The sequence below is a fragment of the Paraburkholderia sp. SIMBA_054 genome (assembly GCF_046534875.1).
Classification (GTDB): domain Bacteria; phylum Pseudomonadota; class Gammaproteobacteria; order Burkholderiales; family Burkholderiaceae; genus Paraburkholderia; species Paraburkholderia hospita.
This window is the reverse complement of the sequence record NZ_JAWRXV010000056.1, coordinates 1-57,196: the sequence shown is the minus strand read 5'-3', so window position 1 is coordinate 57,196 and position 57,196 is coordinate 1. Positions and strand designations below refer to the sequence as shown.

50 protein-coding genes and 10 pseudogenes are annotated in these 57,196 nt (G+C 59.7%); 30 read left to right on the top strand and 30 right to left on the bottom strand.

Annotation, left to right across the window (positions count from 1 at the left end; all coding sequences use genetic code 11):
* Window positions 1–1,244 precede the first annotated feature (1,244 nt).
* Window positions 1,245–2,423, top strand: coding sequence for a TIGR03118 family protein (locus SB822_RS42555; RefSeq protein ID WP_410857501.1), 1,179 nt, complete (start codon window positions 1,245–1,247; stop codon window positions 2,421–2,423).
* 424 nt (window positions 2,424–2,847) lie between these two features.
* On the opposite strand, the gene SB822_RS42550 is transcribed toward SB822_RS42555, so the two are convergent.
* From SB822_RS42550 to SB822_RS42540, 3 genes are all read right to left on the bottom strand, one after another.
* The gene (locus tag SB822_RS42550; protein WP_410857506.1) at window positions 2,848–3,033 is read right to left on the bottom strand and encodes a hypothetical protein; all 186 of its coding nucleotides are present in this window, start codon (window positions 3,031–3,033) and stop codon (window positions 2,848–2,850) included.
* 514 nt (window positions 3,034–3,547) lie between these two features.
* A complete protein-coding gene (locus SB822_RS42545; protein WP_410857500.1) occupies window positions 3,548–4,504 on the bottom strand; it encodes a substrate-binding domain-containing protein in 957 nt (318 codons plus the stop codon).
* A gap of 109 nt (window positions 4,505–4,613) precedes the next feature.
* Window positions 4,614–5,633 (bottom strand): substrate-binding domain-containing protein, encoded by a 1,020-nt coding sequence (locus SB822_RS42540; RefSeq protein WP_410857499.1) that lies wholly within the window; start codon window positions 5,631–5,633, stop codon window positions 4,614–4,616.
* 177 nt (window positions 5,634–5,810) lie between these two features.
* On the opposite strand from SB822_RS42540, the gene SB822_RS42535 reads away from it, so the two are divergent.
* From SB822_RS42535 to SB822_RS42520, 4 genes are all read left to right on the top strand, one after another.
* Window positions 5,811–7,403 carry a glycoside hydrolase family 68 protein gene (locus SB822_RS42535; RefSeq protein ID WP_410857498.1) on the top strand — a complete coding sequence of 531 codons (1,593 nt, stop codon included), beginning with the start codon at window positions 5,811–5,813 and terminating at the stop codon, window positions 7,401–7,403.
* A 106-nt stretch (window positions 7,404–7,509) separates the two neighbouring features.
* Window positions 7,510–7,758 (top strand): GntR family transcriptional regulator, encoded by a 249-nt coding sequence (locus SB822_RS42530; RefSeq protein WP_079503841.1) that lies wholly within the window; start codon window positions 7,510–7,512, stop codon window positions 7,756–7,758.
* 32 nt (window positions 7,759–7,790) lie between these two features.
* Window positions 7,791–9,410: a glycoside hydrolase family 32 protein gene (locus tag SB822_RS42525; protein WP_410857497.1), complete on the top strand. Its 1,620-nt coding sequence runs from the start codon at window positions 7,791–7,793 to the stop codon at window positions 9,408–9,410.
* A gap of 97 nt (window positions 9,411–9,507) precedes the next feature.
* A complete protein-coding gene (locus tag SB822_RS42520; protein WP_410857496.1) occupies window positions 9,508–10,953 on the top strand; it encodes an ATP-binding protein in 1,446 nt (481 codons plus the stop codon).
* 270 nt (window positions 10,954–11,223) lie between these two features.
* Here SB822_RS42520 and SB822_RS42515 read toward each other — a convergent pair whose 3' ends face one another.
* On the bottom strand, window positions 11,224–11,640 hold the full coding sequence (locus SB822_RS42515; RefSeq protein WP_410857495.1) for an AraC family transcriptional regulator: 417 nt from the start codon (window positions 11,638–11,640) through the stop codon (window positions 11,224–11,226).
* 247 nt (window positions 11,641–11,887) lie between these two features.
* Here SB822_RS42515 and SB822_RS42510 point away from each other — a divergent pair, with 247 nt between their 5' ends.
* Window positions 11,888–12,160, top strand: coding sequence for a hypothetical protein (locus tag SB822_RS42510; RefSeq protein WP_410857494.1), 273 nt, complete (start codon window positions 11,888–11,890; stop codon window positions 12,158–12,160).
* 1,040 nt (window positions 12,161–13,200) lie between these two features.
* Here SB822_RS42510 and SB822_RS42505 read toward each other — a convergent pair.
* From SB822_RS42505 to SB822_RS42495, 3 genes are all read right to left on the bottom strand, one after another.
* Window positions 13,201–14,205 carry a tyrosine-type recombinase/integrase gene (locus tag SB822_RS42505; RefSeq protein ID WP_410857493.1) on the bottom strand — a complete coding sequence of 335 codons (1,005 nt, stop codon included), beginning with the start codon at window positions 14,203–14,205 and terminating at the stop codon, window positions 13,201–13,203.
* Window positions 14,196–14,984, bottom strand: a complete 789-nt coding sequence (locus tag SB822_RS42500) for a tyrosine-type recombinase/integrase (RefSeq protein ID WP_410857492.1) — start codon at window positions 14,982–14,984, stop codon at window positions 14,196–14,198. Before SB822_RS42500 ends, SB822_RS42505 begins: the two co-directional genes overlap by 10 nt.
* A gap of 586 nt (window positions 14,985–15,570) precedes the next feature.
* The gene (locus SB822_RS42495) at window positions 15,571–16,818 is read right to left on the bottom strand and encodes a site-specific integrase (protein WP_410857491.1); all 1,248 of its coding nucleotides are present in this window, start codon (window positions 16,816–16,818) and stop codon (window positions 15,571–15,573) included.
* On the opposite strand from SB822_RS42495, the gene SB822_RS42490 reads away from it, so the two are divergent.
* The 7 genes and pseudogenes from SB822_RS42490 (at window position 16,817) to SB822_RS42460 (ending at window position 23,716) form a co-directional block, all read left to right on the top strand.
* Window positions 16,817–17,212, top strand: a complete 396-nt coding sequence (locus tag SB822_RS42490) for a phage integrase N-terminal SAM-like domain-containing protein (RefSeq protein ID WP_410857490.1) — start codon at window positions 16,817–16,819, stop codon at window positions 17,210–17,212. The two genes, SB822_RS42495 and SB822_RS42490, sit on opposite strands and share 2 nt — an antisense overlap.
* Before the next feature lie 437 nt (window positions 17,213–17,649).
* Window positions 17,650–17,893 (top strand): annotated as a pseudogene (locus SB822_RS42485) (Hsp20/alpha crystallin family protein); the annotation flags it as partial.
* Between the two features lie 466 nt (window positions 17,894–18,359).
* A complete protein-coding gene (locus tag SB822_RS42480; RefSeq protein WP_410857489.1) occupies window positions 18,360–18,653 on the top strand; it encodes a DUF6516 family protein in 294 nt (97 codons plus the stop codon).
* Window positions 18,650–18,994 (top strand): hypothetical protein, encoded by a 345-nt coding sequence (locus SB822_RS42475; protein ID WP_410857488.1) that lies wholly within the window; start codon window positions 18,650–18,652, stop codon window positions 18,992–18,994. The genes SB822_RS42480 and SB822_RS42475 overlap by 4 nt, the downstream gene beginning before the upstream one ends.
* 676 nt (window positions 18,995–19,670) lie before the next feature.
* Complete coding sequence (locus SB822_RS42470; RefSeq protein WP_410857487.1) at window positions 19,671–19,922, top strand: hypothetical protein; 252 nt, start codon at window positions 19,671–19,673, stop codon at window positions 19,920–19,922.
* A gap of 1,629 nt (window positions 19,923–21,551) precedes the next feature.
* On the top strand, window positions 21,552–23,204 hold the full coding sequence (locus SB822_RS42465; protein WP_410857486.1) for a TonB family protein: 1,653 nt from the start codon (window positions 21,552–21,554) through the stop codon (window positions 23,202–23,204).
* Between the two features lie 206 nt (window positions 23,205–23,410).
* Window positions 23,411–23,716, top strand: coding sequence for a reverse transcriptase domain-containing protein (locus tag SB822_RS42460; RefSeq protein ID WP_410857485.1), 306 nt, complete (start codon window positions 23,411–23,413; stop codon window positions 23,714–23,716).
* A 292-nt stretch (window positions 23,717–24,008) separates the two neighbouring features.
* Here SB822_RS42460 and SB822_RS42455 read toward each other — a convergent pair whose 3' ends face one another.
* Complete coding sequence (locus tag SB822_RS42455) at window positions 24,009–24,155, bottom strand: hypothetical protein (protein WP_410857484.1); 147 nt, start codon at window positions 24,153–24,155, stop codon at window positions 24,009–24,011.
* A 255-nt stretch (window positions 24,156–24,410) separates the two neighbouring features.
* Here SB822_RS42455 and SB822_RS42450 point away from each other — a divergent pair, with 255 nt between their 5' ends.
* Complete coding sequence (locus SB822_RS42450; RefSeq protein ID WP_410857483.1) at window positions 24,411–24,728, top strand: response regulator; 318 nt, start codon at window positions 24,411–24,413, stop codon at window positions 24,726–24,728.
* Window positions 24,729–24,839: 111 nt separating this feature from the next.
* Here the strand turns inward: SB822_RS42450 and SB822_RS42445 are convergent, their stop codons facing one another.
* The 4 genes and pseudogenes from SB822_RS42445 to SB822_RS42430 all read right to left on the bottom strand — a co-directional run bounded on the left by SB822_RS42445 (window position 24,840) and on the right by SB822_RS42430 (window position 27,050).
* Entirely contained in the window at window positions 24,840–25,049 is a 210-nt protein-coding gene (locus SB822_RS42445) for a hypothetical protein (RefSeq protein WP_410857505.1), read from the bottom strand.
* Window positions 25,050–25,109: 60 nt separating this feature from the next.
* Window positions 25,110–25,432: pseudogene (locus SB822_RS42440) on the bottom strand (Lrp/AsnC ligand binding domain-containing protein); the annotation flags it as partial.
* 149 nt (window positions 25,433–25,581) lie between these two features.
* Window positions 25,582–26,376, bottom strand: coding sequence for a peptidylprolyl isomerase (locus SB822_RS42435; RefSeq protein WP_410857482.1), 795 nt, complete (start codon window positions 26,374–26,376; stop codon window positions 25,582–25,584).
* Between the two features lie 359 nt (window positions 26,377–26,735).
* Window positions 26,736–27,050 (bottom strand): high-potential iron-sulfur protein, encoded by a 315-nt coding sequence (locus SB822_RS42430; RefSeq protein WP_410857481.1) that lies wholly within the window; start codon window positions 27,048–27,050, stop codon window positions 26,736–26,738.
* A 1,064-nt stretch (window positions 27,051–28,114) separates the two neighbouring features.
* Between SB822_RS42430 and phaP the strand changes: the two genes are divergently transcribed.
* From phaP to SB822_RS42405, 5 genes and pseudogenes are all read left to right on the top strand, one after another.
* Window positions 28,115–28,693: a TIGR01841 family phasin gene (phaP, locus tag SB822_RS42425; protein ID WP_410857480.1), complete on the top strand. Its 579-nt coding sequence runs from the start codon at window positions 28,115–28,117 to the stop codon at window positions 28,691–28,693.
* A gap of 149 nt (window positions 28,694–28,842) precedes the next feature.
* A complete protein-coding gene (locus SB822_RS42420) occupies window positions 28,843–29,364 on the top strand; it encodes a hypothetical protein (RefSeq protein WP_410857479.1) in 522 nt (173 codons plus the stop codon).
* A 465-nt stretch (window positions 29,365–29,829) separates the two neighbouring features.
* Complete coding sequence (locus SB822_RS42415) at window positions 29,830–30,084, top strand: hypothetical protein (RefSeq protein ID WP_410857478.1); 255 nt, start codon at window positions 29,830–29,832, stop codon at window positions 30,082–30,084.
* A gap of 1,012 nt (window positions 30,085–31,096) precedes the next feature.
* A pseudogene (locus tag SB822_RS42410) lies at window positions 31,097–31,606 on the top strand (DUF2252 family protein); the annotation flags it as partial.
* Between the two features lie 499 nt (window positions 31,607–32,105).
* The gene (locus SB822_RS42405) at window positions 32,106–32,429 is read left to right on the top strand and encodes an H-NS family nucleoid-associated regulatory protein (RefSeq protein WP_410857477.1); all 324 of its coding nucleotides are present in this window, start codon (window positions 32,106–32,108) and stop codon (window positions 32,427–32,429) included.
* Window positions 32,430–32,917: 488 nt separating this feature from the next.
* Here the strand turns inward: SB822_RS42405 and SB822_RS42400 are convergent, their stop codons facing one another.
* Window positions 32,918–33,586 carry a DUF6880 family protein gene (locus SB822_RS42400; protein WP_410857476.1) on the bottom strand — a complete coding sequence of 223 codons (669 nt, stop codon included), beginning with the start codon at window positions 33,584–33,586 and terminating at the stop codon, window positions 32,918–32,920.
* A gap of 233 nt (window positions 33,587–33,819) precedes the next feature.
* Here SB822_RS42400 and SB822_RS42395 point away from each other — a divergent pair.
* Window positions 33,820–36,901, top strand: a pseudogene (locus SB822_RS42395) (Tn3 family transposase).
* 141 nt (window positions 36,902–37,042) lie between these two features.
* Here SB822_RS42395 and SB822_RS42390 read toward each other — a convergent pair.
* The gene (locus SB822_RS42390; protein ID WP_410857475.1) at window positions 37,043–37,630 is read right to left on the bottom strand and encodes an HPP family protein; all 588 of its coding nucleotides are present in this window, start codon (window positions 37,628–37,630) and stop codon (window positions 37,043–37,045) included.
* A 526-nt stretch (window positions 37,631–38,156) separates the two neighbouring features.
* On the opposite strand from SB822_RS42390, the gene SB822_RS42385 reads away from it, so the two are divergent.
* The gene (locus SB822_RS42385; protein ID WP_410857474.1) at window positions 38,157–38,879 is read left to right on the top strand and encodes a hypothetical protein; all 723 of its coding nucleotides are present in this window, start codon (window positions 38,157–38,159) and stop codon (window positions 38,877–38,879) included.
* Between the two features lie 591 nt (window positions 38,880–39,470).
* Here SB822_RS42385 and SB822_RS42380 read toward each other — a convergent pair.
* Both SB822_RS42380 and SB822_RS42375 read right to left on the bottom strand, forming a co-directional pair.
* Complete coding sequence (locus SB822_RS42380) at window positions 39,471–39,710, bottom strand: hypothetical protein (protein WP_410857473.1); 240 nt, start codon at window positions 39,708–39,710, stop codon at window positions 39,471–39,473.
* Between the two features lie 323 nt (window positions 39,711–40,033).
* Window positions 40,034–40,753: a hypothetical protein gene (locus SB822_RS42375; RefSeq protein WP_410857472.1), complete on the bottom strand. Its 720-nt coding sequence runs from the start codon at window positions 40,751–40,753 to the stop codon at window positions 40,034–40,036.
* A gap of 1,186 nt (window positions 40,754–41,939) precedes the next feature.
* Here SB822_RS42375 and SB822_RS42370 point away from each other — a divergent pair.
* The 3 genes and pseudogenes from SB822_RS42370 to SB822_RS42360 form a co-directional block, all read left to right on the top strand.
* A complete protein-coding gene (locus SB822_RS42370) occupies window positions 41,940–42,338 on the top strand; it encodes a hypothetical protein (protein ID WP_410857471.1) in 399 nt (132 codons plus the stop codon).
* A 236-nt stretch (window positions 42,339–42,574) separates the two neighbouring features.
* Window positions 42,575–43,252, top strand: a complete 678-nt coding sequence (locus tag SB822_RS42365) for a diguanylate cyclase domain-containing protein (protein ID WP_410857470.1) — start codon at window positions 42,575–42,577, stop codon at window positions 43,250–43,252.
* A gap of 164 nt (window positions 43,253–43,416) precedes the next feature.
* A pseudogene (locus tag SB822_RS42360) lies at window positions 43,417–43,665 on the top strand (helix-turn-helix domain-containing protein); the annotation flags it as partial.
* Between the two features lie 73 nt (window positions 43,666–43,738).
* Here the strand turns inward: SB822_RS42360 and SB822_RS42355 are convergent.
* The 6 genes and pseudogenes from SB822_RS42355 to SB822_RS42330 all read right to left on the bottom strand — a co-directional run.
* Window positions 43,739–43,969, bottom strand: a complete 231-nt coding sequence (locus SB822_RS42355; RefSeq protein WP_410857469.1) for a hypothetical protein — start codon at window positions 43,967–43,969, stop codon at window positions 43,739–43,741.
* Window positions 43,970–44,106: 137 nt separating this feature from the next.
* On the bottom strand, window positions 44,107–44,304 hold the full coding sequence (locus SB822_RS42350) for a hypothetical protein (RefSeq protein ID WP_410857468.1): 198 nt from the start codon (window positions 44,302–44,304) through the stop codon (window positions 44,107–44,109).
* Window positions 44,305–44,334: 30 nt separating this feature from the next.
* Window positions 44,335–44,912: pseudogene (locus SB822_RS42345) on the bottom strand (PDZ domain-containing protein); the annotation flags it as partial.
* Between the two features lie 128 nt (window positions 44,913–45,040).
* Window positions 45,041–46,078 (bottom strand): isocitrate/isopropylmalate dehydrogenase family protein, encoded by a 1,038-nt coding sequence (locus SB822_RS42340; RefSeq protein WP_410857467.1) that lies wholly within the window; start codon window positions 46,076–46,078, stop codon window positions 45,041–45,043.
* A gap of 254 nt (window positions 46,079–46,332) precedes the next feature.
* Window positions 46,333–46,773, bottom strand: coding sequence for an ester cyclase (locus tag SB822_RS42335; protein ID WP_149675631.1), 441 nt, complete (start codon window positions 46,771–46,773; stop codon window positions 46,333–46,335).
* Between the two features lie 173 nt (window positions 46,774–46,946).
* Window positions 46,947–47,222, bottom strand: a pseudogene (locus tag SB822_RS42330) (Crp/Fnr family transcriptional regulator); the annotation flags it as partial.
* A 396-nt stretch (window positions 47,223–47,618) separates the two neighbouring features.
* Here SB822_RS42330 and SB822_RS42325 point away from each other — a divergent pair.
* Window positions 47,619–48,089 (top strand): annotated as a pseudogene (locus tag SB822_RS42325) (DUF1003 domain-containing protein); the annotation flags it as partial.
* 75 nt (window positions 48,090–48,164) lie between these two features.
* Window positions 48,165–48,915 (top strand): annotated as a pseudogene (locus tag SB822_RS42320) (IS6 family transposase).
* Between the two features lie 89 nt (window positions 48,916–49,004).
* Here the strand turns inward: SB822_RS42320 and SB822_RS42315 are convergent.
* The 5 genes from SB822_RS42315 to SB822_RS42295 form a co-directional block, all read right to left on the bottom strand.
* Window positions 49,005–49,151, bottom strand: a complete 147-nt coding sequence (locus SB822_RS42315) for a hypothetical protein (RefSeq protein WP_410857466.1) — start codon at window positions 49,149–49,151, stop codon at window positions 49,005–49,007.
* Window positions 49,152–49,978: 827 nt separating this feature from the next.
* The gene (locus SB822_RS42310; RefSeq protein WP_410857465.1) at window positions 49,979–50,689 is read right to left on the bottom strand and encodes an RES domain-containing protein; all 711 of its coding nucleotides are present in this window, start codon (window positions 50,687–50,689) and stop codon (window positions 49,979–49,981) included.
* 14 nt (window positions 50,690–50,703) lie between these two features.
* The gene (locus SB822_RS42305) at window positions 50,704–51,378 is read right to left on the bottom strand and encodes a hypothetical protein (RefSeq protein ID WP_410857464.1); all 675 of its coding nucleotides are present in this window, start codon (window positions 51,376–51,378) and stop codon (window positions 50,704–50,706) included.
* An 8-nt stretch (window positions 51,379–51,386) separates the two neighbouring features.
* Window positions 51,387–51,989 carry a hypothetical protein gene (locus SB822_RS42300; protein WP_410857463.1) on the bottom strand — a complete coding sequence of 201 codons (603 nt, stop codon included), beginning with the start codon at window positions 51,987–51,989 and terminating at the stop codon, window positions 51,387–51,389.
* A 232-nt stretch (window positions 51,990–52,221) separates the two neighbouring features.
* Window positions 52,222–52,539, bottom strand: coding sequence for a hypothetical protein (locus SB822_RS42295; RefSeq protein ID WP_410857462.1), 318 nt, complete (start codon window positions 52,537–52,539; stop codon window positions 52,222–52,224).
* 356 nt (window positions 52,540–52,895) lie between these two features.
* On the opposite strand from SB822_RS42295, the gene SB822_RS42290 reads away from it, so the two are divergent.
* Both SB822_RS42290 and SB822_RS42285 read left to right on the top strand, forming a co-directional pair.
* The gene (locus SB822_RS42290; protein ID WP_410857461.1) at window positions 52,896–53,084 is read left to right on the top strand and encodes a hypothetical protein; all 189 of its coding nucleotides are present in this window, start codon (window positions 52,896–52,898) and stop codon (window positions 53,082–53,084) included.
* Between the two features lie 864 nt (window positions 53,085–53,948).
* Entirely contained in the window at window positions 53,949–54,137 is a 189-nt protein-coding gene (locus SB822_RS42285) for a hypothetical protein (protein WP_086915490.1), read from the top strand.
* Between the two features lie 176 nt (window positions 54,138–54,313).
* Here SB822_RS42285 and SB822_RS42280 read toward each other — a convergent pair whose 3' ends face one another.
* Window positions 54,314–55,237: a hypothetical protein gene (locus SB822_RS42280; protein WP_410857460.1), complete on the bottom strand. Its 924-nt coding sequence runs from the start codon at window positions 55,235–55,237 to the stop codon at window positions 54,314–54,316.
* Window positions 55,238–55,246: 9 nt separating this feature from the next.
* The gene (locus tag SB822_RS42275; protein ID WP_410857459.1) at window positions 55,247–55,609 is read right to left on the bottom strand and encodes a hypothetical protein; all 363 of its coding nucleotides are present in this window, start codon (window positions 55,607–55,609) and stop codon (window positions 55,247–55,249) included.
* A gap of 217 nt (window positions 55,610–55,826) precedes the next feature.
* Between SB822_RS42275 and SB822_RS42270 the strand changes: the two genes are divergently transcribed.
* A complete protein-coding gene (locus tag SB822_RS42270; RefSeq protein WP_410857458.1) occupies window positions 55,827–56,447 on the top strand; it encodes a sel1 repeat family protein in 621 nt (206 codons plus the stop codon).
* Window positions 56,448–56,510: 63 nt separating this feature from the next.
* Here SB822_RS42270 and SB822_RS42265 read toward each other — a convergent pair.
* Window positions 56,511–56,706, bottom strand: a pseudogene (locus tag SB822_RS42265) (hypothetical protein).
* A 287-nt stretch (window positions 56,707–56,993) separates the two neighbouring features.
* On the opposite strand from SB822_RS42265, the gene SB822_RS42260 reads away from it, so the two are divergent.
* On the top strand, window positions 56,994–57,196 hold a 203-nt coding region (locus SB822_RS42260), incomplete at its 3' end, for a helix-turn-helix domain-containing protein (RefSeq protein ID WP_410857457.1).

Genomic DNA, 57,196 nt, shown 5'->3' with positions numbered 1-57,196 from the left:
GAGCCTCACCGAAAGTACCGATCCATGTCGCCCATGTCTATTCGCCAGAGGTAAAGATGGCTTCGCTCGACGTTAATGCCGATTGCACCAGGTCAGTCACAGTCCGCTACTCCGGATGCGCGCGCGTGAAGTACTGGTTAATGTAGACGACGATACTGAGGCGCTACACGGCCGCTCTACCTTGCATTAGAACCTTCTGTAATGCGCTTCACCACAAAGCGCACACGCGAATGGCCTTCTCGGGGTTCGAGTTGCTTTTTTTTTAACTTTCCGGTTCGACGATGATGAGGTTATAGGCAACTTTTCAATGACATTCCACGCCTGCATCTGTCATGAACCGTCAATACGTCGATATCTTCAGCCACATTGCGGGGGCCCGCCGCCCTGGCCAGAGCAGACATTCGCGAAGTTGGCTTGCCTTGACGGTCCGTTGTCACAGCCACAAACGACGCTCGTCTGACCTGGGTACCGTAGTTGGAATGGCCGTCATCGCGTTCAGCGGAATCGGCACGATGCTCATGCATGCGCGCACTTGGGTTCAGTAGACCCTGCGACCTAGCTGCGGCGGTTTCGTAACTGTATCATCGACACGCGCCACGCGGCGTTGCGCCTCGGCCCACGCTTCATCGACGCTGCGTGAGGTTCAAACCGTCAAAGGCAGAATCGAACATCGCCGACGTGAGGATTGTCAGTTGATGGCCGACGTACTGCGGGTACGTGTTGGTTATCAGGAAACACCATATTCCTTGTGACTTTGCTCAAGGATTTCAGAACGGCGGCAGCAAACTCCGTAACCTGTCGGCGCGAAGGAATTCGGCGAATTTGCGTTCGAGGGCTAGGAGGTGAGAATCGGTCTCGGACCACGTACCCTATACTCGACAGGCAAAAGCAAGGAAAACTGGCACGGTTAAGTGTAAAGCGCTTATAGCTCGAGAAGATCTACGCTCTGCGCGCCTTTTGTAATCGATTTCTTTTTTCGAAGTCCGGCACAATCGAAGAATTGCTCGCGCCATGCTACTCGTAGAGATGGAGTCGAACAGTTTTATCCACTCGTGACGCAAACAATATGGCGGCATTGGACAAGGACTGGAAACTGGCCATTGCCAGTCTCGCTATGGTCGACGCCATGGGCGTCGATAGCCAGCATTTTTTTGAGTACAGCGGAATATTTGGCATGCACCGTTCGTTTCTCTGTCGCTCCACTTGCGGAGCAATTTCTCACCAGTCAGAGAAGGAGGGTAGCCATGTCTCAGGTCTCTTGGCGCCTCAAAGCGGCGGCCGTGATTGTCCTCGCCGCCGGTTTCACAATCGTGCATGCCGCTCAGGATGATGCTTACGTCGTCACACCACTCGTGTCCAGCGTGGCAGGCGCTGCCCCGAAGGTCGACGGGGTACTACAGAACGCTTGGGGTATCGCGTTTAGTCCGGCAGCAAGTCCATTCTGGGTCAACGACAACGCCACAGGCTGCGCAACACTGTATGACGGCGAGGGGACAAAGGTGGTGGCATTGCAGGTCTCCATCCCACTGCCAGGCAATGTCATACCAGACAGTGCTTGTCGCCCCTTCTATCCCAACAACCCACCGAAGATCGAGCCCGCGAAGCCGACCGGGATGGTGTGGAATCCCTCGCCGGCGTTTCTCGTGCCAGGTACTACGATAACAGCCGCATTCATCTTCGCGACCGAGGACGGCACGCTTTCCGCTTGGGCCCGCGGGCTGAATCCCCCGGACCGCGCCGTGATCGCGGTCGATAACTCGTCCTCTGGGGCCATCTACAAAGGTCTTGTCGTCGGTGTGAACGCAAAAGGAGTATTTCTGTTCGCGACGAACTTTCGTTCGGGACGGATTGATGTATTCGGACCGAGCGGCGGCGCGAAAGGCTTGTTCACGCCCGCCACGACGGACGGCGGCTTCATGGACCGGCACATCCCAGCCGGATACGCGCCGTTTGGCATCGCAAACATCGATGGCGACCTTTTCGTTACCTATGCAAAGCAGGACAAGGACAAGGAGGACGACGTTGCAGGCAGCGGTCATGGATTCGTCGACGTATTCGATACAGACGGCCACTTGCTGCGCCGCTTCGCCAGCCGGGGCCCACTCGACTCGCCTTGGGGAGTTACGCGCGCATCATTTGCATTCGGCCGCTTCAGCGGCAAGATCCTGATTGGCAACTTCGGCAATGGCCGAATCAATGTTTTCAACAATGACGGCAAGTTCGTCGATCAACTGGAGGATGCATACGGCAATCCACTGGCTATCGACGGCCTGTGGACCCTGACACTCGGTGGTGGCCGCAACTCGAGCCCGGACACGGTGTACTTCTCGGCAGGTCCTAACAAGGAGGTCAATGGACTGTTCGGCACTATAGCCCCGACGAACGCCGCCAAGGCACACGCGTCGGATGAGCAGGAGCAGTAACCGGCATTGCGTGGCTCCCTTGTGCAACTCCAAAAGCGCGATATCGCGGACCATCGGTTGCCAGACGCGACCGGCACTTCCCGGGCCAGACCGGGAAGTGCCGGTCCGCGCGCAGACAAACCCATTTCCAGTCGGGGCAATTGATGCTTCCTTCCACCGCTTGGACGATGTGTGCGTGAGGGCAACAAATGACTGGTGGCATTTGGGCAGGCAGCTGCCTGCCATCCCTCCCGTTGTTCGCATCAATCCTCGTGGTCGCCTGTGTGCGAAGCGGCTTTGCGTTAGGCGTTCCGCATGTTCGTCGGAAGGCCGTCGGCGTTAGACATCACGGCCCCGCGATCACGCCGCAGCCGTGTCGGGCCCGGCCAACTCATCCCACTCGAATCGTGTACCGGCTCGGATTGTCTGGACACGGTGTTGCAACTCAGGCGGCCTCTTTCAGGGTGGCTGCCTGACGGGCTTCATGGGGTGACATGAAGGCCAGTTTTTCGAGACGCCAGTGGCGATTGTAACGATCCTTGAACTCGACGACCGCAACCCGGACTTCCTCAAGATTCCTGAAGATGCGACCGTGAATGGCCTGTTTATGACCTTCTTTGCCGATTTGCATTCCTTATCAAGTTCGTCCATCCGGTTCATCAAATCAGCTGGGATCGTCTTGTCAGCATGGCATGTTCGTGATGCATCGCCGATGGTTTGCTGCAGATGAGTAAAGCGCTTTTGGATTTCACTGGCTTGCAACATGATGCCCCCTTTCCATGAACATCAGTTCCAGATGAATTTCAGGCAGCAATAGTAATGTGTTGCCCGTGCCCCGCCATTTGCGCGCTTCAACGGGCCACATTGCATTGCGTCAACGCGGCCCCGGGCACGCGAATGATGCTCTTCTAGTCTAGCCCATGATCTCTTGGCTGCTCCCACGTGTCCCTGCGACCAGCTGCGACCAGCGTGGCGCCTTGTTCGACCCTTTGGGGGCAGGAACACACCACTCTCTGCAGCGCCGGACATCGTGCGCGATCTGCTCATTGTTCCTGCCAAAGCCCGAACATGCTCGCCACGCGAACATTTTAAACGGCAAGCGCAAAGGTCATTCGCGTGATGTACGGTAAAGCCCAACTTCTCCGCTACGCTTCGCGCGTAATCAGGATGACGGGAGTCTCAATGCTGGCGGACAAGTCATCCTGTTTGCGTTGTTGAAGCAATGCCTGCAACGCGACATCGACGCCATAGACGGCCTGCTTCGCCGCGAACTGATCCACGGTCGCGAGGATCGACCCGTCTTTGAGCAGCGGTTTAATAGCGTTGCTGTTGTTGTACCCGGTAACGAAGACTGTTCCCGATCTTCTCGCCTCGCGCACCGCGTCGACCGCGCCCATCGCCATGTTGTCGTTGCCACACAGGAGCGCGCGTATTTCAGGCTTGCGCACGAGTATTGCCGCTGCTGCCTGTTTCCCTTTGATGTATTCCCAGCCCCCCGCTTCTACCGCCACGATGTTCACATGCGCGGCTTCCATCGCGTCGACGAAACCGGCGGTGCGTTGCTGCGCGTTTCGGCTCGCAGGCACACCTTCGACGACGCCAACAGCATCGCCCCCGTGCAGTTTCCGCGCAAGATAGTTTCCCACCAGCCTCGCGCCTCGACGGTTGTCCGGCCCGACGAACGGTACACGCAAACCTGATGCGTTCAGATCGTCAGCCTCTAAAGGATTGTCGATGGTGAGCGTGATGATGCCGCCTCTGACGCACTCGCTCGCGACGGGAATCAGCGCTTTGGAATCGGCCGGCGCAAGTACGACTGCATTGACGCGCTGCCTGACCAGGCTGCGAACGATACGGATCTGTTCGCCAACATCAGTTTCAGTCGCGGTGCCCTGTACGGCAAGCTGGAACGGGTAGGGAGAGTGCTTGTGGAACGCCTGAGCGGCACCTATCATCGTCTTCGTGAATGGGTCGGAGATGGACTTCAGTACTAGCGCGATCGCCGGGTTGCGGCTCGTCGCGCTCGATGCTGTGGGCAACGCAAAGCCCGCGGCGCCAAGGGCGCTACCGATGATGAAGCGGCGGCGTTTTTCATCGAGCATGAGTGAATGGGTTCGAAGCCGCCAGTTTTGTGGCGCACGACAGCTGCCAGCGTAAACCGTCAATGCCAGATGAAAAGAAAAGATGCGGTCTGATGGCGCTCATGGTCGCTTATGGTCGATTGATCGGACCGTCCGTATCACCCGGCTCGATCGTGGGCAATGCAAGGCGATGTGCGCGACGGTCTCTGTCATCGATCGCGCACAGCATGAGTTCGGCGATGGCTCTGCCCGACGCGTCGCCTGTGGGCTGCGTAACGGCCGTCACGGTGTGCGGATGCGAGACGTCGGAAGGCACACCGTCATAGACGATCAGCGAGATGTCGCGTCCCAGCTGGCGGCCACTGTCGACGATCGCGCGAAACGCACCCGCGCCCCCTATGTTGTTGTCCACGAACAGTGCCGTCGGCGGGTCGGCGAGCTTCAGCAGCGCGCCAGCGGCGTCATGCCCTCCTGCGCGATCGAATGTGCCTTCGATCATCAGTTCAGGCAACGGCGCGAGACCCGCGCCACTCAGCGCGCTCACAAAGCCTTCGCGGCGCTGGGCCGCGAAGGTCATCGCAAGCGGCGCGCTGATCAGCCCGATCCTGCGATGACCGAAGTCAATCAGCCGCTGTGTCGCGGCTCTGGCACCCGCCTCGTTGTCGAAGTCGAACCACCAGTAAGGTTGCGTGCTGTTCGTGCGACCGTACGCGACGAACGGAAAATTCCGCTCCTGAAGAAACGCGATGCGCCTGTCATCCATCCGTGTGCGCGCGACGATCAGACCGTCAACCGAACGTCCTTCGACGAGGCGTCGATACGTCTCCATCTCCGCGCCTGGACGCGCGGATGCGATGATCAGGTCCATGTCGCGCTCACCCAACACTTCGGTAATACCTGCGACGACTTCGCAAAAGCGCGGATCACCCAGATCGCCTGCGCCAAACGGATACACGATGCCGATCGCATCGGCGCGTCCCGTGGCCAATCTTCGCGCAGTCGGATCGGCCTGATAACCCAGCGCCCTTGCCGCTTCGATCACCCGCTGCCGGGTTGCCTCGCTCACGTCGTCATAACCGTTCAGTGCCCGGCTGACGGTCGTCCTCGACAGACCCAGCGCGCTCGCCAGCGCCTTTAAGTTCGTTTTCAACTCTGCCACCCCAAGATCGCGTCGCGCACCCCGCCAACACACCGGTGTGACGAAACATGGGCAAGCCCGCTCATCATACCGCTATTTTATCTTACTTTGACTTCCAAACCGGTTTGATCTAGCATCCAAACCGGTTTGGATTTGATCACATGCCCCCCCACTCAAAGGACGCCCACGATGAATGCCGCCTACACCTCGCGTATCCGTTCTCACCACCCGCGCTTTCGCGCGCGCCTCCTCTCAGGCGCCCTGCTTTCGACCGTTGCAATGGGCGCGCTCGCGCAGACTGCGGGGTTTCCTGCTCCGACGCCGCACTCGCAGCAGGCCTACGACCCCGAGAGCAGTTTCACAATGCACTGGACGCGCGCCGACATCCGCCAGATCAAGGCGCAGTCGCATACTGCAACGGCTGCGGACAAGAACTCGCTGCCGACCGCGTTGACCATGCCGGACATTCCGCAGGATTTCCCGCTGATCAACCCGAACGTGTGGGTATGGGATACCTGGCCGCTCGCCGATATGCGCGCGAACCAGCTGGCGTACAAAGGCTGGGAAGTGATCTTCTCGCTGACGGCCGACCCGCATGCCGGCTACACGTTCGACGATCGTCACGTGCATGCGCGCATCGGCTTCTTCTATCGTCGCGCCGGCGTGCCGGCGGCGCTGCGCCCGGCGAACGGCGGCTGGACCTGGGGCGGGCATCTGTTTCCCGACGGCGCGAGCGTGAAGGTGTTCGGCACGGCACCAATGACCGATAACGCCGAATGGTCCGGTTCCGCGCGCCTGATCAACGGCAACCACGTGAGCCTCTACTACACCGCGTTGTCATTCAATCGCTCGGCACCGGGCGGTTCGGACATCACGCCGCCGATCGCGATCATCACGCGGACAGACGGCCAGATTCACGCCGACGACAGCCACGTATGGTTCTCCGGTTTCGGTGATCATCAGGCATTGTTGCAGCCAGACGGCACCATGTACCAGACAGGCCAGCAGAACACCTACTACTCCTTCCGTGATCCTTTCGTATTCACGGACCCCGCGCATCCCGGCAAGACCTACATGGTGTTCGAAGGCAACACGGGCGGCCCGCGTGGTGCGCGCACCTGTACCGAGGCTGATCTCGGCTATGCGCCGAACGACCCGTACCGCGAGGATCTGAACACCGTGATGAACCAGGGCGCGGTTTATCAGAAGGCGAACGTCGGTCTTGCCGTCGCCACCGACAAGCAGCTCACCCAATGGAAGTTCCTGCCGCCGCTACTGTCGGCCAACTGTGGCGACGATCAGACCGAGCGCCCGCAGATCTACATGAAGGACGGCAAATACTACCTGTTCACGATCAGCCACCGGGCAACGATGGCGGCCGGCGTCGATGGGCCGGACGGTGTGTACGGCTTCGTCGGCAACGGTATTCGCAGCGACTTCCTGCCGATGAACAAGGGCAGCGGCCTCGTGCTGGGCAACCCCACCGATTTCGATGCGCCAGTCGGTGCGCCCTACGCCCAGGATCCTAACCAGAACCCACGCACGTTCCAGTCGTACTCGCACTACGTGATGCCTGGCGGTCTCGTCGAGTCGTTCATCGATGCAATCGGCACACGGCGTGGCGGCACGCTGGCGCCGACCGTGAAGATCAACATCAACGGCGATACGACGACCGTGGACCGGACGTATGGCAAGGGCGGTCTGGGTGGCTACGGTGACATTCCCGCGAACCAGTCGGCACCAGGCAATGGCAACGGCCAGGGTAACGACAATAGCCAGTAATCGTGCTCGCGAGGCTTGCGGCGCTCATCCGCAGCGAGCCTCGCTCGTCCTGTCTCGTGTGCACCGCTCTCGAGTGCGCGCATGGTCGCTCTACGCGAATGCCATCATGAAGTTCTGGATTCCCGAACTGACAACCCGCAAGCGCCCTGTATATCTGGCCGTGGTCCACGAAATCGAGGCCGCGATTGACGCGGGAACATTGCAACCAGGCGACGCGTTGCTACCGCAACGTCTGCTCGCCGACTTTCTCGGCCTGCACGTCAATACCGTCAACCGCGCGTTACGCGAAACGGCACGCCGTGGCCTGACTGCCGGCAACCGTCGCCACGGCACGGTGGTGCGAGGCCCCTCCTGATCAGCACGCCTCCCTGTGAGGAAAGATATTCAATGCACGACCCACACCATCCACTCTTCTTCAGATCGCGCCCGCTCTCGTCGTGGCTGTTTGCCGCGCTCGCCGCGACCGTCACCGCATGCGTTGCCCCTTCTTCATCGCTTGCGGAAAGCGCAATGGATACGGCGCAGTGGCGCTCCGCACTTCACTACACACCGCGGCGCAACTGGATGAACGACCCCAATGGCCTCGTCTACTACAAGGGTCTGTATCACCTGTTTTACCAGTACAACCCGCATGGCAACTTCTGGGGTGACATGTCGTGGGGACACGCGACGAGCCCCGATCTGATCCATTGGGATGAACAGGCAGTCGCGATGCGCGCGAATAGTGCCGAAGAAGTGTTCTCGGGCTCGGTCGTCGCCGATACGCGCAATACGTCGGGGTTCGGCACCGCAAAGGCGCCGCCGCTCGTCGCGCTCTACACGAGCGTGTACAAGGCCGGCTCCGGTCACGAACCAGGCGTTCAGGCGCAGTCGCTCGCCTACAGCACGGACGACGGCAAGACCTGGCAGCAATACACGCGTAATCCGGTATTGACCTTGCATCCTGAGTCACGCCAGTTTCGTGATCCAAAGGTCTCCTGGTATGAAACGGGCGGGTACTGGCTGATGACCGCCGTTGTCGCCGATGCGCATGTCGTGAAGCTCTACCGGTCCGACAATCTGATCGACTGGACATTTCTGAGCGACTTCACGCTGCCCGACATCCCGCATCGCGGTGCGCTGTGGGAAATGCCTGACCTCTTTGCGCTCCCGCTGGATGGAGATCCGGCCCGGCAGAAGTGGGTGATGATCGTCAATGTGAACCCCTGGTCGATCGCGGGTGGATCGGGTGCGATGTACTTTGTCGGGCAGTTCGACGGCACCCGTTTCAGGCCAGACGATGTTGCGCCAGCCGGCTCGGATCCCGCGCAATATCAGTGGCTCGATCACGGCGCGGACTACTACGCGGCGGGGACGTTTTCGAATGCACCAGCAGGCAAGGCGCTGACGATCGGCTGGATGAGCAACTGGGACTATGCGAGCGACGTTCCGACATCGCCGTGGAAAGGAGCGATGGCATTGCCGCGTGAACTCGCGCTGAAAACCATTGATGGAAAACCGCGACTCACGTCCACGCCTGTGCAGTCGTATGCGGCCCTGGTGAGGCGGTCCGCTCGAACACACATCCGCGAGATCAACGTCTCATCGGCTACGCGTGAACTCCCATCGTCCGTACACGGGGCGGTTCAGAACATCGACCTGACAATCCAGCCTGGCGCTGCGCAGCGCGCGGGGTTGATCGTTCGTGGCTCCGCAACCGGCAACACCGGCACGCGAATCTTTTACGACTCGCGCAAGCAGGCCCTCGTTGTGGACAGGTCTCGCTCCGGCAACAGCTGGTTTTCGGGTGCATTCAGCCAGGAGCATATCGTCAACCTGCCGTTGCACGACGGCAAGTTGCACCTGCTGGTGGTGATCGACCGGAACTCTGTCGAGGTGTTCGCAGATGACGGACGGACCGTCATGACCGACCTGATCTTCCCCTCGCTCGACGAAAACAGGATTCGCCTCTTTGCTGATGGTGGCAATGCCACGTTTAGCGACATCGTTCTGTCGGATCCCTCCTGAGACATGCGCTGCGGGCACGTTGCAGGATCGCGCGTATGACTCATGTAACCGGGTCGGATAACCGACTTTCCCGGATCGAAGCTGTCACCTGCCGAACATGATCAGAATTGGGCGACTTCACGTTTCAATTGAGCGTCGTGCACTGTTGTCAAACGGCCAGGCCCTTCGCTTGGGCAGCAGGGCATTCGACATTCTTGCTCTCCTGATTGGGGCAAATGGAAAGCTGGTATCGCGAGATGAGATCATGCGCAGGGTATGGCCAGACACCATTGTCGAAGACAACAACATTCAGGTTCATATCAGTGCATTGCGCCGGATATTGGGCGAGGACCGCGATCGCATCCTGACTGTACCAGGACGTGGCTACCGGATCGTACTCCCGTCATACGCAGACGTTCCCGATCCCGAGCAGCAACATGAAGCCCGCACGCTTCTCACGAATAACACGCCGGGTCGACAGCGACCGCTGCCGGTGGTCGGCTCGCACCTGATCGGCCGGGAGGCAGTTCTCGCAGAGCTCATGACGTCGTTGCGCGCTTCGTCGTCATTGACCCTCGTTGGCACGGGAGGCGCGGGAAAGACGCGTCTCGCCGTGGAAGTGGCTCGCGGGATGCAGGGGGAATTCGCTGACGGGGTGGTGTTTGTGTCATTTTCCACCGCTCACAATGCCGAGACTGCCCTGAACGCCTTGACTCTCGAAACATGCACCGGACTGCCGTCAGGACGAAGCCCGTATGAACGGATTGCCGACGAATGGCGGGAGCGAAGCGCGATGGTTGTCCTTGACAACTGTGAGCACGTGGTGGATGTTGCTGCGAAAGCGGCTGAGACCCTGATCAACGCTGGAAGCGGCATGCGGGTTCTGTCGACAAGCCGCGAGGCCCTGCGAACGTGTTGTGAAGTCGTCTATGTATTGCCGCCGCTGGCGGTTCCCGATAAGGGCGACTCGGGCAGCAAGACATTGAATTCGCCTGCCGTGCAATTCTTCCTCGCCAGCCTACGCGCACTCGATGTTCACCTCGCATTGGACGATGTGAATGTTCAGTTGCTAGGCGAAATATGTCGTCGACTCGATGGTATTCCGCTAGCGCTCGAGCTTGCGGCCGCACGGGCGTCCCTGCTCGGTATTCAACTGCTTGCCGTGAACCTTGACGACGTTTTTGATGTCCTGACGGGTGGGCGACGAAATGCACTGCCGCGTCATCGGACATTCAAGGCTACCCTCGACTGGAGTTACTCGCTGCTCGACGGAATCGAACAAAAAGTACTACGGTGGCTTGGCACGTTCGCCACCAGTTTCACGTCTGATGCAGCGTGCCGGCTGCTGCGCGGCGCGGGACTGGACGCAACCGAGGTCCTCAACGCCATCAGCGGGCTGGTGTCAAAATCCTTTCTGACCGTTGAACTGGACGGCGCCATATACCGATACTGCATGCTCGAAACGACCCGTGCGTACGCATGGAGGCTACTCGACGATAGTGGAGAGCTTATCGAGGCAGCTTCCGCACACGCGTCGCTTGTGCGTGATGGGTACTGCTGTTGAACAACGCGATTGCAGAAAGCGGGATTGCCGAATAGCAGACCTCCCGCGCGTTAACTTGAATCCTATTCCTACGGACGCGGATCGCTTCAAACTATGCATCTCAGATTTGCGCCTTCGAGCCGGAGAAGGCCCGTTTTGACGACGTCGCTTTCACCGTGTACTCGCATCGGTTTGGACTTGCGGAAGCTTTTTTGTTCCTTCGTGAGCGATAGAGCTGTTTCGATCGACATCCGGTTCGCCCCGCGTCGCCCCCGGAGAATCCTCGGCTCGTCATCCGAACTTCCGGTCCTTCGGCTGCGCCTCGACCATGGGCCCCGTCCAATTGCGCCAGACACCCGGTGACGTTCCAACGATCCGTTTGAAAAAGCCATACGCGTGCGCAATTTCGTTCAGACTGAGGTTTCCTTTCAGGAGATCCCGCTGTGAGCTGCGCACTTTTTCTACCAGGCGCCAGTTATGAGGTGTCGTTCCTGTGGCGCGCTTAAATACACGCAGGAAATGCCGCTTCGACATCTGAACGGAAGCTGCTACAGCTTCTATCGACTTGCCGGTACTCAGCGTCGCTAGCATCAAGACCCTGGCCGTTTCGATAACGTCAAGCTCGGTCGACGAGCGGCTGTCTCGTGCTTCGCTCCGCGAACCGCTACTTTCGCTTTGCCCAGTCGGGAGGCGCGTGATTCGTTCCATGTCGCAGAGCACCAGAAGCAACGGATGTAGCATCTTGTCCCTCGGCAAAGTTGTCGCCTAGCCCCACGCCGTCAAAACAATCTTGATTTTTAATCAATAATCGACCGCGAAGCACCGAACCTATCGGTAACCGGGTATTCGATAGGGCCGCTCTGAAAAGGCGGCGAGCGTACGAATTCGGAAAGGGGCCTTCTTTCTTAATACAGATCTACACGCAGCAAGTTCAAAGATCCCGCTGTCGACCCATGTGCCGATCCATCACTCTGGATCGGCCGCTTTACGATGCGGCATCTGGAATTGCCAGGTCGTCTCGAGTCTGCATCGTGTAGTTGGTGAGCAAGTTCAAGAAGCATTCGCCGCGGTCATCCCTTCCGACGCTGATGCGGGCCTCGTCGCCAAAGCCGTGGTGGACGTCGTCAACAAAGAGTTTGGAAAGCGGCCGTTTCGGGCGCACATCGATCCGACCGAAGATGGAGCGAAGATGGGGGTGGAGCAAGCTGCGCGCGAATTTCTATCATAAGCGCCAAAGTTATATAGATTTGGCGAGTTATTCGGGGACATCGCAGTCGGTGCCGTTTCTGGATACCGGAACAGTCCCGACGGTCTCAAACTCTATCCGACGCCCGTCATTTGCAACTTTATGCGACTGGATGTCATCCGGGAACTGTGCAACTCAGTTGCCAAAACGATGGGCTTTATGACTGCGAGGCTTATGATAGAAATTCGCGCTCAGCTTGCTAATCCCCGAGATATTCCGGGCGCGGCTAAACAATGCAGCGGCAGTCATGGCTGTCGGAGTCCGTTGCGCCCTCGTGGAAATCTTTTCGAGGTCGGCAACCAGCAGTAACAGTGCCCGCCGTCGCTCGGAGTTCGTCGTCCCGGCCTGTATGGGCACCATGCCTCGCGTCGGATTGCGTCGCGACGGGCGACCGGAGATTCACAAGTTGGCGATAAGACCGCGTCGTTATCGCATCCGGATTTATAACAGAGCAAGTTTATGAAGCAAGCGCGTATGACGCGCTCCGCGTACTTGCCACAACATCCGTCTGCATTCGCGCACTACCTTAAGGCAGGCTGAAGAAGTCGCCGTTCCTCGTCGCAGCGGCAGATTGGGCAAGGTCGTCCGTCAAAGCCAACCCGGGATTCAGCCTGTCGACGGGACGCGAGCGTCCGGTTACAGATTGCGCCACATCCTGAGGTATAAATAAAAGCGTATCTATACCTAAAACAACTATTCAGCATTACCCGCCAAGTACTAAACCGCTGACGCGGTAGTGGGAGGTGAACACAGGTCCATGGCTGACGTTTCATGAAGAGGGTTGTCTGGCGCTGAACCCCGGCAAGGTGGTGGGCGGTATCGCCAGGAGCAGTATGTGAACGCCCGGTTGGGCATTCCACCCACTGCTTCCAGGAGGCTCGCCATGACGCCACTGCGCCAACGCATGCTACATGACATGAAGATCCGCTAATACGGAGGATTTTGTAATGTGAAGGAAACCGCGCTACGTGTTGTCGAAGCTAGACAGAATGCTTCTTTCCTTCACATTACGATATGACATCTCAAAGCGAATCAAGCCATTCCAATAACGAAGCGGACCGCTTCCAGCGAGGGGGTGGCCTGATCCCGGAAGGCGCATCGAACCGTTGAAGTGCGTCGCGCATCGTTTGCATGTTAGCGCGGGCATACTGATTGGTCGTATCGAGGCTCGAATGTCCAAGCCAACTTCTGATGACCGTAACATCAACCTTTGAAGCCACCAGATGGACGGCCGTTGTGTGTCTCCATACATGTGGCGTGATGCGTTTTGACGATAAGGAAGGAAGCTGTTGACACGCAGCCTGGACATATTTGCGCATTTTGAACCTTACGCCGGAGGCGCTCAGTGGGGTGCCGTAGCGATTGACAAAGAGACGCTGATCTGGAGCACGCGGTTGGCGTTTCAACAGAGCCAGGAGTAGCGCTGCTGTTTCGGGCCACAACGGACAGACCCGTTCCTTTTTGCCTTTCCCCACGAGTCTCGCCTGGCAAGGTGCATCGAACCGTATGTCCTGCGGGCAAAGATCCAGAGCTTCCTGGATGCGCGCGCCTGTATTGTAAAGAAAGGACAGCAGAGCGTGATCACGCTGCCCCTCTATGGTACTGCGGTCTGGCTGGGCAAGAATGCCTGCTACTTCGTCTGATTCCAGATAGCAGATCAGACGTCGTTGCATGCGCTTGCTCGGAATGGCGAGTACTTCCGCACACTGGGCCAGCGCCGAAGGCTCTTGCGCTTGCACAAAACGGAAAAAACTTTTTATCGCTGCGAGACGGCAGTTGCGTGTGCCGATAGAAACGTGCCGCTCAACTTCAGTATGCTGGAGGAAGGCACAGATCTCAGTAGCGGTGATTTGCGCCAGGGTCAGGCGTGCGATCGGCCGCTTTTGGCGTTCAGAGGTGAAACGAAGAAATAAGCGCCATGTATCTCGATAAGACCAGACGGTGTGAGCAGAGACGTTGCGCTGCTGCACGAGCCAGTTCTCGAAAAAGGCGTGTAACAGTTGAACAAACGATGCGGTCATTCGCATGATTTACCTCCAACCGAGTCACCGAGGTTGTGCGCGCCGAAGACCTCGAAACGTTCGGACGCTTGCTGCAGCAACTCTTGGGTCGTGGTGAGATAGACGAGGGTCGACTTGATACTGGCGTGCCCAAGATATGCCGCCAGGTAAGGCAGATGCACCTGGGGATTAATCCCGTCGCGATACCAGGCGGTCATCCGATTCACCGCCATGGCATGACGAAGATCATGGACGCGAGGACCAGCACGACCTGGCAAGGGCTTCAGGCCGGAATCCCGGATTACCTGGACGAGCAGCTTGCTGACTCTGATTTGGGAGTAGCCTCGGGATGTCTGTATGTTCCAGAACAGGGCCGAGCCGCCATCGGCGGGGGCGCCGGCTAGCAGGCGGGCATGGAGATAGCCGCTCAGCGCAGTCATGACCGTTGTGGTGACCGGCAACCGGCGCGACTTAAAGAATTTCGTGTCGCGCACTGAGATGGAGGCGGTCTCCCAATCAATGTCTTGCACCTTCAGGCGGACGATTTCCCCAAGCCGAAGCCCGGCACAATAGGCGAGCACGATCATTGTGTACAACGCAATCGGCCGCAGGGGCGCTCGCGGAGATGGGAAGGCGCTCGCAGTCTTGAACAGTTGCGCGACCTCGTCTGGCGTATAGATGTAAGGCCGCCGCTGGCTTCGCTTGACCGCACCACGCAGACCCCGAGGCGATTCAGGCGGCTCGACAGGTTCGCCGTTGCGCTGAAGGGCTTTAGCGATAACACGGCCGGTGTCGATGCAATCCATTGCGTGCTGCGGCGTCGATGCGGCGTTGGCCCACTCTCGAACGAGCACTTTGAGGGGTTCTGACTCGAGATCAGGCCGGGTTTGAAGAAAACGATCGAACCGAGCCAGCCTGTTTGTATGGTTTGGTAGCGATACCCCAGCGACTGCATCAGCGTCACGTGCTTTCGCATTAACGGGCCGAGATGACTTGCGAAGCGTGGCAGCGGCCGAATTGCCTCCAGGGCGCCATCGGGATCCTGTCTGAGCAAGGCACGAACCACTGGTGTAGTTCCGCGTGGGCTATACGAGGCTCGCAGATTCGCCAACGGATTGCATTCAAGATGCCCATTCGCAACCAACCAGTCGAGAAAGCGATCCACGAGCCTCGCATGGCCGAAGAGCACATATTCTGGCAACGACCTGGCTCTCTCTTTAAGCCAATACTCGATAGTTGAGCGCGAAGGAGGCTGAGTGCCAGCACACGCCAGAGCGCACCGCTGGAACCCATCAAGAACATAGTGGTAAGTGTTGCGCGCAGAGGAGCTTCGCAAGCATAGTTGTTTGACGAACACTCTGTACAGGTTGCGTTCGGCGTCGGGCCAACTGTTCATGATTTGCTCCCCGTCGGAACTTCCAACGCCACTTCGCGCAATTCGTCCATGGACAGTTTTAAATACTGCTTCGAGGAGCTCAATGAGCGATGGCCCAGAACATCTGCGATCGTCTTGAGCGAAGACTCCGCACCCAGCAGGCTGACCGCACACGCGTGACGTAATGCATGAGGTCCCTGTTTGCCGGAGACGGAGACGCCTGCATCATGGAGGCGATCTACAACAATGTGATACACCGCGTAACCTTGTATCGCCTGGTAGGGAGCCACAGCCCGAACAAAGATCTCGCGAGCCGCGGTATGGGGACGACCGTTGCGCAGATACTCGAGAATGGCTTCGCCAACAGGTTGCAGCAATGGCAGCATGGATTCCGATCTGGTCTTGGTATGGCGGATGCGCATGCATTCCCTCCTCCAATCCAGCTCTTCCAGGCGAAGTCTCGCCACTTCGCTTGCGCGCAGACCATAGGTACAAAGCATCAGCACGATCGCATAGTCGCGCAACCCCTTCGGGCTGCGGTCCTCACGCGCGGCTTTGAGGAGCAACTCGACTTCTCTGCTACGTATCGCCGATGGAATACTCTCATCGGTATAGAGTCGAGGACTGATCAAACTCGGGGCGAGATTAAGGGCGATCCAGCCGTACTGGTGCAGGTAGCGCAGGAAGCTTCGCAGAGCGTTCACCAGATTCTTAAGGGCGCCGCGCCCCAGTTGAGATGACCTTGACTGCACATAGCGATCGACGTCGGTCAGCGTGAGCTTAGCAAGCAGTGCCTCCGTACCTCTTTCGCCCAGTGATTCGAGAAAATGTTGGGCAACGCGTTGACGCACGGACAGCGTTCCTCTCGCAAGATCACGCATCATTACCAGCGAGCTGAGAAATGATTCGCAAAGTTGCTGATGAAAAGCCTCTCGTGGGCTTGCCGGCTTTGCAACTGGAGGCCAGCGGCCTTGCACCACGCGCAGTAGCGTGTGAACACCGCTGCGATGCCAGTTGCGCCACGCGGCAAGATTCTTCGGATACCTTCCGTTAGAGCGCCGGAACCGGCGCAGCTGGTAGTCTAGATACGCCGTCACGTGGACGGGTCGAGTCTGTTCGATGTCGACCTGGTGCTGTTGCATATAGGTGAAGAACCGCTGGGCAACGCACAGGCTGCGCTTACATGCCTCAGCGGAGTACTTTTGCTCGCGCAGATGGGCTTCGAGCCGGGCGATAGGCTCCGGCAATGACTTCCTGTGTGACATGTGCACCTCCTTGAATGACGCTACCAAGGATCGCGCACTTCCCATTCTTACGATTCTTATGCGGAGGAGATCGCCGCAGCGGTCCGTCCAAAGACGAGCTATTGCTTCTCCTTCACATTACAAAATCCTCCGTATTAGCGGATTAATCGCAAGCTTGCGATTAATCCGCAACCTTGCGGAGAATACCCAGTATTCCTACCTGATTCAGGTATCCAGTTTCGCCCGGCATTTCCAGCGCTCGCCAGAATTGCTCGGCCCCGAAGAGATCCGGGCGTGGCTCATCCATCTTCGCGAGGGGCGCAAGCTGGGGGTAATCGTTCGAAACGTGCAAAATGTAACGGTGACTCCCCGGGAAGCCGCTTACAGCAAGGCTTTCCGGTCTCGCTTCACTTGAGAAATCGCTTCTTCTGCAACCTCTTGAATCACAAGCCTTTTTGGAGACCAACCGTATCAATCTGCTGCAAAAGGACGATTACCCCTTGGTGCAGAGAAAAGTGAACGGTCGTATCGTTATGCCACCGTTTCCCCGGGAAACGGCTAACGAAGCCTTCGTAACTTATCTACGCGATCGTAAGCGATCAAACATTTCGTTTCGCCGGGTAACGCACACGACTGATTGCGAAACGGTTGGAGGCGATCATGAAACGCAAGGTCGAATACGATGGCTGGACAATCGAGGCATCCCCAACCATCCTCTCGAAGCAACGGCTCTTCGCATCCGGCGTCGCGATCTCGCGTGGCGATCTGTATTTCTTCTTTCACGATCTCGGTAACCACGTCTATCGGGCGCAGGCGTATGAGCGCGGGATCGAGTGGGCAAAGCAGTGGATCCTAAACATCAACGTCCACGATGGCAGTCTGACCATCGAGGCGGAATCCATGGTGCCCCGTGCCGCCGAACCTGGCGCTCTCGCATGCCGAAGTGCGGGCGCCCTACTTCTCGCGCCGCTTCACCGTCAGCGAAGACTTCGATACCTCGCGGATTGAGGCGTCCCTGAAGGATGGCGTCCTGAAGCTGACGATACCGCGTCGCGACGAGGCGAAGCCGAGACGCACTGAGGTGCGTACAGGCTGACGCCAGCTACCCGATGCATACGGTAAGACTGCGGAACCGCCGCCGTTCCGCGGTCGACGGGACTGTCTAAAAACTCTTGAGGGCACGCACAAGCGGAACAAGGCGACCATCGGCGCGGCGATGCCATCCATAAGGAACGACTTTTAATGGGGGACGTGCTTAACACCCGCCGACTTTGCACTTCGCTCGTGGAAGTCTTGGACGTTTGCGCTGAGTGTGCAGACATGAATCTGGAAATAAACACTTCTCCAACCGACACAGGCATTCGTGCGGCGCACCGGGAGGCGCGGATTAACGCCGAACTTGCGCCTCGCGGGCAAGCAGGCGCCCCAACTAAAGGGCGGAGCACACGCTCCATTGTCTGCGACAACGCAAATATAGCGTCCGCCAGTGAACCGCGTCGCGAACGCTCCGCGGTCGGGTATGGCGCTTGACGCCATAATCTCTGTATGGCATTCTGCGCCATATGAAGAAGAAAGCCACACTCCTGTTCGAGGACCGGACCGTCTATCCGGACGGGGCCATTCTCGAAATGCGCATCTGGCGACTACCTGAGAGCGACGGCGAACGCCCGCACGGTCTCAAGTACAGCCTGTTCTATGGTCGTGCAGGTCAGCGAATCATCGGCTACGACAATGAACGAGGCAAAGGTGACCATCGGCACTACCGCGATCGGGAAGAGCCGTACGCATTTTCGACGCCTGAGCAGATGGTGGCTGACTTTCTGGATGATGTAGAACGTGAGCGAGGTGAATCATGAGAAAACTCAATGTGCATGTTGGTGGGGCGCGGGATATGGGTCGTCGGTTCGCGGCGGCGTTCAACCGTGCGCAGGCAGGCGAGAATTTCGACGAGCGGCACGTGACGTTTTTGTCGCTCGAGGAGATGCTGGCTGCGCTGTCGCCGAAGCGCCTAGAGATGCTTCGTCATTTACATCGTGAAGGCGCAGAGAGTGTGAAGGCGTTGGCAACTGCGCTGGATCGGGACTACAAACGGGTCTACGAGGACGTGGTGATTCTGGAGAACGCTGGCCTTATCGTGCGCGAAGAAGGTCGTCTGACCGCGCCGTGGGATGCGTTGACCGCCGAGGTTTCTTTGTGACCGAAACACGCACGGCCCTTGGTGCGCCTGATACTGATCGTCGGCTACGAGACGAGAGCGGCTCAGATTTTCGAATTCGAGCGGTGAACGGTAGCCCAGACTGCTGTGCAGGTGGATAGTGTTATACCAGCCTTCCCAGGAATGCAGGATGACGCCCTCGTGGTGTCGCAGATGCAACGCCATGTCCAGCGCGCGCAACATGAGTTCGGTTTACAGATGATTCGACATCGCCCAGCCGACGAGTCCGCAGGATATGGCATGCTATGTCCTGCCCATTTCGACACCTCCTTCTGTTCAAAAGGATATGTGTCCGTTCTTGCGGGTCAAGCTCAAGAACAGCTGTTCCAGGCGACGAGCTGACGGTCCAGCAGTGTGTCGAGCGCTCGTCGCGGTTCAGGTCAATCTGCCCGGGCGCAGCCGCGACTAGCATCAGGGTGGCGAATTCGTGCGGACTCAGCATGTCTCCGCTTGCTCTGGAATGAACCGAGATTAACTTTGACGGAACTGGCCGTTTCCAAGTTCCAGGCTTCTGAGCGCCGGCAGATCGCGAACAATCCAAGGAAAAGGGGCCGAATTCGGTTGACATTTATCTGCCATCACCACCTCGTATCTAGGAGTACGATCTGATCTGTCAGAAACGGCCTTCCAAGGTAACGATGGGCGGGGAGCTGTCGGAATGAAAAAAATCGCTTTGCTATGGAAGATTGTCAGGGACGATTTGTGCGTGCTCTTCTATGCGCTGCGTCATCCCGACCGTCCTGGATGGCTGACGCCAGCGACCGCTCTGGTGGCGCTGTACGCGATCGATCCTTTCAATGTCGCTGTTCCATTCGTCGGGATCGTGGGCGACGGTGTGCTGGTTCCGCTGGTATTGCATTTGATGGTCCGTTGTCTGCCAATCCAGTTACGACAGCCACGCAGCCCGTGATGCAATCCACAATTGCGGGTTGCGCCGCACCGCATGAATCAAGGCGCAGGACCCGCGCAGAAGCCATTTGCATGAGGTGTTCGGTGCAGAATAGTCAAAAGTTGAGGCGCACCGACTGGCTGGCTTGGCTATCGGATTGGCTAGATTTGGCGATCGCCAGGTCAGCTAACCCACCACGCACCGAAGTACTCCTCAACGAGGTGAGGCGCATGCTGTTCAAGCAATGTTCGTGTCTCTTCATCCGACAGGGACGCGCACTGCAGGATTGCCTCCCCATTGTGATCGACCACCAACCTAAAAAATGGACCTTCCAGGGTTGGTAAATGGCCCAATAGGCAAAGCTTTCTTTAGGGCCGTCCACGCAAACCACCTTTGACTCGTTGACCGTGGCCTTATAAGTCTCGTCGATAACCCGTTCCCACCCCATTATCGTGGTTTTTGGCAGTGAGATCGACGGTCTGATCGGCGTAAGCCGCGGACGTGCAACCTCGGCGACGTCAGCGAGATAACGCCCGATGTCGTCAGGAACGTTTGTGGCGATTGGTCCGTCGCGGCAGACCGACGGCAAACAGACTGCGATTGAGCGTTATCGCGAAGCGGGCCGCGACGCCCGTCACGCCGTGTGCGCTCGCCTACATCGACAAAGACGGTGTGGGAAGTGACGCCGACTGGCCGATCCGCCTTCATCGGCATGCGTGGCAGCGCGACGCGCGACACCATGCCGGTAGCCGCGGCAAAGTCGCCGTGTCTCACATGGTCTCCTCTCTGTTGGCCTTTCGCGCTGGCACCCAGTAACGCGATGCTGCACCACCGAGACAGGGCGCAGTAGCCAAATAACTGTCGGCATCCGTCACGCAAGGTAAAAAAATCGCGTTACATGAAACTGATTTTCCGGGATTCATTTGCGTGCCGGCTGTGGGGCCGTCTCGTGTGGGTCCCTGTTTCGACCGACATGGGGAATCCGTCAGCATTCTCTATTGACGATCCACGAGATCTGCTTGTGATCGATGGTGTCCATAATGCATGGTTTTGCCCGACGCCACGGTCGGAACAGCGATGGCGACCAGCGTACCCTCGTGCGGGATAAGTTTTGGTTCTCCCGGTCCGGATCGGCTACTGGCCGGATCTCTCTGTAGCGCATCGTGGATTGCGAACTGCAGCGATGACCGAGTGTCCGGCACGTCGTATAAAGGCCGCTGGCCGAACGGTGTGCGGGCGACGGGAGCGAGGCACCCATCGACATCCTTCCCCAGCAGGGCCAATCACGGCCTTCCCGGTGCCGCCGCGACCGCCTCCATGACCGCCGCCCTGCTCCAGTCTGTTCCGTCGTTCTGTTGTTTAACTCCCGTTGAAAAAATTACGAGTCGAGGGTGATGTCGCCCGAGCGAGTGACGCGTGGAGTTCGCCCGGAAGAAGGGTGACCATGGGCGCACGTGCTATCGGGGCAACGCTTTTTGCCGACGATGAGCGCACGCTTACGACTAGCCCGGCACCGGGAACTCCGCTTGCTATTCAGCTTAAGTCGAACGCGCGAGATGCCTGCCGGTTCCTCCCGCAAACCCTCAGCAGAACTTGCCTGCTGCCAGAGAGCGTTCATTCGAACCGACGAAGCAGAATCAGGAGCAGTGCGTGTTACCCCAGAAGCGCGTTTGTACTGTCGCGCTTGCCATCTTCGCCGGTTTCGCTGGTTCGATACCTGCTGCACTCGCTGCCGATGTTGCGCCGTCTCCGTCGGGACAACTCGATGTTGACCCAGTGGAATCAGGCGAAAGCGAGCTTGACGGTTTTCCGGCTATCGTGGACCGGTACGGCCCCGCTGTCGTGAATATCACGGCGCGGTCCGGGCGGAAACTGCCGGCCGTAGAGCCCCTCGATCCCGTCGATCCGCCTGTTGCGCGCTTTAACAGTTCACCGCCTGTGGACCAACGAACGACGGGCAGTGTGCCGGGTGTAATGACGGGCGCCGGTTCGGGGTTCATCGCCAGCGCCGATGGTGTCGTCCTGACAACAGCGCAAGTTGTCTATCACGCAGACGATGTGACAGTTACCCTGACCGACCACCGTGTATTCGCGGCGAAAGTACTTTTGGTCGACGCGGAAACCGACGTGGCGATTCTTAAGATCGATGCCGCACAATTGCCGGTCGTCACATTAGGTGAAGCCTCCCACGTACGGATTGGCGAACCGGTACTCGCGATCGGCACGACGGCCGCGGGCAGCAACATCGTGACAACGGGCATCGTAAGTGCCGCGCCGCGTACGTTGTCCGACGGCAAGGGGTTTGCGCTCATCCAGACTGCGGTACCGGCGAATCTGGATAACTCCGGCGGCCCACTCTTCAACCGTGCCGGCCAGGTTATCGGCATTGACGCGCAGGTGCATCGGGGCGGCGATCGATATGCGGGAATGACGTTCGCGATTCCGGTCGACGCGGCAAATACGCTATTAAAGACGTTGCAAAGCCGGCAGGAACGCCCGACAGGACCGACCCACAACAGTCTCGGGCTGGAAGTGCAGGACGTTAGCGTTGGCGTTGCTGCTGCGCTTGGTTTGTCTACGGCATCAGGCGTACTGGTTAATACGGTGAAGCCGGGGTCTGCGTCCGCAGTGGCCGGCATCATGCCGGGGGACGTCATAGTCCAGGTCGACGGCAGGGCAACTGGCACTTCGGCTGCCTTTTCAGAAGCTGCGACAAAACTGCGACCCGGCGCGACTACGCCAGTACAGCTGGTTCGTGCCCGGCAACCAGTGAGCGTTGCCGTTACCGTCCTCGACGCGGGGAGTGCCGGAAGCCGCCAGCCGGATACAGGTGACGGGATGGATCATTTGGGTCAGATGTCGCATGCACTCAACGTGGCCGGGAACGGCTCGCCAGGCACGCGCGCCTTACATCCCGTTCTGATGGCGAAAGAGGGGCAAAGGCCCGCCGCCCGGCTCGACCAATACCAGGTCGCCGTTGCGCAACGCATCGAGCAAAGCAACCCCTCGGACGTGTTGCATGGTAATCCCCAGGCAATGTTGCGCTCGGTCGTAGTGGTTGCTTTCGTCGTCGATCGAAACGGACACGTGCTGACGTCCTCAGTGTATCGGACCAATGGCGACGACGAAGCTGAGAACACCGCGCTCAGATCACTACGCCGCTCGTCGCCGTTGCCGCAGCCACCGGCGGAACTGCTCAACGGAGACGGACAGCTGGAGCTTTTCGAGGACTGGCTGTTCAATGACGACCGAAAATTCCAGCTGCGGGAGCTCACGCCACCGCAGGCGCAGACGCTGAACTGAAGAGGCCATCGCGAACAAGGGTGCACCGGGCGTGGACGGCATGACGGTTCAGGCGTTACCGGCGTACCTGCGGGAACACTGGCCGACGATACGGGCCGCACTGCTGGAAGGCACCTACCAACCCCAACGTGTGAGACGGGTCGTGGGATCCGACGTTCTCGGACTCCCGTTACGGCTTCCTTCCGGGACGCTCGGCGCATCAGGCCGTGGCGCGCGCGCAGGGCTACATCCAGGCAGGACATGCCTGGGTGGTAAACCTGGATCTGGCGCAATTCTTTGATCGCGTGAACCACGACCGTGCGTTCCTGACGGCAGGCGTGCTGGAGAATGAACTGGGTGGGGCAACGGAAGAGGCTACTCCTCAAGGTGGTCCCCTGTCGCCGCTGTTATCCAATCTGATGCTCGACGATCTTGACAGGGAGCTCGGCCAGGCGATTGCCGAAGGCATCGTACTGCTTACCCACGACGATCAGATCAGGCAGTACGACTTCGCACCCATTCGATACATCTAGCGCCGTCTCGCCGTCTCGCCTTGCGCTTCGGGGTGCTGCTCGCATGTGTTTGACATCCGAACCTTGACGTTGCAGGCGAGCCCGCTTACGCACGCCGACCAACACGGAGCCAGTCGCCACCTCTCCGCATGAGTACGTAAAAAACGCGCTTACTTCTCCCGGCCCACGTTCACCTGAAACCTGAAGGCCTTCGACAGATCGCCAGTCGAAAGGCCCCACCGCTCACAAAGCACAACGCACACTTACCAAATCGGTGCGGGCGAAATCCAGCGTAGCTCCGTGCGACGTATCCTCAAGAGGCGAACCTGTTCACGAGCTCAGCTCCATGGTTGCCCTGATAGCGAGCAATGTTAAGCGCGTTCGCGTTCTTCTGGCGGCGGTCGCCTGCACCAGCCAGCGTCGTCACGCTATACGGCTTGCCGCCCGTGAGCTTGTGCATGTAGGACTACGGAGTACAACGAACACAGTTCGCGCCGATGCCGATCTTGACCGTCTCGCTCAATTTAAGGGAAGGCTTTACACCGCTGACGAACGGGAGGTCGGTTGTGTCCTTCGTCGCGGCGTCACCCGTTATCGCACCGCCGGCAATCGCCGCACCAGCCACGACGCCCGCTGCCACTTCGCCGCCCGTAGCGTGCCGATAGCGTTGCCGTAAAACAGCCGGTCAGAGAGTTTGTAAACAGGCTGTTCGGATGTGAACTTCGTCGTTGAGGACGATTATCTGGTGGCGATCGCGCTTGCGGAAATGCTGAAGGCGGTAGGGGCCAATGTCATCGGCCTGCTGAGCGAGATGCAGGAAGCACTGTCCTTCGTCGAAAAAGGCAACGACGTGGATGCTGCGATAGTCGATGTGGATCTGCACGACGGCCAGAAATCATATCCCGTCGCGCAGGCGCTGGCCGCCAGACGGATCCGCTTCGTGTTTGCAACCGGCTATGGCGACGAGGCGCTTGACCCGCCCGGCGCGCGTACCCGCGCGTCCAGAAGCCTTTCGACGAGCATGCCCTCGTGAAAGTGCTCCTGTCTGTCCGTCCCTCCTGAGACGGTTTTCCATCGCATAGACGGTGCGTAGCACTGCGGCTCCCCTTCGCAGAGCACGCCGTGCGAGGGCCCTCAGGTTCGCTCACTGCGACGACGCCGCCCCCTTGACCGCGTTCACCGCCGCAGCCGCCGCGGAGGCCGCGGACGCCACCGACTCGGGAGGGTTCTCGCGCTCGTATTCGCGCCTTTCGGTGATCGCGTTGTAGAGAATCGTCGCGAGCACCAGCAACACGATAACGACGATCAATACTGCGATGCCAAGTGTCGGGTTCTTCTTGCGCGGATCGTTCATGAGTCGGGCTCTGCTTGCAGGTTGATTCGACGAAGCGGGCACTCTATGCAGAAGCACCGTGACCACGGAAGCGCGCACCGGCAATGCCGGCGAATACTTGATCTGCTCCCTCACGAACCTGGAGCTGACATCGTACAGCGGCACTGCGCGAATCAGCTGTTTTTAGACGCGGTCGTAGTCGTCGATATCCGGGACGACTTCGCGCGGCAGATAGTCGGTCTCACAACCCATCCGGTAGACCTGCACCGCTTCCGCGATATCCTGCACCGGGCCCGTGCAAGTCTGCGCCCGGGCCTCGTGTGCTGATTTCGTGCACGCTTTGACGAACACCATCTTGCCGACGACAGTTTGCGCGGATCGCACAGCGTGACCCGCGCGCGCACCCGGGTCAGATGCACGGTCCCTGACGCAAACGACGTCTGGAAGACTGCTCATTGAATCACATCCTTGTGCTCTGGACTCCGCAGACACATGATCCGCTCTCACGATGTTCCCATGGCGCAACGCCCAGTTCAATCGTTATGCTCAATCCTTATTCGCTGATGTCGGCCTGCGTCATCAGGTCATCGACGACGGTGCGGATGGCTTCATCCAGCCGTTCCGTTTCCAGTTGCGACCGGATGCTGTCCCGCAATGTGTCAAAGCTGGGAGGTGTATGGGGCGCGCTGTTCGCAAAAGATACAGGCGTTGACGGGTTGACCGGCGGCGATACGTTCTGTCTGACTTCGCTGTTTGCTTGCGGCGCCACCAAATCCCGGTCCGGCGCGGCGCGGCGAGCGAATGAAGTCAGCCAGCCGGCCGTTAGCGGACGATCAGCGGTCTCTGCGGAAACCGTCGATCTTTGCGTGCTCGCCTCCAGGCTTTTGATGACCTGTGCATAGCGAGCCCGGACGTCGGCCTCGGTCACTGCCGAGGGACGCACCGTATCGCGCAGGTACTGCCGGATAACTTCGATGGTTCCACTCGCTTCAGACGCTCGCCGGATACCCCGCGTCGCATTGACATGCCGCGGTTTCTCCGCAGCCTGCCGCAATAATTCCATTGCGACGAGGCGGTGCCTGAGCGTGCGGCGCAAGACAGTCGTGTCGCGCGCACCGGACACGGCAACCGCGTTGTCGAGGTCCGCTTGCGTGATGATCTCGTCGTTGACGGTCGCGACGACTACGGATGACGGTGGTCGTGATCCACTCGTGGCAGCCAACGCCGATGTGCCGCCCTCTGCCATCACCCCAAGAGGACATGCACAGGCGACAAATGCGGCAAACCTGGAGATGAAAGAATGGATCCTGCACGTCATCTGTTCGACCCTCTCGGCAGCATTTTTCAAGCTGCCATCAGAACGAATTTACAAGGTCACGACGGATCCAGAACCTATCAAACAGGATAGGGATTTTTGCCCGGTCTTTTTGGTAAAACTTCAGGTACCCTGGCTGAGTTGCACGCGGCGATTCGACGTCCGTCTGCGCAATATCTTGTAGACATGGCCTCGCGCAAACGGCCTAGTACAACATCCCGCAATTACTTTTAATAATTGATTGCATGGCCTGACCGGCCTGAAAAATCCGTGTGTCAATCGCCAGCCAGTACACACGCGACGCCGATCGCGGTACCCATCATTCGGATCCGAAACGCCGAGCAGAGGCTCGATGTGATCCTCAATGCGCGCCCGTGCAGTCTTCCGGTAGATCAGGCCTTCTTGGTATAGCCGCTGCACCATCCCTTGCTGTTGACTTGCTTTCCGCCGAACAGTGCACACGGGCCAAAGGCGTCGCCCGCCTTACCCGAATACAGCGAGCAGTTGCTGCACATTGAGCCGGCCACGTACTTTGACCCGTACTTGGCCTTGTCGATCTTGGTCGCGTCTTCCTTGTAGCCGAGCGCTACCGCGGTCGGGTCGCTTTCGCTAACGTGCGGTGCATCGGCGAACGCCTGGCGCGAGAGGGCGAGCGCCGAAGCGGCGCCAAGACTCGTAATCAGAAACGTGCGACGAGACTGGTTCATTGGGGGATTCTCCAGGTGTTGTGTTGGACCCGTTTGGCAGGGACCTTTACTGCCGCCGTTTTGCGACAGCGGCAACGCGCAGCATACAACGAAGATCGTTTGTGGCACTGCCGTCGCTGCAATGAAAAGAATAACGCCGCGGCCCGCTCCCGCAAGTGTGCGCCTCCTCTCGTCCTCGCCCAGAATCCGCGCCTCTCGTCCGCTCAGGCCGATCCGGGAATGTTTTCGCAATCACGCTGCGCGATCGCGAGGCACGCCGTCAAGCGGAGCGGAACAAACTGGCGGCTGGAAGGTATGGCCCTGAATTTTGCCAAGCCTGCGTGATCATGGACGAAGAACCGGGTCGGGTGCGACCGCTTCCCGCCAGCGCGCACTGGCGCCGGCGTGCACTACGAACGAAATACGGAGCGCCCTACTCGCACCGGCACCCTGGGTTGAAGCCGGGCAGATAGCGGGCACGTTTTCAGGAAACGGGTTCAACTGAATGGACCAGCCATTGAGGGCGATGCGGTTGCGGCGGCGAAAAAAAGCCCGTCTTGAGGAACGGGCCATCCAGGATAAACGCGCACTGCTGGGGAGGAGCCCCTTGAGCACGATAGGAGGTAGTTTGTGCAGGCGCAATATGTGGCGGGCGAATTGTCTGAAAGATGCTAAATCCCCACCCTCTCCTACCATCCTTGATGCCCGCTGAACTGATGGCAAGGTGCCGGTGTTGTGGTCGTTCCAAACCCCTCAAGGGTTCGCGGGGCCTCCCGCCAATTGGAAGCGTGAAGTCGTTCCGTCGAGACGCGTGCCTCCTCCAGGTCTGTGACGACCGGCGATGCTGGAGTCGACCGCGCTGCCGGTCAACGGGCAGTGGCCAGGGAGGTGAGTCGACCGCCTGAACACTTGTTGTGAGTTCTTGTATGTGCGCCGCCGGTTGCAACTTACAGGAGAGACCTCGCCGAGACTTCCCGGGACTACGCCTTGCTGCCAGCCAGATTCCTGCCCCGTAGCGTCGTTCGTAGTGCCATCGAGCATGGCTCTCCGGACTGCCCCGCTACCATACCCACAAGGAGGCTGTAATGAGCAGTGTTTCTGGAGAACGAGCAGTCGCATCGCAGAGAGCCGGTATCGAAACCCTGTCCGATGTGTGGACCAGGACGTTTGGCTGCATCGAAAAGTTGACGGAACTTAATCTGCGCGCGTGCAAATCGACGCTCGCCGAAAATCAGGCAATCGCGGTTGCGGTGTTGTCAACCAAAGATCCGCAGGAGCTATTCGCATTGCAGGCAAAGCGGACGCAAGCCGCGATGGATGAAGCGCGGTCGTACTGGCGGCACGTAAGCAACATCATGTTCAACACGCAGGCCGAACTGGCCGCGACCGCTGAGGCGCAATTCAGGCAGCGACAGCGCGACGCGCAAGCGTTTGTCGACACAATCGCAACCAGTGTACCGGTCGGAAGCGAAGCCGCTGTGAATGCCTTGCAATCAGCAGTTACGGCCGCCAGTGAGGCGACAAATGCAACGATTCAAGCAAGTAAAAAGGCCGCTAAACAGGCGCTGGAAATCGCAGAGAATAACGTAGCCGCAGCGGCTTCCGCCGCAAACGGCGCGAGCAGACAGGACGTTGAACAAGAGAAAGCTGCCGCGAAAAAATGAGGGGTCATGGACGCGCTTTGACCGCCATCGTGACGAGCCGCGCCGGTGACGAAATCGATGCCGGAGAGTAAATGCGGCCCGGAGGCATCCACCGGGCCGCGAGAAGAATAGCATCGGTCATGCGTGGAGTCGTATTCACCGGAGATGTCATGGACGACCAATTTGACAGACGCGAGCTGCTACTTCACCTCGGTGACATGTTCGAAGCGTTGAGCTGTCTGGCCAAGACCGGTCGGCCGGACGCGCCGGCGGCCCAACTTGCGAAGGAACAGGAATCCTTGCAGGACTTCGAGTTTCTCCGTGCGCTTGCACCGAACATGACCGGGGCCGAGTTCGGCGCACGCGTCGCGAGCGCGTTTTTCCTACGGCCGAAGGAACTGCTCGAGACAGAGCTCAACCGCAACGCGCTTGCCTCTACCGTTCAGCATGACCTCTTTGACGGCAATCCCTCCGGCTGGAAAGCCTATGTCGCCCATATGCAGAAGAAGGTAAGCTGGTTTGGCACCGGGCTTCCCGCGATGAAAAGCGGCGCTTCGAGCAAACCGGCGCACACTGAAGCTGAGGACGCGAGTCCGGTCGAGGCGTCAGTCGAAACAGCACCGCTCGCTGAGTGGGATGCACCCGACGAGAAAAAGGGATGGCCCTGGCCCCAGCCAGGTTCGACGTCCTGATGCAATGCGTGCGGCTGCAGCGCCGCTGATCGCCGCCGGAAGCGACACAGCGGCTCATCATTGGAATTTTTCGAACGTGTACGGCCGACGCTCGCCGGCCCTTCCCGCGTTTGTCTGCTGCCGGTGCATGTCGACGCTCAGATCGCAGAGCATACGCCGTCAATGTGACGATCGCGATACAGCGCCGTCGTCCTTAGCCGCCAGCCCCCGGAATCGCAACATATGTCGGTGACGCCTGCCGCGATCCAGAGGCGAGTGCCTGCCGGCAGGCCGATCATCGCGACAACTCCCGGATCAGCAGCCGCGGCGGGCGGCTTGCCACCGAACTGGAGGATCTGACCGGACGATCCCCATCTTTCGCCAGCGTCCGTCGCCGGCTGGGCCGTCTGGTCGGACGCACCACGAGGTTCCGTGTAGACTACGATTGTGGCCAGCACTGGCCCTTTCATCTGATAACTGAGCCGTATGGACGCGATCAGTCCCGCTATCGTCGCCACCGGAACGCCCAAAGAGGTGGATGAGTTTTTGGTTGACGCGCTCTGGAAAACGCGCTTCGGCATACTGCCGACCGGCCTCGTAGTGGAATGGGCTGCGTTGCTTCATCAGCGCGGGGAAGAGTTTGCATCTCATGCGTCTACCTGTCACTACTGGCTATACGATCGTCTCGGAGCGTTTCCGCACCTCGGCCCTCCGAGAGGAGCGAAACAGGCCATTCCGTGAACAACGTCGCGGCGACGGCCCGGGTCAGGGAGTCGCGCGAATCGCCAACGTCCTCAAGTTCCTAAGCGGTCCGCGGCTCGTCGTGGTAGAGGCCGCCCGTCAGCTGATGAGCTTGGTCGAGCGACTAATTGGACATAGCCTTAGGTATTGAGCGAGCGTGCTATTTCAAGTGCGAACTGATTTCGTGCCTGAGGCCGGCATCGACGCAGCGTGCGGTTCCGGCGCGCTGTCGCGCCACGACGCAGGTGCCGCATTACCCGATCAGACGGCATGATGACGCGACGACTGAAAGAAAGAGGCCAGGCGTCCCGCTGCTGGCACTCCTGATAGACGCCTGGCTCTGTAGACAGTTCGGCGCTGTCCGTACAAGGCGCCGGGCTGGCAGTTCTGAAACAGCCCCATGCGGGTCCTCAGAACTGCGTCTGAAGAGCAGCATCCCGCATGCCCGATGTGCTCAACGACTGTCGAGTATGGACCGCTGCGCTCATCGGCGGCTATAGTGCCGCGCGACTGACCGGCCATTCGGTAGCGCCGAACGAACCCTCTCTTCACTGCTGAGTACCGTCCAATTGCATATTCCGCGCTTCGCTGCTGCAGTCCGATGTGTCCGGTGGACTTGACCGTCATGATGGACAGCCCGCACGACATTCATGGCCGTAAAACTCATGATCATGAAGCATGACCTGGAGGTGGTGCGTGCGCCTCTTATCCAGCATTACCTGCATTGCCCGTCGGGTCCAGGGACGTCGTCATTGCGTAGTACCAAGTTCCTGTCCCGCGTCCGCAGCGCAATGGAAAATGCTTCCAGAGACAATAGGACCGTATCGCGCTTCGGTCCTTCGGGACGTCTGGCAGGGGTCGGTCAATTCGCTTTAGCGCTCCATGCAGACTGTGACGACCGTAGCACTGTGGAAAAGCGGTAGCGACCGAACACGTATGATCGCTGCAACCGACGTGGCACGCTTCGCGCTTATCGGTGGTGGATGCGAACCACACGGCTGCGGAGGCACTCGTGACCCGAAAGGTCGGCAATTCCACGCGTTGTCCATCACCCGACGGGCGTCAGGCGCGGCTTGCGGAAATTCGCAACCGCAAAATGACACGCTCGGCGCACGCATACGTTCGCGGTAACACCACGAACTTTTACTCGTGGCTAGACAACCTGCAGCCCGGAATAGTGCCCGAGGGACCGGCCATATGGATCTGCGGCGACTGTCACGTCGGCAACCTCGGTCCGATCGCGGATGCTGCGGGAAATGTCGCCATCCAGATCCGCGATCTTGATCAGACCGTCATCGGCAATCCGGCGCACGACCTGATCCGGCTGGGCCTTTCGCTGGCGACTGCGGCGCGCAGCGCCGATCTGCCGGGCGTCATCACCAGCCATATGATGGGCGCGCTGATTGACGGATATGAACAGGCAATCGACCCGAGCCGCAGCGATGCTGTGCGGCGCGAACAGCGGCCGGCCGTTGTCCGTGTTGCCATGAAGGAAGCCCTCGATGCTGGTCGAACTGCCTGGGGCTGGCTGCCACTTCAGCCTGACAGCCTCCTGACCCAGTGGTTCCACCGGCGCTTTGCCGGTGGCGGCAAGCGCATGCAACGCGTGGGCATCGTGGCGTTGGCGAGGCGCCTGGCCATCGCGCCGTGGCGCTATCTCGAGCACGGCGAGGTCCCGACCGGCGCTCGCTCAAGCCGGCAGCTGCCTGAAATTCCAGGCAGCACGCAGCCGCACGCAACGCCTTCGCCCGCAACACGTCATCATGATCCACGGTCGACGCGCCCGGAATGTCAGCGGGTCACGGCACCCGTGACGATCCGTAGAGATGGGGCGCGCCCATAAACTGGGTTTGCCAGCGCGCCTTGCGCGCATGCTTGGATAACGCGTTATGATATTAGTACTCCACAGGAATGGTGGGTCGGGCGCGAACCGGAGACGCGATTTTGGAGCGTCGATATCGATGCGCTAATGCATCGCACTGGAAGGGAAAAGTCGGACGATCTTGGCGGATGAATATCTTATGGATGAACGGAAGCGGGACTGCATGGTTGCGTATCTCCGCCACCGCATGCAGGAGTTCGGCATCAAGCCGGATGACCTGGCATTAGTACTGGCGAGCGACCAGTCGAAACAGAAACACGCTCGCTATCGCAATGCGAAAGGCGAGGTGTGGAGCGGCGAAGGGGAAATGCCGCAATGGCTCAGGCAGGCAATTCGCGCCGGGCAATCATTACAGCACTTCGAATTGTCGGCGCAAGCGGCGGCACCACAGATGGATAAAACCGTCGACAGGAGTGGTGACCCGTTTGCGGGAAGTCCGCTGGCGCGACGGGATGGTCATTAGCGGTCGTGTCTTTATCTCTGCCGCATTCGGCAGTTGTATTCCATGCTCTCCAGAATTTCAGATGAGTTTGGTTTTGGGAAATCCGACCTGCGCGCGGCGAAAATTGGCAGCAGTCGGGGAATCGCTTCGGATCAACCGTTGGTGTCGACCCACTCGCGAGCCCACGCTATGCGGGCCGCCATCGCTTCTTCTTCCGTTTGAAAAAACTCAAGGACGCCGTTGGTCCCAACGGACCCGGGCGGATGCAACGTTGAGGTCGAAACGCCACTGAATGGGCGCCCCAGAACACGGACGGCTTGCAGACAGTTTGCCCGCTTACGGTTTGGTGGGAGATTCCGGTCTGCGAATGGCTAAGGTCGCTGTCCAGACGGGAACTTCCAGTAATGCAGGCCGCTGGTTGCGCGCATGAAGATAGACGCGCTGACGTTCTGTCAATGCTATCCGTAATCGGCTATTTTTGCCCATCCCCCGAAAACTGAAAATCCTCCTCAAATCTTTTCCAGGCAAGGCATTCCGGGAATGCGCAGTAGGAAAATCGCCGACCAAACTATGTTGGAGACAGGGAGTCGAATTCCTGCAAGACATGCCGCAAATCCCCTGCTGCGTTCGCTATTCGGACTGGGCGGATCCTCCAGCAATCGATGGAGCAAGGCTTTCAGGTCAGAGACGTAGGCAGGTGCCCACGGCTGAGCGGATGCAATAGCCCGAATCAGGGCACGGTACTCTCCGTACTGTTCGGAGGCGATCGCCGCGACAACTTTCATGGTGAATTCCATCGGTTCGACGTCCGCGTCGACGCTTACCCTGACCAGATCGGAGCAGGCCTCGTCGAAAACGCAGCTGACTTCCCATCCCTCTTCGGTCGTACGCTCAAAGATTGTTCCGGCCAGCGTGAAGAGCTGCCACATCAGATCCGGCGCAAGATCGGGCGCCGCCGCGGAAACATTCGAGGCAATTGTGACCCGCATGGCGTCGAGCTCCTCGGCCAGTTCGCCCACCTGCTCTGCGTCGAGAAATGCCGTTTGTGCGCCAAACTCGCTGACCCACTGGCGAACGGCATCCGCAACGTTTTCGCCTTTTTGTGCGGACAGCTCGAATTGCAACCGACGACGCATGGCCGGGTTCGTCATAGCCGCCTCGGCCAGCAGCGTCGCCAAGCGTCCTGGTCCGACAGCCGCCAATGCTTTGGCATCGATCGGATTCTCCTCGTTCGACGTTGCTCCTCCTGCAGAATGAAAGCCGCTGAGGCCACGGTTACGGTGAAATGGTGGATCGCTCGGTTGTGCTACGTTCGGCAACGCAACTCAAGGCCCGCCCGCAGCCAGCAAGCTGACGCTCAGGCAAAGCGAAACTCTGATTCCCACTTGCGCGCGTTCAAGAATATAAACTCATGTCCGCCTCGCACCGCCTCTCGATCCTCACACGTGCCGAAATCGACGAACTGTATGCGTTGCCGCGCTTTACCGACGAAGACCGGCACACGTACTTCGAGCTCGGCAACGCCGAACAGCAGCTCGTCCGGGCGCGCACACTTCCGGTCGCGGTCCACCTCATCCTGCAACTCGGGTACTTCAAGGCCAGATTCCAGTTCTTCCACTACGACCCGCCGGCCGTGGCAGATGATCTGCGCTACATCGTCGCGCGGCACTTCCCCGACGAAGCGCCTCCCGCCATAGCGATTCCTTCGGCACCGACGCGCCGCGCCCTACAGCACAGCATCCTTGATCTGTTCGGCTTTCGGCTATGCGAGGGTGCCACGAAGGCCGACCTCGAAAAGCGGGCACGGCGCCTTGCGAGGCTTTCCACACAGCCCGCCTTCATCCTGCGCGAATGCCTGCAGTATCTGAAGCACGAACGTGTTGTCGCGCCTACCTACTCATTCCTGCAGGACATGGTTGGGCGTGCGGTCGCTGCGGAGCGCCAGCGCGTCTCGGCGCTGCTCGAACGTGCGCTCACCAGGTCAATCGCGCAGCAGCTCGATGCGATGCTCGAGGTCGACGACTCGATCTATCAGGTGACGCTCCTCAAGCGCGAACCAAAGGACTTCAGCTACAAGGAACTGCAGCAGGAATCCGAACGCAGAGCGTTCTTCGCACCGCTTTACGCATTCGCCCAGCGGTTTCTCGACGCCACCGGCATCTCCGCGGACAGCATCCGCTACTATGCCTCGCTCGTCACCTTCTACACCGTCTACAAGCTGCGTCGCATGGCCCCCGGCGTCGCGCGCCTGTACCTGCTGTGCTTCACCTGCCACCGCTTTCGCCAGGTAAACGACCGCCTGATCGAGGCCTTCATCTGTCTCGTCAACGACTACGAGCAGACTGCGCGGCAGGCTGCGGGCGAGGCGGCGCAAAACGCGCTCACCGAAGCGGGCACTCACCTGAAAGCCGCGGGTGAGGTCCTGCGCCTGTTCGTCGACGGCTCGATTCCATATAATGCCTCCTTTGCCAGCGTGCGCCAGAGAGCTTTCGCGTTGCTCGCGCCCGAACGCATCGAGACCGTTGCACAATACATGTGCAACGTCACCTTCGATAAGGCCAGCTTCGAGTGGTCACGCTATACGGCGCTCTCACACGCGTTCAAACGCAATCTGCGGCATCTGTTTGCCGAACTGGCCGTGGCCGGCCGCGTCGAAGATACGCCGTTGCTCGAAGCCGTCGACTTTCTGCAGGAGTGCCTGCGCGGCGGCACGCCACTTCGACAGTGCAATCCATCGTCCTTCCCCACGGCGTTCATCCCGAAGACACTCAAGCCCCATCTCTATCACCCCGGATCCGGCAAGGCGAAGCGGCTCGATGTGGATCGCTTCGAGTTTCTCGTCTACCGGCTGCTGCGCAACGCACTTGAGGCAGGCGACGTCTTCTGTCACGACAGCAACGAGTTTCGCCGTTTCGAAGACGACCTGATCAGTGACGCGCGCTGGCGGCACAAGGACGCCATTCTCAACGAGCTCAACCTGCAGGTCCTGCTCGCGCCCGTCGCGCAGACGCTTGCCGGTTTGCATGATGACATCGAGCGCCTCCTCGAACATGTCAACCATCACATCGACGGAGGCGACGATCCCTACCTCAGGGTTCGGCACCAGGGCGGCAAGCCTCGCCTGAACCTGGGCTATCCGGAGCCCGATGAGAACGTCAATCACGCCTTCTACGGCCAGATCCCCAGCATCGACATCGCGCGGCTGCTCTGGTTCGTTGCCGTTCGCACCGGCTTTCTCGAGGGATTCACGCATGTGCTCGACCGGTACGTCAAACACGAGGCCGATCCACGGGAGCTCCTCGCCTGTATCATCGCAATGGGCACCAATATGGGGCTGCGCAAAATGGCCGAAGTCTCGGGCCTCAGTTACGCCGCGCTCGTGAGTTGCGCACGCAATTATCTTCGCGTTGAAACAGTGCACTCGGCCAATGATGCGATCAGCAATGCGACTGCGGAGCTGCCCGCCTTTCACCTCTTCAACATCGGCGACCAGATCCATTCAAGCAGTGATGGCCAGCGCTTCGAGACCCAGTTCGATACCTTCCAGGCTCGCCATTCGCCCAAATACTTCGGCCTCGACAAGGGTATCAGCGCAAACACCGCCGTCGCTAACCACGTGCCGTTCAACCTGACCGTCTTCGGCGCTAACGAACACGAGAGCCATTACGTGTTCGATCTGCTCTACAACAACACCTCCGACATCCGCCCACAACTGGCATTCCACCGACACGCACGGCACCAACCAGGTGAACTACTGGATCCTGTATGCATTCGGCTATCAGTTCGCGCCGCGCTATCGCGACTTTCACAAGAAACTTGCCGGCCTCGTTGGCCGTCATGCACCGGGTCACTACGGCAAGTGGCTCATCAAACCCTCGCGCAAATCCAATGACGAAATGATCATCCGTGAATGGCCCGCCGTCCAGCGGATCATGGCCTCGCTCGGCCAGAAGCAGGTCTCGCAGGCCACCATCGTGCGCAAGCTCGCGAGCTACAAGCGCCAGAACCAGACGAAAAAGGCGCTGTGGGAGCTCGACAACCTCTGCCGTACACGCCACATCCTGCAGTTCATCAACGATGTCGGCCTGCGTCAGTCAATACAGAAGGCCCTCAACCGGGGTGAAGCGTATCACCGGCTGCGCCGCGCCGTCGCCTTCGTCAACGGCGGCAAGCTGCGCGTGCACACCGAGGCCGAGCAGCAATTGTGGAACGAGTGCGCGCGCCTCATCGCCAACGCCATCATCCATTACAACACCACGCTGCTCTCGCGGGTTCACGAGCAGAAGCGTGCCACGGGCGACGAGGCCGCGATGGCGTTCATCGCCAGCATGTCGCCAGTCGCCTGGCGGCACGTCAACCTCTTTGGCGCCATGGATTTCGGCGCCGCGACCGCGCCAGTCGACATCGACGCGCTCGCCTCGTATTACGCCGACCCCGAGTACTGGGCCCGCATGCTGCAGGCGGCAGCCGACGAGGAGGATGAGGACGGCTGACACCCGACTTTCAGGACGCCAGTTCCGCCATTCATCTCGCCCGGGAAGCCTTGTCCGTGAGGGTCTAAAGGAGATTTTCACTTTTCGGGGGTTGGGCGAAAATTGCCAAGATGTCCCACAGAAACGGCCTGCGCACAATGATCACCGGCCCGACGCGTGTGGAGCAACCCCGCAATGAGTACCTGCGAGATGACCCGAGACCTCAAGGATGTCAGACTCTGCCAGGATCCCAACGACGTGACCGCGCCAGTCGAGAACCGGCAAGCAGGGACTCCGCTCGTTCATCAGGAGGGAAAACGCGGTCCCCAGGGTATCCGTTTCTCCAACCACATCGACTTCCGCGAGCATGACATCGCCGACGCAACGCGGGTCAATACCCGCTTCCGGGCAGTCGTCGCAGCCGGCCATCAAATCTTCGCGGGTGACCAGTCCCTGGAGATCCTGATTGCCGTCAACCACCAGTAGAGCACACAGGCCATTGCGCTCAAGCAGTTCCAACGCCGCGCCGATAGGCGCATCGTGCAATATGACAAATGGTGCACGCATGACCTTTGCACAACTGATCCGACTCCATTCGTCGCGGGAAGCCTGGTCCCGCCAGGAGTTCGTCAGCTCGCTCAGCCGCGAGCCGTTCGGCAAGTCTTGCGGCAGTTCGCGTCGTCGGCCCCGCCTTCTCTTTCTGAAAGCGACACGAATCCACCGACGAATCGTTTCCAGATTTGTTGACATTGCAGCCATTCCGCCCGTCCGCGTCAGTTACATCATGTGCAGTCGCAGCACCGAAACCGTTGACCGATCAGCACGTCACGCTCCACTGATTTGGACAGAATCGACATATGGGCGCAATTGGGATTCATCCCCTACCGGGGCGGATGCCACCAACTGGACGCGATAGACCATGCTGCATTTGCGTCGAGAAGGTCGTTGAATGCTCGCCATTCGCAGGCAAATATCGAGACCAAGGTCTACGCTGTACTGTAGCGTAGCGTCCTTTCGCCTGGCGGCTCCTGGACGAGTTCAGCTCGCTCAAGCCTATTTCTCCTCCCCCGTTTAACGCGATCTCCGTGCCAGCCAGCAACTGAAGGCACGGCTTGAAATCGGCCGTGAACCTCTGCCTCATGGAAAGAAGCGTCGCATTGGCCTGGAGCGGGTAGTAATGTAATGCGAGGAGCTCGCAATTCGCATCATCTGCTTGACTGTCCCTGGTTTGCGCGCACACTCCACGCTGTATGGACCGCCCTCAAAACGGAGCTCGATGATGCCCAGGCCTTTTCAGCAGTGGAAAGTATTGCCCCATGGCAAGCTCACCGAAGTCGACGAAAACGTCCTCACGGTGACTGGTGAGCTCCATATGCCGCTTGCCGACCTTCCGCGACGCATGACCGTGGCGCGTTTGCACGACTCGCGACTGGTCGTATTCAGCGCAATTGCGCTTGATGAGGTCGAGATGATGGCACTCGAGGAATACGGACAGCCCGCCTTCCTGGTGGTGCCCAACGACCATCATCGGCTTGACGCGAGAGTCTGGAAAGAGCGCTACCCGTCGATGCAGGTTGTTGCGCCAGAAGGTTCCCGGGCGAAGGTGGAAGAAACGGTGCATGTCGACACGACTGACCCAAGCTTCGGCGATCCGGATGTGCAGTTCGTGACCGTTCCTGGAACGCGTGGACATGAGGCGGCGCTTGTGATACGTACGCGGCATGGTGTGACGCTGGTACTGAATGATCTCGTTGGCAACATTCGCGATGAATCGGGGTTCGGTGGCTGGCTGCTGCGGATGATGGGATTTGCGGGAGACGCGCCGCACATCCCGACGCCGGTGAAGCTGGTCCTCATTGAGGATAAAGAGGCACTACGCGTGCAGCTCCTGCAATGGGCAGAACTTGAGCCGCTGAAGCGCATTCTCGTATCCCACGGTTCACCCATTGAAGATAATCCGAATCAGACCCTGCGCGCTCTGGCGAACTCACTGGATTAGCCGTTCGCGCAAGTACCCGGCATGGCCGCTACGATCTGCGTCAGAAACTTGGCCGCGTGCTGCCGAACACGCCGGCCTCCCGATTATCGGTAGCACGAACGGGTCGCATCAGTAAGGCACTTTTGGTACGCCTCCTGGCAGTCTTGCGCGCACCGTCTCTGCTGTTCTGCTACGTTATCGGATCCGTTCGGCCGTCCCGAAGCAGTGCATTGACAGCGCGCGAGGGTGGAATTGCACGTGCTCGTCTGAACCGATATACAACGCTGATCGACTTCCGCGCACGCGCTGGAAGAAAGCAGGGCCAAGACGAAAATAGAACTGACGATCAGAATGCGCACGTGCGTCTCCCGCCAAACGCTTACCATGCAGCATTTGACTTCCCATTAATCGTAAACCGTTTCATTGCCAAAGACCACAGAGACGACCAGGGCTTCCCTGTTGCATTTGCTTCCTTTGCGAAACATCAATATGAATGACATGAACGCCAGACTGACTTCGAAATACCTCAGTTTATGCAAATCGGACAAATCTTCGTGTCCCCGGCGGTCGAGCTGCGAATTGCTTAAGCCACTCGTCAGAGCGTGCGAGGCCTCAACCACGGACTGACCAGGTGGCCGTCACCAGCAGGACGAAGCCGACCACTGCGACGAGCGCATGGATGACGACCAGAGGCTTCGGCAGCGCCCGCCGGTTCCAGTGATAGCCGAGGTTCATGACAACGCCGCCCGCAGCAGCGAGCACAAACAGGACCGTCGCCCCAAGTGCGAAGCCTGGCAGGCCGACGGTGAGAGCCGCATAGATCGGCAACGTGACAGCGGTGGCGGCTAGCACGCCTATAGCATCGCCAGCCGCGCCGATGTCGGCGCAACATGCTCATCAACACCCTCTTCGGCGCTAGCGGAAATTGCGGACACGGGAAGAGGCGCATTAGCAAAATCAGTGAACATACACCGATCTTTTTGTCGCGAGAACGCAATCCGCCAGACCCGACGAAATAGTGCTCTCGGCCTTGCCCGGCGGAGCTTTCGAGGATTTACGCCGCTCGCATCATCTGTGACCACGGCTAGCAGTAGTTGCGAACAGCAACACGAACGCATCGCGAGCCCGCGTCCTTTCATGCCGGGTCGACAGGGGTGGCGAGGCGGACAGGCTGCTCATCGGTCGTACCAGGGCAACCGGTCTCGCGCGAGTTTCGCGGGCAAGGCCTCAAAGAATCCTCGGACCGAGTTCACAGCGGCGTCGAAATGTTCAGGAGCAAGCAACAGGTCGACTGCGCCGGGGTCCTGTACGGGAGAGTTTTCATTCGAATTGAAAAGCTCCGGTGCAATTGTCTCCAGTTCCCTCGCGGCCGTTCCCCGACCGTGCTTCACGACATTGGCGATGAGCCGTAGCCGATTCAGTTCTGAGTAAAACGGCTGACCTTCGAACGGCGTGCCGTCCTTATTCCAGGTGAAACGGTCCAGCCACTTTTCCAGTGCTTTGAAATCGGCTTTGGATAGCTGGCGTGAGAGAGATTCGTAATCGGTCTGAGGCGACCTCAAGGCCCAGTACACGATTTGTTTGGCCAGTTGTTCCCATAGGTGATATAGCCCGGCCATCGCCAGCCCCAGCATCTGCCGAGGTATCGCATCGAAATAAAGGAGCTGCCGCGTGTTGTGATAATCCTCCGCTTCATTGAGGCAGCGGAAGGTCATGTCGTCGTTGATATCGAATTCGGCCCACTCCGACTGCACCCATTCCCGAAAGCCTTTGTCTTCCTCCTTCCCTTGCGCCTTGAGGTCGTCGAACAAGGGAAGGACCTTTTCGGTTACCGCCTCGGCGTAAGCATCGACCGCGTCCAAACCGGATCGCCGATCAGGAATATCGGACCACATTGCGTGACCTCCCGGCAAAATGGATGGCGGCGTTCGGCGACGGCGACCTTCAGAGTATCCCGAACGCCCCCGCTTGCGAAGGGGGTGGCGCGGCGTAACAGCGATCCGGCTGGATGGATTTGGGATGGGCTTCGCAGGTTGCCGTGCGGCGTGAGCGAAGAAAAGGGGTTTGGTTGCCGCTGCTGCCGCGAGTCCCGTCAGTCCATCGGATGCCGTCTCCACCGTGTATCTCTTCCAGAGACAGCAGGCGGCGCCACGCGCGCGCGACGCCAAGATCGTCGTCGACCATAAGTATGGTGGGCATAGTCCTGCCGGACGGTTAATGCATTTGTGCAGTCGCCCAGAGTTTGCGGGATCGATGCGGATCGCTGGACAAATGCCCGACTGCGTCTGGCCGTCGAGGCGCGGTATGGCGTAACGTATTCGCACTCTCACCATGTGGAAACTTGTGTCGGATTTCGACCTGTCGTCCCTCGTCAGTCGTGGACGCAATCCGACAGCGAAGGCGGGAGGAGCATGGTGAGCATCTGCCGCTCACAAGTGCGGTGTTTCCTCACGCAAGCCGTCGCGATAGAAGTTGTACGTCGCTTTCACAACGATTCGAGCATCCGTTTGCTGCCGTGACGTCATTCGGTCTGAAGCTCCACTGTTCGATGTGAATTCGCCGCTCGAATGGCTGCACGGGGGTAACGGCGAACGGCAGATAATGGCCGGGATGAAATGGACGCTTTCAACGGAAGTCTTTCGTTGCGCTCGGCTAATATCCTCGGAGGGCTAGAGATGAAGTGGAAGCGCTCGCAAATACAGTGCACAGCGACCTGCCCAAGCACGATGGCCACTCCGAACTGAGGACATTAACCTCCGAGAAATCGGGAGGTGGCGTTCAGCTGCGTGATGTCGCGAGACACTTCGTCTCGGACCTCCCTCTCCTTCCGTTGTCGTCATCGCTTGGCCGATGACGGAGCCCGCCTCGCGCTGAAGGTAAAGTTTCAGCTGTCCCGGTCGATATATCGACCGATGCTTTGCCTGGGGAAATTGGGCTAATAGACATCCTTCGCCTGTCCCGGCGTTCACCTTTCTGCTTGCAGGGTCCGATACAATTCGGCGGGTTTGCGAAGACCAGGGCAATAGCGTGCATGTGAGCCCGGGTTCTTACACGAAGCTTTCCCGGGCATTCCGGAAGACCATGATTCGACTTTCAAGCTCCCTCTTTAACAAGCCGGCGCTGTTTATCTGCGCCGGAATCGGAATCACGCTCGCGACGACGGGAGTCACGGTCGCCTCGCTTTATCAAATGAGGCTCGACGCCATGGGGCAGGCGCGCGATGCCGCGCAGAATATGGTCGTCTCACTGCAAAACGAGATCGAGCGCAATCTCGACATCTATCAACTCGCCATGCGCGATGTCGCGACGAGTGTCGGGACGACCAGCATTGCACGGCTTCCCCCGGAAGTCCGGCAGCTCGTCGCATTCGGTTCAGCCACCAATGCGAAGGATCTCGGTTCCCTGTTTGCGACGGACGCAACGGGAAAGCTGGTGCTCGATTCGATTCGCGTTCCATTCAGCCTCGAAAGCTCGATGTAAGCGATCGCGATTACTTTCAGATTCAGCAGCGACAAAAGGATGCCGGCCTCTATATCAGCGCGCCGTACCTGCCATTCAAGGCCGCATCCGGAGTACCACAGGCAAATATCGCGCTAAGCCGGCGGCTCGAGGACAAGAGCGGCGATTTCGCAGGAATCGTCGGCGGCACGCTGCGGCTTGGCTATTTCCGGCAACTTCTCGAACATTCGATACTCGGCCGGCACGACACCCTTACGTTGCTGCGCACAGACGGAACGGTTCTTATGCGCCAACCGTTTCACGAGAGTGACATCGGCAAGTCTCTCGCGGGCGGTCACTCGTTCGAACCGCTCGTACAATCCGATCACGGCACCTATGTCGACATAGCCGTGCTCGACCACATCGAGCGCCTGTACACTTTCCGGCGAGTCGGGAGTTATCCGCTCGTCATCGTCGTGGGCTTTGCAACGGACGACATCTTCGCAGGCTGGCGAAAGCGAGCGATCGCAATCGGTATCGTCAGCGCCATTCTTGATGGGCTTCTCATCCTGCTGTCGCTGATGTTCAGCCGACAATTGCGCAAGAGACTGACCATGGAGCGGCGCTTGCAACGACTTGCGTGGTTCGATCCGCTAACGGGTCTGCCGAACCGGGCACAGCTCCAAAGAGAGGCTCTCCGGCTATTGACGAACGCAAAACGCAACGGGGCGACGCTCGCGGTGCTCTTCGTCGATCTGGACCGTTTCAAACGCGTGAACGACACACAAGGTCATGCCGTCGGCGATCAGGTTCTCAGCGAGATTGCACGACGCCTCCAAAGCCAGATCCAGACCGGTGACGTAATTGGCCGCCTTGGGGGAGACGAGTTTCTCGCCGTCATCCAGGAGTGCGACGTGCTAAAAGCCAAGCATGTCGCTGCGCGCATTCTGGGGTAGTCGTCCTTTCCGTGCAAAATCTGGCGGTAGCATCGCGCAGAGCAGCTTGCAGCAAGGCGCCGCGTGTCGGCGACTGCCGAGCAAACCATGATTGTCCAAGTCATTGATTAGTATGGCGTTTTCGAATCGAAGCGCCAGATTTTGCACGGAAAGGACGGCTACCCCTGGAAGAGTTCGACGATGCGTCGCAGACTGATAGCCTCGCCGCACGTTTCAGCCTCACCAGCCGCGAGGCCGAAGTGTTGCTCTGGCTTTCACGTGGCAAGACAAATCGCGATATCAGCGACATTCTGGGCATGGCGCCGCGTACTGTTAACAAGCATCTCGAACACGTATTTAGCAAACTGAATGTCGAGACGCGATCGGCAGCGGCCGCATCAGCCGCGCGACGTATCTCGCAGCAACAAAAATGATGGCCGAGGTTAGCCTATACGAAGAAGCACACGCTGAAGATGAGCGCGCCTTGCTTCTTCCCTGCACTTGGGATCACTCGTCTACCATCGCCAGATAATCAGGTGCCAGGTTTTCCCGCGCGTGCGTCAGCCGCCCCTTTTCGTCACATCCAGCAGATGTCATACAGCGTTCACGTCGTCCTTGAATTCGTTTCCTGCCGTGAACTTGACGGTCTTTTGCCGCGGGGATCGTTGTCGTCTCATCCGCGCCCCGAATTTTCAGGAAAATGGGAAATAAAACCGTGCTATTAAGATAAGTATTCATATCGCAACATCCGCCTGTTCAAGAGGCAATTCATGAACTTAATATATAGTTGTCCAAGGCGTTGCCAATGGTTCGCAAGATCGATTATTTGCCGAGCGTTTCCTGCTCGAAGCATATTAGCGCCTCGCACGGTCGGATCAATTGTGCATCTCCCGCACGTACGCCCGCCCCTTCTCTGTGATCAGAAACCCACCGTGTGGGGCCGCCGAAATCAGGTCGCGCTTTTCCAGTTCGGTTTGGATGTCCCATTCAACCATGAGAGGTTGGTCGCTCGCCGCGCGTTGGCTGAGTTCCAGAAGCGTTTCTTGCGCTTTGGTGCTGAGTTCTTGTGCCATGGTCGTCTCCTTCCGAGTCTTCAAGGAATTCTAGTATGAAGCAACGTCCGATCCCTTCGCTGCCTTTGCATCCAACGCGGCCACTTGCTCCTGCGATTCGACCAGCGTGCCATTAAGCGACAGGACGATATCGCCGGGCTGGATGTCTGCGGATGCCGCCGGCCCATGAACCTCGTCGACCATCAGACCTACAGCAAGCCCGCTCGCGCGCCGCTCGCCCTCGCTCAGCGGATGCATGATCAAGCCCAGGCTTTCCGTTGTGCTGCCTTCGTTTTGTCGAGCGTTAGTGCTTCTCCCGACGCGCCGACCATGACCGTCATCGTCATCGGTCTTCGACTGCGGATCAGCCCGAGTGTGGTTTTCGTCCCGGGCTGCAGAGTAGCAGCATCCTCGACGAGTTCGGCCGAGCGATCAATCGTCTTGTCACCGAACTGCACGATCACGTCGCCTGGCTTGATGCCGATCGCGGCAGCCGGTGTGCCGGACTCGACCGAATTGACCAGCGCACCTGCCGGTCGCGGCAGGCCAAAGGCCATTGCCAACCCGGGGCCGACGTCCTTTACCTCGGCGCCCAGACCGCCCGGAGGTACCTTGCGCTGGGTTTGCAACGACGTTCCTGTTCAAATCGACCTCGGGGAACATCGTGAGTGCAATCGTGGAGGCGATCCCGCTGTAGGCGTTGAAGGCCATGTCGCTCATGCGCGACTCGAACTGGCACGCAGCGTCTCCCCCGTGACTATGTGCTCTCGATCCGGCGAATCACTGCGGCGGCGAACTCGCGCGTTGACGCAGTGCCTTTCAGATCACGCGTACAGATATGGTCGGTGTTGAGTGTTTCAGTGATTGCAGTTCGCAATCGTTGGGCGAGATCACCCTTACCAACATGCTCCAGCATCAAGCCTGATGCAAGTAATAAGGAGATGGGGTTGGCGACGTCTTTACCAGCGATGTCCGGCGCCGATCCATGCACGGCTTCAAAAATTGCCGTGTCAGTACCGTAGTTGGCGCCGGGCGCCATGCCCAGTCCGCCAACAAGGCCCGCTAACTGATCCGACAGAATGTCTCCAAACAGATTGGTGCACACAAGCATATCGAACTGCCACGGGTTCAGCACAAGCTGCATCGCGCAGGCGTCGACAATGATGTCATTCATTTCCACCCGACCTTCGTAATCCCGGGCAACGTCTCGAGCGGCTTCCAGGAACACTCCTGTGAGTGCCTTCAGGATGTTGGCCTTATGCACAACGGTGATCTTCTTTCGACCGTGCCTCAAGGCATATTCGAAGGCAAATCTTGCGATTCGTGCGCACGCATCGCGTGTGTTTACCCCGGTCGCGACTGCAACCGCTTTCGGATCATCGCCGACGGGAATGTAGTATTCGTGTGCGACATAAAACCCACCAAGGTTTTCGCGCACGAGCACGAGGTCGATCTTGTCGTAGCGGCCAGGGATGATGGTATGCACGGGCCTAACGTTGCCAAAAAGCTGGAACTCTTCGCGAAGCCGAACGTTGGAAGAGCGGAACCCATCGCCGATCGGGGTCGTCAATGGACCTTTGAGGGCAAGCTTGTTCTTGCGAACGCTCTCGAGTGTCACATCCGGTAGCGGGTCCCCACAGTGGGTGACCCCGGCGATTCCGGCATGCTGTACGTCCCAGATGAATGGGGATCCTAAAGCGTCAAGAACCTGAACCGTTGCAGCAACCACTTCCGGCCCGATTCCATCGCCAGGAATCAGCGTTGCGGGGATTTTGTGTCTCGGCGTGCTTTCCATATCAGTCTTCCAGATTAGACAGGGACAACCGTCCGTGGCTGACCGACTATCGCTGACGCCGCTGGGTGCGATGAGTTGGTCTCAGACATGGACCAAACCAAAACTTCATTTCCGCCGCATGGCGCACTCAGGCAGATGTGTCGCCGCGTCACGATTCCCAACGCGGGGACAGCTGATCTGGCCTCGCATTCGAGATACGGCGCCAGCGGCGATACAAGGAACAGGCCACATTACGTATTCCGGTCGACCTGTCGTCACGGAAGGTTCGACGGCAACTCTCCGATCTGACGAAATACACCTAGCCAGTCTTCCAGGTGCCATGTCTTGGCAATATGTCCCTCGCGGAATTCGTGAAACGAGTGAATCGCAAAATTGACAGGTTTCGATGTGGCTGCGATCCCCATGAGTGGGGCCGACTGCGTCCCAGTCACGATCGCACGCACGGCCACCTTGTCTCCGTGAACCAAGACATCCAGAATCCTGATGTCCATGTCAGGCAGTGAATACGACAGATCCGCGAACACCGGGATCATTGAGTCGGGACCCGACACCGGTCCAGGAGAAGGCGGGATGTACTGCCAGTCTGGCGTTACAACAGTCCGAAACAGGGATATATCTTTACGCGACATGGCACGGTAAAACACAGTTAAAGCCGCCCGCGCGACATCGTCCGTCACCTCATCCGCTCTGCTCATATGAACGTCTCCAGTGTCGAGGCCGGCGCATACGAGCGCAAGAGCGACACCACATCGTATGTCATTGAGCAACCGATGACCAGCTGATACGTTCTCCGGTAAAGGGCCATTTTCCACTGCCAATGATTCCGGTGACCGGGCAGGCTTATGTAGGCCGCACAAAGACACGCTCTTTATATCGCCTTCAGATCAGGCAACAGCCGGTCGAACTCCCGTTTCACCACGCTGTAGCATTCGCACACGCGCTTTTCGAGACCCGGTCGATCCAGCACCTCGATGTGGCCATGACCGTAGCGAATCAGCCCCGCGTCCTGGAGTTTCAGCGCCGCCTCCGTCACGCCGGATCTCCGCACGCCAAGCATGTTGGCGATCAGTTCCTGTGTCATTGGAGTTGACCCGGTTTCGTGGATACCTATCCTTTGGAATAGGGTGCGACACGTGTCGCCGTCAGCCGCGCGTCAAGCGGCATGTAGTTGGCGGTAAAGCTCGTTTTTGTCTTGTCGCATTTGAGCGTTGACTCATTACGGTTGAAGCTGCGACCTGTTGTGCGACCAACAGTTGCCTACCCGGGCATGCGCGATTGGCAACGATCGGGTGTGAAGCCTCGGGGACAAAGTACTCCGCAGAAGCAGGCCCCGCTCGGTGACGAGGGAGGTCCGACACTGCCAGCAGCCGTGCGGTGTGGAGGCGAGGCAAATTCCGTATGCACAACACAAGTGAACTGCTGTTAAACCTCGTAAAAAGGGAAGAGCCAAAGCTGCTGATAGGCTCTAACCAAAAAGGTGGGTGGCCGGTTGTGTTCCTCCTTTTTGAACGCACGTCGCCAGAGCGCCACCGGGGGATAGGATTCCGCGAAAGAACTGGATGCCGCGATGACTCGCGGCCAGCGCGCCGCCGATGCCGTAGCCGCTTTCGGTGGTTCGTGGGTATTCATCACATGCTTTATCGCGATCATGATTGTCTGGGTGGGGTTGAATTCGCTGATTCTGGCAAAGTACAGCAAGACTTTCGACCCCTACCCCTACATTCTGCTCAACCTGTTTCTCTCGATGCTCGCGGCCATCCAGGCTCCTATCATCCTGATGGCCCAGAACCGACAGTCGTACAAGGACCGGATGTCCGCCGAGCACGACTACGAGATCAATCTGAAGGCCGAACTCGAGATCATGTTGCTGCATGAAAAGGTGGATATCCTGCGTGACCAGCAATGGACCGAATTGCTGACCATCCAGAAGCAGCAGATGGAAGCGCTCAAGAACCTGCTCATTTCCAGCGGGACGTCGAGCGACAAGACATCGGGGTTGCCCGCTGAGTGAAGCGCCATCATCGTACGGCGACTGGTATTGTCACGTTGTTGGCAGGGTGAGGGAGATGCAGCGACAATCTCGGGTATGAAACGAACCACATTGCCGCAGCGCGCGCCGACCACCGACACCTCCTATGCCGGCTATCGGTTTCCGCCTGATGTGATCAGCTACGCGGTGTGGCTGTACTACCGTTTCCCGCTGAGCCTGCGCATGGTCGAGGAACTGCTGGCCGCACGCGGCATCGAACTGACCTACGAGACAGTGCGGCGCGCCGGGCGGTGAAGTTCGGCCTGGGCATTGCCCGGCGTATCCGTTCCACCGCCCTGGCTCGGGGCGACAAATGGCACCTTGATGAAGTGGTCATCACGATCAACGGCAGGAAGCACTGGCTTTGGCGCGCAGTGGACCAGCATGGCGCGGTGCTGATGTGCTGGTGCAAGGCCGGCGCGACCGGCACGCGGCCAGGCACCTGATGCGCAAGTTGGTCAAGAGGCACGGGCGCGCCCCACGTGTACTGATCACCGACAAACGCAAGAGCTACGCGGCGGCGAACCGGGATCTGGGGATCAACGTCGAACGCCGCCAGCACAAGGGGCTGAACAACCGGGCGGAAAACTCGCACCAGCCGACCCGGGTGCGCGAGAAAGTCATGCGCTGCTTCAAGTCGGCGCGTCACCTGCAACGTTTCGCTTCGGTCAACGATCAGGTAGCCAATCTGTTCACGCATTGCCGTTACCACACCGACGCAAAGCAAAAGCGGGCGCTACGCACCCAAGCCTTCGAGGCTTGGGAAAGCGTGACGGGCGCTCCGATGCTGGATCGTCTTGCCGCATAAGTTAGCTATCCTTATATATTGCGTGTTCGGTCGCACGCCGGCTAACGAGTTGACAATACCGCATGGTGGTTTGCTGCATGGTCACCCGTTCAGAAGAGCTGACCGTGAAGAGCCGCCAGATTAGCCCACTTGACCGTGCTGCGGAAGGTGCGGCCCTCTTCGTCCACCGATTCGATGATCACACGCTGGCCGCTCGCTTCGGCGACCACCTGAACGGTCCGCTCGCCAAAGCGCATCAGCGCGCCAATCGGCGGGGACAGGCGAGAGCCTTTCTCTTCCGCTGGCGCGATCTACTTTCCATCCGTCTTGCCCCGCTTGCGGCGCGCCGCCAACTTGCCGGGTGTCGTGGATGTTGGCGGAACCTTGCGCGCAGTACGGGTCGCCGCCGGGCGTGCCGGGGCGTCCTTCTCGCGAACTGGTCTCGTCTCCTCGGTTGCCGCCTCACGCAGTGCCGCCAGCTGCTCAGGGCTACTGGTGCATATGGGAATGCGCCGCGTGGTCGGAGCGCTGGGCCGCGAACCACGCGTGAATGGCCGCAATCACCCCTTCTGCTCGCATCCACGCGAGAGGCGGTACTAACTGATAGGTTAGCCGAGAGCGATCGCACGATTGAAGCCGATGTATCGACCACGAATTCATCGTCTCGCCAACAGGACGTTTGCGTTGGCATCTCGGATGCATGTCATCGGAATAGAGTTCGTGCGCGGCGGTAATAATAGTTCGCACTCCGAATATAAATGCCGAAGCATTCCGTCACGCATGACGCGGAAAATCGCTACCCGGTACGGAAACAGGCGCTTTCGTGGCCGTCCGTCTCGGCGTCGGCAATGTCGCAACATTAGTTCACTTTCCAGAAATGTTGCAGGTTTAAGTCAATCTGAAGTGACACAAACATGGAACCACAATACCCGTCGTTCCTTGACTGGCGGGGGTTTCCGGGGCGTCAAGGGGTTCCATGTTTAGTTCGATTGACAGAAATGCCGGGCGTCTACCGCATGGAGGATCAGGCCTTGGGGGGCAGCGGCAAGCTCGCGCGCCGCCGCGGCGCCCAGCGTGCCAAGCCTTACGGCGCGTCACGGGCGGGTGGATCAGTGCGCATGGAATCGCAGCGAAAGCGGGCGTAGACCTCCGAGTCGACGAATCGCGTGATCACAACTTCGGCGCTCCCGAACAGCTCTTTGGCCGCCCAATCGGCGAGCGCAAGCGCGGGGGAGCCTTTCACGCGGCGGGACGGATAGACGAAGCCGTCAGGCTGCCCGGCCGGAGGCATCATCAGCATCGCCTCGCGAAGCCTCTCGCCGAACAGCTGACACGCCGCGTAGTCGCCTTCAGAAATCCCGTCATGAAAGCCGAGCCGGCTGCTATGGTCCTCACCGAGGTTCCACAGCAGGAGCGGCCGCGTAAATCTGACATAGGCGAGTAGGCCCTCTTCCTCCGCCCGGACAGTGATATGGAAGCCTGTTCCCGGACCGCGATTGTTCAGGACCAGCCGGCCTTCCCACGCTGCCACAAGGCTGTCCATGCCCAGATACAGCCAGGTGAACGGAAGCCGCTGACCGGCGCCTGCCGTTTCGGGCGGCGGCCCGAAACGGCCCGGCACGAACGGCGACGCCGTTGCAACGTACTTCGGGTTGGTGACGGCGCGCACAAAAACGCGATCGACTTCGTAGGTGTAACGCTGCTCCCTGAGGGCCTGCAGGATCTGGGCTGCCGCCGGGACCCTTTCGTCCAGCCGCAGCAACCGTTCCACTTCTGATTGTTTGTGTTCTGACATTGATTGTCTGTTGCTCAATCCAGGTCAGCCACCTCCATCCTCGCCAATGCACTGATCCTGTCGAGCCGCGCCCTGACCGGAAGCGACAGCATCCGGGCCTGCTCTGGCGCCACAGTCCGCCGGTCCTCGAACGGCATTCCCGCGAGGACTTCAGCAGGCGACAGTTCATTCAGCGACTCCTGCTCGGACATAAAGAAGGTGTTGACCTGCATCCGTGAATTTCTGCGGAGAATCTCGAGCAGATGCGGCAGATGCGAGGGCACGTCGGCGGTGAACTGCCATGCGGGATACGCGCGGCCATTCTTCTTGCCGGGCGGCACCACGCTGTAGAACTGGGCGTGGTCACCGCGGTAGAGCGTGCTCTTTGACATCCCGGTGTGCTCGATCACCTCCTCAGGACTCCATCTGGCAACTGGCAAACAGGACGGGTGATCGGCACCGCCGCGACCGGTGTCCCGAATCAACCACTCGGCCAGCCGCGAGGCAATCTCCCGGCGGGCCGCCTCGCTGGTCAGGCCTGCCATCTTTCCGGCGCCTGACTTCACCCCGGCACGTGCGGATACACCAGCGAGCAGGTCGGCCGCGACCTTCTCGATCAAGGCATTCGCGTCGCCCGCGTACTGTCCGTTCACAAGGGCTCGTAGGTCAGCTTTCGCGCCTGCGTGGCTGCGTTTGGTTGCCAGTTCCATTTCAACTCCTACTCAGCAATCCAGGGGGGCGCGCCGACAGCCGCGAGCATGCGGGATCGGGAAGCGATACTCCGGCTATGGAAGGGATGCGCGTCAGGCAAGCGGGCGTGTTTCCCGCAACGGGAAGCCAGCCTGCCGGCCGCTTTCCGCCGGAGCATGCTCCCGACGAAATCGAGACCGCGCGCACCGGCGATGCGCAAACCGTGCCTGCGTCGAGGACTGCCAACCGCGCGGAGTGGCCGCAAAAGAGCGTTCCTCGACTCGAAGCTGACCACCTGACCATTGCGACGAATGACCTTATGGTCGCCATAGTCGTAGCGGTTGAATGCCGCCGTCAGGTCGCCCGCCCGTACCGGGACGACGCGCTCGGTCTGTGGCAGCATGCGATCCAGATGGGCCAGGCGCTCACGCTTGATGGCCAGCCGTTCCTCACGGAGAGCGAGAATCCGTTCGATCAGCCGCTCGCGTTCGGGAGACGCATCCAGCTGCCGCACCTCCGCGAGGAGGTGGTCGGTGTGCGCAATGGCTTCGTCCAGCGGCGCAACGGCGAGTCGCCTCGCCTGCTCGACCTCGAGCCGCGAAAGCTTGATCTCGTCATCCCAGTTCAACATGGTTCTCCCCAACGGGGTTTCGGGTACACGGAACCAATTATAGCAGGTTTTCCCATTTGTCCCATGTTTTCCCAGTTTTCCCGAGCGCGACTGGTCCGGAGATCTGCGGAACCTCGCACGCGAAAACCCTCCCCCCTTGACGGCGCCCGCCCCCGTCCTATGCCCCCGGATCCGGATCGGCTGATTCCGCGGCGGTTCCCGCCAGGCTGCCGGGGCGAGCGCGGTGACCCATCTACTCGTGGTCAAGTCGCGGCAGGTCCGCAAGCGATTGGCCGGGACCGGAATCCACGTCCACCGTTTCGATCCCTTCGCGACCCGCCTCATACACGACGCGCCGGACCTCCGGACCCGCGACGCGTTGTCCATCCAGCGGAAAGACGGTCACCACGGTATCGCCTTTGGCCAGCGCGTCGACCACTTCGATAACCGGCGATTCGTGCGGCACGACCTCAAACTGTTCTCCGCTCACAGAAACCTGCCCCCACAGTACGTGGGTGACCCTTTGCGAATCCTGCTCAAGCCGGACCGCGGTAATCGCGTGCACTGTCATCGCACTTCCTCGCAATTATGTTGTTGCAGCTGATTTCTGCACACTTCCCTATAACGCTACGACGAATGGGCTGCCACCCCCTGCGTTCCGAACCCCGTCTCCTTGAAGCACGAGACGCCGTAAAACAATCCCTGCAGTCGGAAAAGCGACCAGCATGCATTTTCCACGTGACCGCGGAGTAACCTGCGGGAGCGTCCCAGCCGCATGCTGCCTTGGCGGGCGGAGGCGCTCCGGCGCCGTGCGGCACCGGGAGGAACACCACGGCCGTGAGATGCCCACCCGGAAGGGCCAGGCCAACCGATCCGTCCGGAAACGGGAACAGGTGTTGCTGCGCAATTCGTGCACGGGAGACGATCATGCTCAGACTTGTCAGCATCCTGGCGCTAGCGGCCGCCGTGTCTGGATGCGTAGCCGCTCCGCCGTACGGTTACAGCGATCCGGCGTATGGCCCCGGCTATTACGCACCGGGTCCCAGCATCGGCGTGGGCGTGGGTGGCGGCAGCCTCGGCGGTGGGGTGGGCGTCGGCGTCGGTGTGGGATTCTGAGCACGGCGCGGCCACTTGGCCCGCGTGGGTCGGACAGCCGGATTTTACCGCGCGACCGCCGGCGTGCTTACCCATCGCGGGGCGCACGCCTTTCACGAAATCTGCTTCGTTCCGCCGACACGGCACGCGACAGCGTGCCGCGGTCAGTGCGAGCCGCCGCGAGCGCATCATGCGCCCCGCCTCCAACGTCGGCGATATGCAGTCAGATACGCTCGGCCGCCGCCAGCCCCCCGGGCGGAGCGCCATTGACGCGTCAACTAATGTCCACAAACGAAGGGTCGGATAGCCCCAACTATCCACCCCTTCATATTCCGCACCGACAACCTGCACGCACGTCGCGCGTAGGTTCGGGTGGACTTTTCCCGCCGACGAAATGTGCCAGGCAAAACGTATTCCGCAAAACTTGGGCGCCTCGGCGTCGCCCCTTTTGCACGCGTGCACGTCTGCAGAGGCGAAATTGCCACGCGCCGGGGGAGCGGGGATTCGCGTGCAGGCCCAAACGCCTCGCGCTCACCCAGCCCCTTTTCGGATGGCAAAAAAATTGGCCGATCGCCCCAGTTGGACGGTCGGCCTGAACACGCACCAAAAGTCGGGAATTGCCTTAACTTTCGGAACTGTAACCATAAAGCACGGGGCGCCGTATAACAATTCCTGAATGCGAAAAACAACACCGGGCGACCCGCAAGCAGTGTCCGCGTCACCGCGGTGTCTGACAGGGGCGCCCGGCCGGACGCGCCTTTGCTTGCGACGGCGCCCCAGCGTCATGCGACACACCGACCTCGTGAGGTGTACGCTGGAAGCCCAACTGATCCGTCCGGAAACAGGATCGGGTCTTGGCGCGCAATTCGCGCACGGGAGACGATCATGCTCAGACTTTTCGGCACCCTGGCACTAGCGGCTGCCGTCGCGGGATGCGTGGCTGCTCCGCCCTACGGTTACAGCGATCCTGCGTACGGGCCAGGCTATTACGCGCCGGGTCCCAGCATCGGCGTGGGTGTGGGAGGCGGCAGCCTCGGCGGTGGGGTGGGCGTCGGCGTCGGTGTCGGGTTCTGAGCACAGCGCGGCCCGCTGAGCTCCGTTGGCCGGACCGCCCGCCTGTTTCGCGCCACCGCAAAAGCGCTTGCCGTCGCCGGAAGCGCGCCGTTCACGCCGTCTGCTTCCCGCGACACGTCGCGTGACAGCGTTCCCGCAAACTGTTCGGCAACGACAACGAATGGCTGGAACATCAGCTACGTTCCGTCCCACGCCTGGCGATCGCTGCGCCGGTACCGGTCGTTGTCGACAATGAGGTGGTCGATCCGCTCGCGCAACTGCAGGTTCTGCGTGCGCAGCGCTTCCGCTTCGGCAGACACTTGCATCTGTACGGCGTCGTTCTGCGCCTTGAGGAATTTCTCGGTCCCGGCGAGCTGCCCGGCCGCCCGGGCGAGCGACTCCGCATCCCGACCCGACGCCGCGACCGTCTCGCGCAGATCCGCGAGCATGGCATTGACGTGTTCACCCGCGAGATCGCGGGCGGCCTGCGCGGCGCCGAGTTCGCGGCGTAGCTCCCCCATTTCCTTTTCCAGCTGGCGGATCCGCGCGTGCGCATCCTCGAGCGCCGCCATCGTCAGCTGCGGCTGGCGCCCGTCCCCGTTGCCAGCAACAGCGGACTTCCCCGCTTGGACGAGCAGCGCATGCACAGGCGCGATGCTCTCGCGCAGCAGCTCGCGCACCAGCGGCGCCAGCGCCCCGCGCAGTGCATCGGCGTTGAGGGTGATGGGATAGCCGGCGCCTTCGCCTGCCCCGCCATGTGCTGCCGCAGGGCGCATCATGCTTCCACCCGTCGACGCGAAACGTGACGCGACCGGGACCAGCGCCGTCGCTTCAGCCGCGGCCTCGACCGCGCCGTGCTCGAGGGCCTGTGCGCGCAGGACGGCCGCCTGGATGGTTGGCGTGCTCGGCCGCCGGGTGACACCCGACTGCGGCGCGACATCCCGCAGCAGCCGGCCGTACGTCATCGCGCCATAGACCCGGCCCGTGATCGCACGCACTGCCGCGACCAGCCCGTCCAGAAAACGCGCATTGTCCTGCGGGAAGTCCCGCTCAAGCGCGGCGAGCGCGCCCATGATCGCGCGCAGCTGCGCGTCATTCCATTCGATGCGCGGACGCCCCATGCTCGCCTCCTAGAACAGCGACGCCTGGCGCGGATCGCGCACGGGCGGCCGCGCCGCGGTGGCCGCCTTGCGACTGCGCGCCGACGCGCGGCGCTGTGGCACCCGGCGCAGATGGGCAATCAGCGACACGACCTGCGCGCCCACGGTCAGCGTCAGGGCAAACAGGCCTACCTCGCCCGGCGCGCTCGCCCCACACAAACGACCGGCGCGCAACGATGGCCGCAGCGCGTGGCGACGCGCGCGAGCGACGAGTTGGCCGCGGCTCATGCCGGGCCAGCAGTTGGCGACGAACTGTCGGACGGTCGCGGGCAGCGACTCGGGGGCGGTGTCGCCGGGCAGCGCCAGCGCAACGAGTTCGAATGTCTCGGCCATCGTGAATCGGACTCCCCTTCTGTGACGTCGTATTGCGCTCGGGCGGGACGGATGAAGCGAGCCACGCGGCGTGTGCCTGCGCGCCTTCGCCCGCTTTGCCGGGATTGTGCCACATCTGGAGGTATAAATACTCCAATATCTATACCTCCTTAGCATGTTGCAATCGGCAAAAGGTGAGCTAGAATCAGGTGCATTCTTCACCACGGAATCGCTCACCATGCAAATGGAAAGCTGGGTTGGGGCAATCGAGCGCGAATGGCATCAGTTGCGTCGCGCCGACCCTACACTGGATGTCGAAAAGTTCTCGCGTCACGTCATTGCGGCAAACAAGACTGGATTCCTGTCACCGGAGTCGCTCGCCGCAATCGCAAACGCCCTTCTCACCAGCACGTTAAGCCATGCACCCTATCTGGGCCGCTGGTTACTGGAGCGCATTGGCGCGAACCGCCATCCGGCCTGGCGAACGGCAATGGCCATTTCTCTCGTCACACCAACAGGAGGGGAGGCGGACTTTGAGAAAGGTAACGCGATTCTCGAAGACGTGATGAAGGATGAAACCGCAGAGGATCGTCTGCGCGGCCTGGCCGCCGCCGCGCTGGCCGACAGCGCACGGCTTGGGCGGGGCATGCAGGCGGATGTGAGTCGTGCGCGCTCGCTCTACGAGCAGGCCATTGAACTGGGACACAAAGCCTCAGCGCACAATCTCGGACTTTTCTGGGAGGGCGTGTGGGGTGCAGAAGACAGGAGCGTTGTCCCGGACCGCACAAAGGCCATGCAGAGCTATCGACGCGGTGGAGATGACAAACGTTGCCAACGCCGTCTGGAAGCGTTGCGCTGAGGCCCTACCGCCAGTGAGTCGGTCGGTGGAAGCGTTTGAGAGGCACCCGACGGATTTCTCTCATCAATGGATAGAGGCAAGGTGACGGAGAAGAGACTCTCCGTCTTCCGTGATGCGAGGACGTACTGCTCCGCCCGCAAGTCGCTCCAGTGCGACAAAGCTGCTGTTCAAGCAACGTACCAAGTTCTTCCCGTTCGGCAATGTGATCGGCGGAGTCCCTGACCAGCATCAATGTTGCAAATTCGTGGGCGCTCAACACGTGATGCTCCTGATGCAAAGAGGGAAACGCAGGTCGTCAGGTTTCCAGTGACTGGCGTTCGATGACGACCCGCAACGGTGGATTTAATACCGAGGCCGAAAAGCTTAACGTCGAAATGTGACAGCATGAGGACGGCCGTTTTGGCGCTGGACACCCGGCGGAGACGCATAGCTAGCGACCGACGCTAGATGACAGCATCGCCTCCTCTATAAGTGATCCTGGTAAAACTGCTTGGAATTCGGTAACCTGGATTTTTCCCTGGTGCCGAGGTGTCGATGAAATGCCGTGTGAAGCTTGTGAAGGCTGAGGAGATCACATTGCAGGAGATGGCGATCAATCACCGGTTCAAGAACACACGCAGACGCGCCACTGGTATTTTGATGCTCGCTCGTGGGGATAAGCCAAAGGTCGTCTGTGAAGCCCTCGGTGTGAGCGACCAGGCTGTCTACAACTGGGCTCACGCGTGGCGTATTGGAGGCGTTTGCGCGCT

What these genes read in the sequence shown, in the direction of transcription:
- SB822_RS42315 (WP_410857466.1), bottom strand. Translation starts at nt 49,151, where the DNA reads ATGCGCTTTGGCGAGCGGACCGTTCAGGTGGTCGCCGAAGCGAGCGGC.
- SB822_RS42535 (WP_410857498.1), top strand. Translation starts at nt 5,811, where the DNA reads ATGAATGCCGCCTACACCTCGCGTATCCGTTCTCACCACCCGCGCTTT.
- SB822_RS42350 (WP_410857468.1), bottom strand. Translation starts at nt 44,304, where the DNA reads ATGGCACAAGAACTCAGCACCAAAGCGCAAGAAACGCTTCTGGAACTC.
- SB822_RS42300 (WP_410857463.1), bottom strand. Translation starts at nt 51,989, where the DNA reads ATGTTGAACTGGGATGACGAGATCAAGCTTTCGCGGCTCGAGGTCGAG.
- SB822_RS42515 (WP_410857495.1), bottom strand. Translation starts at nt 11,640, where the DNA reads ATGGAACGAATCACGCGCCTCCCGACTGGGCAAAGCGAAAGTAGCGGT.
- SB822_RS42420 (WP_410857479.1), top strand. Translation starts at nt 28,843, where the DNA reads ATGGACGACCAATTTGACAGACGCGAGCTGCTACTTCACCTCGGTGAC.
- SB822_RS42275 (WP_410857459.1), bottom strand. Translation starts at nt 55,609, where the DNA reads ATGGCCGAGACATTCGAACTCGTTGCGCTGGCGCTGCCCGGCGACACC.
- SB822_RS42290 (WP_410857461.1), top strand. Translation starts at nt 52,896, where the DNA reads ATGCTCAGACTTGTCAGCATCCTGGCGCTAGCGGCCGCCGTGTCTGGA.
- SB822_RS42375 (WP_410857472.1), bottom strand. Translation starts at nt 40,753, where the DNA reads ATGTGGTCCGATATTCCTGATCGGCGATCCGGTTTGGACGCGGTCGAT.
- SB822_RS42340 (WP_410857467.1), bottom strand. Translation starts at nt 46,078, where the DNA reads ATGGAAAGCACGCCGAGACACAAAATCCCCGCAACGCTGATTCCTGGC.
- SB822_RS42480 (WP_410857489.1), top strand. Translation starts at nt 18,360, where the DNA reads ATGAAGAAGAAAGCCACACTCCTGTTCGAGGACCGGACCGTCTATCCG.
- SB822_RS42310 (WP_410857465.1), bottom strand. Translation starts at nt 50,689, where the DNA reads ATGTCAGAACACAAACAATCAGAAGTGGAACGGTTGCTGCGGCTGGAC.
- SB822_RS42430 (WP_410857481.1), bottom strand. Translation starts at nt 27,050, where the DNA reads ATGAACCAGTCTCGTCGCACGTTTCTGATTACGAGTCTTGGCGCCGCT.
- SB822_RS42385 (WP_410857474.1), top strand. Translation starts at nt 38,157, where the DNA reads ATGATGCCCAGGCCTTTTCAGCAGTGGAAAGTATTGCCCCATGGCAAG.
- SB822_RS42355 (WP_410857469.1), bottom strand. Translation starts at nt 43,969, where the DNA reads ATGAATACTTATCTTAATAGCACGGTTTTATTTCCCATTTTCCTGAAA.
- SB822_RS42555 (WP_410857501.1), top strand. Translation starts at nt 1,245, where the DNA reads ATGTCTCAGGTCTCTTGGCGCCTCAAAGCGGCGGCCGTGATTGTCCTC.
- SB822_RS42500 (WP_410857492.1), bottom strand. Translation starts at nt 14,984, where the DNA reads ATGGATTGCATCGACACCGGCCGTGTTATCGCTAAAGCCCTTCAGCGC.
- SB822_RS42370 (WP_410857471.1), top strand. Translation starts at nt 41,940, where the DNA reads ATGATTCGACTTTCAAGCTCCCTCTTTAACAAGCCGGCGCTGTTTATC.
- SB822_RS42525 (WP_410857497.1), top strand. Translation starts at nt 7,791, where the DNA reads ATGCACGACCCACACCATCCACTCTTCTTCAGATCGCGCCCGCTCTCG.
- phaP (WP_410857480.1), top strand. Translation starts at nt 28,115, where the DNA reads ATGAGCAGTGTTTCTGGAGAACGAGCAGTCGCATCGCAGAGAGCCGGT.
- SB822_RS42495 (WP_410857491.1), bottom strand. Translation starts at nt 16,818, where the DNA reads ATGTCACACAGGAAGTCATTGCCGGAGCCTATCGCCCGGCTCGAAGCC.
- SB822_RS42390 (WP_410857475.1), bottom strand. Translation starts at nt 37,630, where the DNA reads ATGTCAACAAATCTGGAAACGATTCGTCGGTGGATTCGTGTCGCTTTC.
- SB822_RS42270 (WP_410857458.1), top strand. Translation starts at nt 55,827, where the DNA reads ATGCAAATGGAAAGCTGGGTTGGGGCAATCGAGCGCGAATGGCATCAG.
- SB822_RS42335 (WP_149675631.1), bottom strand. Translation starts at nt 46,773, where the DNA reads ATGAGCAGAGCGGATGAGGTGACGGACGATGTCGCGCGGGCGGCTTTA.
- SB822_RS42545 (WP_410857500.1), bottom strand. Translation starts at nt 4,504, where the DNA reads ATGCTCGATGAAAAACGCCGCCGCTTCATCATCGGTAGCGCCCTTGGC.
- SB822_RS42470 (WP_410857487.1), top strand. Translation starts at nt 19,671, where the DNA reads ATGAAAAAAATCGCTTTGCTATGGAAGATTGTCAGGGACGATTTGTGC.
- SB822_RS42285 (WP_086915490.1), top strand. Translation starts at nt 53,949, where the DNA reads ATGCTCAGACTTTTCGGCACCCTGGCACTAGCGGCTGCCGTCGCGGGA.
- SB822_RS42475 (WP_410857488.1), top strand. Translation starts at nt 18,650, where the DNA reads ATGAGAAAACTCAATGTGCATGTTGGTGGGGCGCGGGATATGGGTCGT.
- SB822_RS42530 (WP_079503841.1), top strand. Translation starts at nt 7,510, where the DNA reads ATGAAGTTCTGGATTCCCGAACTGACAACCCGCAAGCGCCCTGTATAT.
- SB822_RS42295 (WP_410857462.1), bottom strand. Translation starts at nt 52,539, where the DNA reads ATGACAGTGCACGCGATTACCGCGGTCCGGCTTGAGCAGGATTCGCAA.
- SB822_RS42550 (WP_410857506.1), bottom strand. Translation starts at nt 3,033, where the DNA reads ATGCAAATCGGCAAAGAAGGTCATAAACAGGCCATTCACGGTCGCATC.
- SB822_RS42405 (WP_410857477.1), top strand. Translation starts at nt 32,106, where the DNA reads ATGGATGAACGGAAGCGGGACTGCATGGTTGCGTATCTCCGCCACCGC.
- SB822_RS42505 (WP_410857493.1), bottom strand. Translation starts at nt 14,205, where the DNA reads ATGCGAATGACCGCATCGTTTGTTCAACTGTTACACGCCTTTTTCGAG.
- SB822_RS42520 (WP_410857496.1), top strand. Translation starts at nt 9,508, where the DNA reads ATGATCAGAATTGGGCGACTTCACGTTTCAATTGAGCGTCGTGCACTG.
- SB822_RS42445 (WP_410857505.1), bottom strand. Translation starts at nt 25,049, where the DNA reads ATGAACGATCCGCGCAAGAAGAACCCGACACTTGGCATCGCAGTATTG.
- SB822_RS42490 (WP_410857490.1), top strand. Translation starts at nt 16,817, where the DNA reads ATGTGCACCTCCTTGAATGACGCTACCAAGGATCGCGCACTTCCCATT.
- SB822_RS42280 (WP_410857460.1), bottom strand. Translation starts at nt 55,237, where the DNA reads ATGGGGCGTCCGCGCATCGAATGGAATGACGCGCAGCTGCGCGCGATC.
- SB822_RS42455 (WP_410857484.1), bottom strand. Translation starts at nt 24,155, where the DNA reads ATGCACAAGCTCACGGGCGGCAAGCCGTATAGCGTGACGACGCTGGCT.
- SB822_RS42415 (WP_410857478.1), top strand. Translation starts at nt 29,830, where the DNA reads ATGGACGCGATCAGTCCCGCTATCGTCGCCACCGGAACGCCCAAAGAG.
- SB822_RS42305 (WP_410857464.1), bottom strand. Translation starts at nt 51,378, where the DNA reads ATGGAACTGGCAACCAAACGCAGCCACGCAGGCGCGAAAGCTGACCTA.